Source organism: Ligilactobacillus sp. ESL1201, assembly GCF_058503265.1.
The window spans coordinates 171,795-229,465 of record NZ_CP196362.1 but is presented as its reverse complement, the minus strand read 5'-3'; the positions used below and the strand labels follow the sequence as shown (position 1 = coordinate 229,465).

The window sequence follows — 57,671 nt, the reverse complement described above, 5'->3', positions numbered from 1 at the left end:
GGCTGGGATAAATTTTCATTTTGCTGCAAGTTATTGGGATTGGGTTGGTTGATACGCACCAACAGCTCGTCTTGTTGCAGCGTAAACGGCACCTGGCGCAGCGCTAACTCGTCGGTCGCAGTCAGGATCAGGATGAAACTATCCGCGTAGGTTAGCTGCTGGTGCTGCAAAAATTGAAACAACGCCTGATTATCGTATTTTTGCAGGCGACGTTGCGCACGGATCAGTCCACTCAAAAAGTCAGATTCGCAAACGCGGGGCAGCCAGTTAGTTTTAGCAAATAAATCTAGCGGCACAAAATCACTCCTATTCTAGTAAATAATCGCTAAGTGACAACAATTGCAAGTTACGCGGTGCCCGGTGGAGCAACCGTTGCACGGCCGGTAACTGATTTTGGTATTTAGTATGTAGCTGTTGGTCATAGATGCTGATAAAAACCACCTTGCACTGCGTCAACTGGCGGCTAAATTTAGTCAGGTCGGTTAACTCGAAGCAAAAATCGCTGATGAGCACGTGTAAGGACTGCGGCGTTTGCACTACGTCTTGAAAAACCGGCTGTAAATTCGTCCCGCTGTCCGGAAAAGCCGTCAGTTGCTGTTTTAATTCGGCAAAATCTGCAGCAAAATGATTCCTTCCGGCCGCAAAGTGTACGCTTTTTCCCAGTGAACTCGCAAACAACTTAACGTCAAAGGATTGCTTTTTAGCTAACGTTGCCTTGAGGACCGCCAAGATCTGCTCTAACTGCTCACTTGCAACTGAGCCAGAAACATCGAGGTAACAAATAATTTGACTGCCGTGCACGTTTTTTCTTTCGATGTGTGCCAGATCCAACCGCTCCGGAAAAGCATAGTGCCGTCTTTGCCATTGCACCTGATTTTGCCGCTGCAAGTCGTGGGCGATCTTCAATAACTTAACGTGCAGTGGGGGCAACGGACGGGCCTTAACCGTGCTGAGTTGTAACTGGCGCAACGGACCGCCGTACTTAGAATAATCGACCTCGGGAAACTCGACGTGTGCCTGGCGCAACGCCTCTTGTCTTTGCCCCAACAGTTTTTGGATGAGCTCTTTTTGCTGGCGGTGCAACTCGGGCCGCGTGCTATTTGCCAACTGCGCGTAAAAGCGTTCGTTACGCTCGACCACCCCGCCGCCGTTTAGCTGTAACGAGCCGCCACCGCCACCCGCAGTCGCGTTACTTCCGGACTGTAATTGTGCCCTAGTGGTTTTAGTAGCGTGCTTTGTAGTTGCACTACGGTTATTCTTAGCGGTTTCGTCTGCGGCCTTCACCGGTAAATGCGGTGCGTATTGCGGGCCGTAAATTTTAGGTAAAACACTGAGCAAGAATTCTTTTTGGTGTAACAATAACTCGTCGCCCGCGCCCAAAAACGTCTGCACTCGCTGGTAACCCTTGGCGTGTAATTGCACGGCTTCTTCTTTTAGCGCTGGGGTCTTTAACTGACTCGTCAAAATTGCCAAATCTGCTTTAGTTTGTAAGTTAGGCACCCCCACTTGCTCGCTCCATAAAGCCTGTGAGCCGCCAAATACCACCTTGTCACCTAGATCTTGTTGGAGCGAAACGTCAATACTAAAATCCGTCAAATTACGGTCGAGCGCCCCGCTACTAGTAACGGGAAAACCCACGACCGTCGCTTGGGGATGGTCCTCAAAAAAACGAGCCGCTTGTTGCTGGCGGTTAGGAGAATTGGGATAATAGCCCGGTCGGTTCAACAAGTCGCCGCGCAAAATACGACGCGCCTCACGCAATAGGTATGTTAATAACGCGTGTTCAATTTGTTCTTGCTGGCTAGAAACGTCGCCTGCAAAGTAGCCGACACACATTTCTAATAACAAACTAGGCACGTAAAACAAGTAGTTGTCGCCCACGGTTTTTTCCGTTAGTTTTTCCGGTGCGGTAAATAACGCAGCCGGCCCCAATAAAGAAGCCGTGAGTGGAGTCAACAACTGCGCAGACTCCGCGTACACTAATTTGACTGCTGCAAGCAAATTTAATTCGGGTGCGATTCGTGACACGTTGAGTTGCGGGTCCCGTTTAACCAGCAGCGGCAAGGCGCGCAAGTAAGATTCCCAGACCACCGGCTCAAACGGATCGGCCAATACATCGCTGAAAGTCGCAAGTGCCGCACTTTTTTTGATCGTCTGCGTGGAAGCGACTGGGTCCAGCGAGGCCTGCACTACTTTGACGTAAGCTTGGGCGTCGGTTTGACGCGTGAGTTGGAGGCGCGTTGTAGCGGTCTGCTGGCGAAAATCTGCAAATTTAGCGCGCAGGTCGCTGCTTTCAACGTAATGAGTGACGTCGATCTTTAAAACGCGTGGGTCCAATAAGTTTAATCCGTAAGCAAATTTTAGTTCCTGCAGATCACGCGTGGTAAAGATCCGCTGCGCGCACTGCGTTGCTGCTTGCTGATACAACGCTAGTTTGACGCGTGCCGGAAAACGCGTACTAAAATTAGCCACCGCCTGTTGTTTAGTCCGTAGCTGCATCAAATCTCCCCACCTCGATCACTTATTTGTTCTTAAAAAATTGTACACAGTAATCGCGTCCCGTCACATAATTGCGTTCCGCAAGGCAATGATCTAGCTATGAACAACAAAAAGTCTAAAACCGACTTATTGTTGTTCTAGGCTAGTCCTCGGTTGCTAATCGGCTTGCTACACAGCTTGGTTAATTGCGCTTCGCAAGCCAACAGTTTTGATCTAGCTACGTCCAGCAAAAGTCTCAAACCGACTTATCGCTGGACTAGGCTAGCTCGCAACTGTTAACCACCTTGCTACGCAGCTTGGTTAATTACGCTCGTCAAGTCAGCAGTCTAGGTCCTAAGGCCGCTGAACAACAAAACCAAGTTCAGTTTTTGCTGTTCAGTGCCACTTAGTCCATGACTGCTAATCGGCTTGACTCGCAGCTTGTTTAAATATTATTCACCGACAACGCCATCAATTTGACCATGAATTCCGGTTGCCTACGCAAATATTCGTTAGTCTGCGGGTACTTTTGCTCCAATACCCCCGTTTCCACCTGCGTGTGCACGAAACGCGCGAACGCCGTCTGGTCTTTAGTCTGCAAGTACGCAAAATAGTGCTGGGCGTACTGGCGTTTCTGTCCAGCAGATAAGTCCTCTTCTACCAAATTCAACGCCGCCCCGAAAAATGCCATCTTGGTCCCGGAAGCCAACTCATCAAATGCCGCTATGTCTTCTTTATTGAGCCACGCACTCACGTTTAGCGCCGCACCAGTCGCCAAATAAGTCAAGAACCGATTACCACAATCGTTACCGATCATCGAAAAAACAGCAGCCTGCAACAAGGCACGGTCGTTTCTGATCGCAGGGTTAGTCAAAAAACTACTCAAGCGTGCCCACGAACGCGGCGTCGCTCCCGTTCCATCAGCACTTTTAGCGGGACGATACAGCAGTTCTTTTTGCTCGTTGTACGGGCGACTACCGATAAAATCGACGATCTCGGCCGCGACGTTATTCGTATAAGCCCAGTCGAGCCATTCGTTAGGCTCCAACTGAATAAATAGCGGATTGATCCGGTCGCGCGTGGCAATGTCCAGCTCATTGACGTCGTTTTCGAGCACCATTTCATCGGCAAAAATATTCTCCGCCGTGTTCCCCGCTCCGACCACAAACACATTAGCGGGTAGGTCGTTTCCGGGCAACCGATTTTCCAACAACAGCTGCATGATCGTTTGTTTCATAAACTCATCGCCGCGGTTAAATTCGTCCAAAAACAAAAAATGAACGTGCTGCGGGTCGGCCAATGCGTGCTCTTTCAACGCCTTAATGTCAGCGTTTAGGGCGTGTAAAACCTGCGCCGAATCACCGTCACGATCCACGTGAGAGATGGGCATCGCTAGTGAGCCGCCGAATTCCGCGTTGATGTCGATGATACACAAACACTGCGGGTCGGTGACTAGCGAACGGATCCCCTGAGTTTTACCGATCCCGGGCAGCGAATATAAGACAAAAGTATGTTTTTGCGCGGCGCTGGGTGGTAACTGCAACTGGTAGCTGGTGTCGGCTTGAATCAACCGCAGAGCCGTTTGCAGCGAAATAAAATGTTGCTGAGCAGTCGTCATGCAACCCCTTCTTTACTGTATTTGCAATTATTTTAACACTTTAATAAGAGTTGCGTAAAAAAGCGGGTAGCAGTCGAGCACTAGCCTAGGCTGGCAATAAGTCGGGCTGGGACTTGTTGCCAGACGTAGCTAGGCGCAAACTGCTGCTTTTCGGAGCACGATCAAACTATCGTTAGTGGAGCACCGAGTAAAACCTGCATTTGATTTTACTCACCGGCGTAGTTAAACGTAAACTGTTGCCTTTTGAAGCACTATTGATCGGAGTTGCGTAAAAAAGCAGGTAGCAGTTTCCGCAACTACTTGTTAATTAAGTCGAGCGGCAGCTTCCGCAGCTTGAAATTCTTTTTCGATCCGCTGCAACCCAACCGCCATTTCTCGGGCCAATCTCGTTCCCAAAATTTGCTCCATTTTCTGTTCGGCTTCGTCCAAAATACCCGTGATCTGGAGCGCCAACTGTTGTGCTTTAGGAGTTAACCGCAATTCTTTTAACCGCGCATCGGTCGGGTGCGGCCTTTTTTGCAGCAGCTGTTTTTTTTCCATTAATTTTAAAATATTGGTTGCCGTCGGTTTACGGATATTAAATTCCGCTTCGATGTCTTTTTGGTACAGGGGCTGCCCGTGACTGTTCATAAAATCGATAATGCTGAGTTGCGTGCCCGTCAGTCCTAATTCTCGTGCTTGGCGAGCCGTATTTCGCACCAATACATTTTGGACCCGTTGCAAGCTAACGCCTAAACGCTGTTTTCCCATTTTACCCTCCTACTGATCGTCTTTAGTCGCCTGTCTCAACAAATAGACCGCCACTAAGCCAACTACTACTAAGAAAAATAACGCCGCCTGTGCTCCAACCGCCGTTTTCTGTTGGTAAGTTGCGGCGTGACTGAGTTGTTGCACACTTTGCATTAAAACGGACACTACCGAGGTCCCAACGGCTCCGGCAAATTGTTGCACCATGTTAAAAAAACCGTTACCATCCGCATTTTCTTGCGCGGTGATCTTATTCAAAGCATTGGTCATCGAATTGCCCATCGCTAATCCCATGCCGATCATGATCAGTAAATAAAAGCCGACGATCTGTAGCGGGATCAGCTTTTTGCCTAACAAGGCGAATAATACCAAGCCCAAAATTTCACACGCAGCACCCGCCATGATCGGCTTACTGGCTCCGTACTTGTCCAACAAACGCCCACCGATCGGCGAGAGCACCGCACCCAACGCAGCACCCGGCAAGACCAACAAACCCGCGGTAAACGCCGATTTGCCATTCACGATTTGAATGTAATTAGGCAAAATAAAAGACATTCCTAACGCGATGATTTGAAACAAAAAATAGCCGCTCAGCCCCTGCGTAAAACGCACGTTGCGCAACAAGCGAAAGTTTAACAAGGGGATCTTGCTATTCAAAGAATGACGGACGAAATAGATACCGCCGCAGATCCCTAACACTAGCGGACCGATAAATTTTAGCGGAGAAACGGCCACGGTCGCTAACCCGTTAAACGCCAAGATCACACCACCCAAGAAAAGCGCGACACTCACCAATCCCCGCCAGTCCAAGCGTGAAGGTTGCAACTCTTGTTGCCGGATCGAAAATATTCCTACGACCAAAGCTAAGATCACGACCGGTAAAACTAAGATAAAGATAAAACGCCAGCCCCAAGTATCGAGGACGATCCCGCCAAAAGTCGGTCCCAAAGCAGGAGCCACGGCGGTTACCATCGTGCCGATCCCCATCAGCAAACCCAGTTGGTCGAGCGGGCTTTGCTCTAAAATAATGTTAAACATCAAAGGCAAAGCGATCCCGGCGGCGATCCCTTGAATCACCCGCCCACAGATCAGCATGCCAAAAAACTGTGCACTAGCATCCAAGATCAGTCCGCAGCTAAACAATAATGCGGCTGTGATAAATAATTTCTGCGCAGCAAAATTGCGTTTGAGATAAACCGACAGCGGCATCATGATCGCAGCCACCAACAAATAGCCGGTCGTCAGCCACTGTACTATCGTTAAGTTGACGTTAAATTCTTTCATCAGTACCGGAAACGCTACGTTGGTCGCAGTTTCGATCAACACCCCGCAAAAAGACATCAAACCCGTTGCCACCACTGCTCCCAGTAGTTTAGCATCTAATTTTCGTTCCACTCAAACCCCTCCCGCAATTTAGTTAGCAAGCTAACTATTTTTCTGATAAATTATAGAACTTTAGTTATTAGCTTTCAAGGTAATTATCGGGATAAATGGTTAAAACAGATTGACAAAGCGACTTTTATTCCACTATAATTTCGATAATTATCGAAATATGATTGGAGTTCATCAGATGACAGACGACAAGGTCTTAGTTAAAATTCTCAAAGCCCTCGCGGATCCGGGACGTTTAAGTATCGTGCGCACTTTGGCCACTAACCAACGTGAAATGACTTGTGGTGAAATCTGTTCTCACTTACAACTCAGCAATTCCACCATCTCGTATCACCTCAAGGCTTTACGACAAGCAGGTCTTACCAGCACTAGAAAAAACGGGCAAAATCATTACATTTCTTTGCAAGTAGCTCCATTTGACCAGTACTTACCCGGTTTTTTAGCAACACTTGTCAACTAAATTTTTTAACTGTTATTTCGATATTCATCGAAATATATTGATAACAAGGGAGAATTTTTAAATGCAAATCAAAACATTACCACTTGAACTACCAAATAGTACCGCAACTTTAACGGCTTACCTATTGGACAACACCAGCAATCGTCCCGCGCTGATCATTTGTCCGGGCGGTGGCTTTTTACATATCGCGGCCAACGAAGCTCAGCCAGTCGCACTTTACTTCGCTGCTCAAGGATATCACGCCTTCGTATTAAATTACACCACGCCTAGTAAAAAAACGGAAAAAGTGCTTTTTCCCCAACAATTACGTGAATTAGGTCAATCTATGCTGTTACTCAAAAAACACGCCGCGGCCTGGCACATTGAGCACCAAAAAATCGGTATCTGCGGCTTTTCTGCCGGCGGTAACATCGCCGCCCTTTACGCTACCCGTTACGACGAACCACTTTTAACCGACTACCTGCACGCCAGCGCTGCACAATTGCGTCCCGCCTGCGCCATCGTTGGTTATCCGCTGATAGATTATCACTTGCTGATCAAACAGGCTGCGCATTTTTCACCCCAAATGCAAACAAGCGTCGCCAAGATGAACTTGAGCTACCTCGGGACTAAAACACCAAGCCCCGACTTGCTTAGTGCCGTCAGTCCCACCGATCACATCGATGCGCAGACTCCCCCGTTTTTCATCTGGACGACTGCCACCGATCAACTAGTCGACGCGCAACATTCACTCAATTTAGCCACGGCCCTAGCACGGCAAAAGATTGCTTACGAACTGCATATTTTCGCCAACGGTCCTCATGCTTTGAGTTTAGCCACGGCGGCTTCTGCCATCACGCCGGAACAAATTCGTCCCGATGTTGCTCAGTGGACTAAACTCTGTGCCACTTGGCTAGAGCACCATTTAATGTAAGCTTCAAGCATAATTGGTATCAGCTTCATTGGTATTAGTGCCGTTCAATTTCTGCATTTCAACTGTGCTATAATGAAAAATGTTGAAATTAATTATCCAATGGAGGAATGCAGGCAATGACTGCCCCAAATAAAGCTCATTTTTTTAGTGAAAATCATATGAAAATACCGTGGCACCAAGTTGTCGGTGACACTCCCGACCTGCCGGCTAACCAAGCGACCCTGATGGAAAAAGCCACGATCGTCGGGCGGATTGGCTTGATCATGCTATCGTGTGGGACCGGAGCGTGGCGAGTCCGTGATTCGATGAATTCGATTGCCAGCATCCTAGGCATCACTTGTTCGGCCGACATCGGACTGACGACGATCGAATATAGCTGTTTTACCAAACACCATAGCGTCACCCATTCGGTCGCCTTGGCCAGTAGCGGCGTTAATACCGCCAAACTAGCTGATATGGAATTTTTTGTCGCTGCATTTGAAAAGGAAGGCGCGTTTTTAAGCGTCACTCAGATCCACCAGATCCTAGATAATATCGTCAAAACCCCGGGAAACTACACCCCGGCATTTTTAGGGTTAGCCGCGGCCTTCGCTTGCAGCGCCTTCGTTTTTCTGTTAGGGGGTGGCCCCGTAGAAATGTTGTGCTCCTTTGTCGGGGCGGGGTTAGGCAACTTGGTGCGCGCCCAAATGAATCGGCGCCACCTGACGATGTTTGCCGGACTTTCCGTGGGCGTCGCCGTCGCGTGTTTGACTTATTTATTGGTCTCGCGCGGACTAGAACTGAGTTTTAACATCAACATTCACCACGAAGCCGGCTATATCGGCTCGATGTTGTTCGCGATCCCGGGATTTCCGTTCATCACCAGCGGACTTGATATCGCCAAATCGGACATGCGTTCTGGGATCGAACGCGCGTTTCACGCCATCATTATCATTACCGTAGCGACGATGGTCGGCTGGCTAGTAGCACTGGCCAGCGATTTACAGCCCGCGAAATTTATCCCGTTGAACTTAACCGACCTGCAGATCATGTTGCTGCGCTTACCGGCCAGTTTCGTAGGGGTATTCGGCTTTTCTATCATGTTTAACAGCCCTTATAAAATGGCCGCTAACGCCGCGTGGATCGGCGCAATTGCTAATACCTTACGTTTGGAGCTCGTCGATCTAACCCCAGTACCCCCTGCGGCCGCTGCTTTTTGCGGCGCACTGACGGCGGGGCTACTCGCTTCTTTGATCCATCACAAAATCGGCTACCCGCGCATTTCGCTGACGGTCCCGGCAATCGTCATCATGGTGCCGGGATTATACATGTACCGGGCGATGTATTACATTGGCAGTGGCGCGATCGGAGTAGGAGCACAATGGGCAACCAACGCGCTGATGATCGTATTGTGCTTGCCGATGGGATTGGTAGCGGCCCGGATCTTGTTAGACAAGGACTGGAGACACTCGAATTAGACAAGCTGCGGAAGCTGGCGCTTAGCCGCTGAGGATTAACCTAGCTAGAAAATAAAGCCTGCACTTAGGCTTTGTTTTTTAGCGTAGTTAAACGTAGGCGGCTGCCAGCTGGAGCGCAATTAAAACAAGCTGTGGAACAGACCGCTTAGCAACCGAGGACTAGCCTAGGCTAACAATAAGTCGGTCTCGGACTTGTTGTTAGCTGTAGCTAGACACAGCCTGTTGCCTTGCGGAGCGTAATTATGAAAGCTGCGCAACAAATCGGTTAGTAACAAAAGGAACCTGAGAACTGCACTTTGTCTCAGGTTCCTTTTTGGTTTCCGTAAATAATAGACTTAATCGGCTTGTCTCACAGCTAGTTTGATCGTGCTCAACTGCTAACCGCTTTTTTCCGCAACTCCTTTTATCATTAAATATTTTTCACCATTATTCCTGTTCTGACGCAGTTTTTTAACTTAAATAACATTTTTTAATGATTGGACTACACCACAGCCAGTAAAATTTAATACTCCTAAAATTAATTTTAAAAGTAATTTAGTGGATAAACCCCGACATGTTCCTTTTTAGCTTTTAATATGAATATATTAATATTGTTTATCGTTTGCAATCAAGATTAAGGCAGGTTAGTATAACTATTAAAATATTATATTATTTCATCTTAAGTCATAAAATTGCATTTTACTGGAGGAAGTTATCATGGAAAATATTTTAGTGATCATTCGCAACGCCGAAAAAAACGTCAGCGAAAAAGAAAAACTTCTCTGTGACTATATCCTTGCCAACCCACAACAGGTTACCACTCTGTCCGTTCAGACATTCGCTGCCCGCTGTCACGTTAGTACAGCAACTATAGTTCGTTTTTGCAGACGATTACACCTAAAAGGATATTCTGATTTAAAATTGCGTCTATCCGCTGCACTGCAACAAGTTAAGGGTGAAGAATACCTGGAGATCCAACCCGACGAAGCAGCCCGCGACATCGTTTCTAAACTAGCATTAGATTTCGAAAGTGCATTAAAATTAACCGCTAATAACCTTAACAACGAAATCATCGAGCAGGTCGTCACCGCACTCCACGAAGCCGATGTCGTTCAATTATTTGGCGTTAATTCGTCTTACCCCGTTGTTCAAGACATGTACCAAAAATTTACCCACCTGGGACTCAAAGCCACTGCTACCGATAGCTTACAAATGGCGGCTAGTACGTTAGCAGCCGGTCCGCAAAATGCGGTGTTACTCATCACCGCTAACACCGGCACCAGCCCCGAGGTCATCAAGTTGTTGCAATTTGCCCAGCAAAAAGGAGTAACTTCCGTTTTGATCACCGCAATTCGCAACTCTTTGGGAACCAACCTAGCTACTTTTACCCTGGACAGTCCCGCAGCGGGCGAATCAGCGATCCGGCCGGGAGACGCTTGCTCCGTGGTAACTAAGTTTTTTATCGGCAGTGTCTTATTGTTCCGCTATGTTGCCAAGTATTATCACGAAACTAGTGGCCCTATTGCTGATACTCGTAATTATTTAGAAAAATTAAAAGTTTAATAATTTAATTATTATTAAATTTAGTTCATTCAGCCTAATTTTTATTACGACTATAACCAATATAACCGTTTTGTATTAAATATTTGTTCACGTTAAAGTTCTTGCTAATTAGCCACTAAAAAACGCGAGTCCCTCGCACTTCATTGTGCTTTTGGGACCGCGTTTTTTCACTTACCAGTATTGACGCTCACAAATAATATTTCACCGCGCCACTTTTCAGGTTAGCCCAAAACATAAATTGAGTTAACATCATTAATTTACCAAGCGAAACTTCGTCCACGGCTGGATGAAATCTAGTAAGAATAATTCGTTAGCAGCGATGCGGCCCACTTTATTCTTGCGGGGATCGCTGTGCGGCTGTAACACCACTTGTAATTCGTTTTTATAAACGCCAAAGTCATCGTTGCCGATCACGACATCGCCGCGCACAAACTGCTGGTGATTATCGTGCGGCAGATTAGCTTCTTCGCGGTAAGTAACACGCGGCATCGTCGAACGGATCACGCGGTCGTTGATGTCGCCGCGCCGAAAATGCTGCGTCGTTAACACGATTTTGCGTTCCAGTTGGCTAGTTTGGTCTTCAAATTCAACGGTCAACTCCAGCTGATAACGGTCAACTTGCGCCACCGCCGCCAATTCCGCCTCACTGGCGTAAGCATTGCCGATTATTACGTCATCGATCAAGTTGCTAGCAAACAGGTGTTTAACCTGCACCGCTACCGGTAAATGACGGTCCATTTCCAAGGTAGGTAAGCCATCGTTAACGTCCCACGGGCCCGTTTTTCCCACCTGACTGGCGATAAAAGCTGCGGTCCGGATCCCAAAACGTTTGAAACGAGTGCTGCACTTGACGAAATAATCGTAAGGCAATCCCGTCCCTTCTTGGGGATAGAAATTGTGACAGCCATAAATAAACGGCACGTTGGCCTGATAACTAATGATGTTATTCAGATAATCGACGTCGTTACTGGCATTTAATTCAATGATCAACCGCTGCGGATTATAGGACAACAACGCCTCCGTCGCCCCGTCAAAGGCCTCGTCTAGCCGAATACCAGCAACGTGCAGGTCGGCAAAAAAACTCAGGTCCTGATAAGAGATCCCTAACTGCGTGAAAATACGCGGCGCCACGTCTAAAATCGTTTCGTAGCCCAACTCGTTTGCCACAGCAATGATCCGCTGAAATTTTTGTTTAGTCACTGCCGGCGAGTCGTGAACTTCCAGCATGCTCATAAATAGCCGGGTAAAGCCGTACTTTTGTCCTAGTTTTAGGTACTGCTGGTCGCGCTCAAAATCACTGTGATCCGGGTAAAGCGACAGTCCTAATCGTCGTTTAGTCATCTTTTCTCCTCATTATCATTACTGCTTTAAAACTTAGGATTGATCTTAAAGTTAAATTCAATATCATGCGCACTGGAAATATGATATTCCGGCTGCACGTCGGCGCCCCAACTATCGAAGCCGCCAACTCCACGTACTGCGCCCAGGATAGACAATACCGTTCTGTGCGGCGCCGGCAATTCTTCGCTGTGCGTGGCGTTTTCTAATTCCTCTGGCGTGTAAGGTAAGCAGCTAAAGGCAAAGGGCTGCTTTTCTTGGGCAAACTCCAAACTAAACGGCTGCCAACTATGGTCGGCGTTATTTAACGTCGTTTGTCGGGTCACAGTGACCCTTTCGGTCTGCATATGGACCTGACAATCCTGAGGTACCATATACTTAGTCACAGGCATTCCTTTTACACTAAAGGTCCCGTGGGTGGCACCCGCCATGCGATCGGGGTAAGTTTCGCCGGACAAACCAGTGTATTCATAGCCACTAGCCGCAGTCGGCATTACAAATTGTAAACCAAACACCGGCAACTCAGGTAAGCCTGTAATTTCAGGCATTGGGCCGGTCCCATCACCATGAAACTTAACCGCCACCGTGATCTGTCCATCGCAGGCTACTTGATAAGTAATATCAACGTCAGTCGTCGGAGTCGTAGCCGTTTGGTAGGTGTATTTGACCGTCACATCCTGGGCCGTTAACGGATAATCACTGAATTTTCCGGTCAGCGGCACGGGGATCGTATTTTCTCCGACCGTCACCTCGCACTGGCGACACAAGCTAAACATATCCGCGCCCAGCCACACAGCAGATTTGGCCGAAAAGCCATTACCGCGGTCATTGTCGGTCGTAGCACGCCAAAAAAGCGGCTTGGGGATCCGGTACAACCATTCTTTGCCAGCGATCACCAGCGAATCCGGACCACCCTTTTGCAAGTTAAACAGGTATGAAAAACCCGAACCGTTCACTCCTAGATGAACGGCTGAATAAACTACCTGTAATTCCTTAGTATTTTCCATAAAAATATCTGACCTCCTGCACTGCTGGTTTAGGCGTCTTATCGGCAAAGAATAACCCGTCACCGCTAAATTCATAGTCGGACGGCCGGTCGTCAAAATCGCCGCCGTAGCGCATTACTTTTTGTCCCGTGACTTCATCTTGAACTTCCAAAGCCTGATCGGCAAAATCCCAGATAAAGCCCCCCTGAAATAGCGGGTAATCTTTGATCAATTGGAAATAAGCCTGCATGTCGCCGACCGAATTGCCCATCGAATGCAGGTACTCACACAAAATATACGGCTTAGCCGGATCGTTATCCAAATATTCCTTGATCTCCGTCGGAGTAATGTACATCCCACTTTCCATGTCGGAAACACGAGGTTTGTCTTGCGGTGCGTGGTAAACACCTTCATAGTGAGTTAGTCTAGTTGGATCGACTTTCTTAAAGTATTCGTTCATCGCTACCAGATTGGTGCCACCGTGTGACTCATTGCCTAGCGACCAAAAGAGGATGCTTGGATGATTTTTCAGTAGTTCATAGTTATTTTGCGCCCGGTCTAAACACATATCGTGCCATTTTTGCTGGGAACCCGGAACCACGTATTGACCGTCTTCGTTCCACGCCCAAGTGCCGTGAGACTCCATGTTAGTTTCGGCCATCACGTAGATCCCTTTTTGGTCACAAAGCTGATACCAATAAACCTGGTCGGGATAATGACAAGTCCGCACGGCATTGATATTATTGGCTAAAATCAAGCTCATATCCTGATCCATATCCTGTTTGGTGATCGCCCGACCGCGCTGACAACTCCACTCGTGCCGGTTGACGCCCATCAATACCAAGCGCTGGTTATTCAAGCACATGACCTTAGCGCGTTTTTCGATGCGCCGAAAACCAAAGTCAACGGGCACCACTTCTAGTATGTTCTTTTCTGGAGTCTGAATTTCTAATAGCAGCCGGTATAATTGGGGATGCCGGTGATCCCACAAAGCTACGTCTTTAAGCGTCGGTGTGCTAAACGACACGGTCGCCGCACTTTTTTCAGTGGCACTAAAAATTTCTTGTCCTCGTGGGGAAATGATGCTGCACTTCACGTTAGCGGCAACGTCTCCTTCCAACTGCACGTCGACTGTGACCGTGCCGTTTTGTAGCTGCTCGTCTACTCGCGGCTGAACGTGAACATCTCGCACGCTGACCTGTGGCCGGTAAAGTAGTTCCACGTCACGGTAAATACCAAAGAAGCGAAAGAAATCCTGGTCCTCTAAATAAGAGGCCGTGCTGAATTTAAAGACCTCGACCGCTAATACATTATCTTTTTCTTTGACGTACGGCGTTAAATCAAATTCCGCCGGCGTACAGCTGTCTTCCGAATAACCTAAAAAATGCCCGTTAAGCCAAACGTACATCGCCGTCGCCACTCCCGCAAAGCGGACGTGGACGTCTTGGTCGCGGTGATCAGCGCGTAAATCAAACTTTTTGATATAGGTACCCACTTCATTTAACTGCGACTCGCTGAAACTAACACCCGACTGTTGCAAAGTCGTATCGTCGTATTGCGGCAAGCGGTTTTCCCTGCCCTCCCACGGATACGACATGTTCGTATAATGGATCTGACTGTAACCAGCCAGTTCGATGTGTTGCGGTACTTGGATCGTATCAAAATCACTAGCATCAAAATCCGTCCGGTAAAAATCGTGTGGTCGTTGCATTGGATTTTTAGCATAATGAAACTGCCACGTACCATTCAAACTCTGTACTAAAGAACTTTTTTGTGCCTTCATTTCCGCTTGATTGCGGTATTCTTGATGGTCACTGTGTGCCGGTAACTTGCCCATCCGAAAAACCGTGGGGTCATCTAACCATGCTAAGTTCGCTTCCACTTAAACGTCTCCTTTAATTGCAAAATATGGTATCCGTTTTCATTAAAGAACAAATTACCTTGTTAGTCAACTTTCAGCGATCATCAAAAATGAAGTTTAAAACAAAAGCAAGCTGTGAGTCAGGACGGTTAGCGGTCATGGACTAAGTAACACAGAAACCATATACTTAAATTTGTTCGTTGATGTCTCTAGTACACTGCTGACTTGAAAAACGCGATTAAGTCTATTACTTACGAAAATCAAAAAGGAGGACTGGAACAAAATAGAATTTTTGTCCCAGTTCCCCCTGAGCTTAACTCACTACTAAAACTGATCCGAAATATAATTAACTATCCAACTCAATAATTGCATTTGCATACCCCAGTAGCTTTTTCAAATATGATCTTTTAACCCGATTTATTACTTTCCCACGTCGTGTTATAAAATCAAAGTTTTGTAATTGCCACAGGCAAACAAAACCTTTTACCCCATTTTCTGACCCCATTAATAATATTGGTTGGTAATGTTGATTGCCCTGATATTTTATCGCCGTTGTAATTGGCATTCCAATAAACATTCCTGTTTTATAATTATAGGCTGTATTACTTATCACCACCATGTGTCTTCGAATATTATTCGTCCTTGAATCATGTCCACCATATTCTCTTCCTGAATGTGGTTCAGAATCAACAATTACGATATCTCCTTGTTTAGGATAAATTACATCAGCCATTACATTACCTCTTTACAAATCATCTTCCCAACCTTCATTGCCTTGGAGAGATTCAGGAACTGCAAGCTCTGGATCAGATTTTAAATCAGATTGAAAATCATAATCTCCAAAATTTGTATCATAAAGATTTACCTTTTTAGAAATAGAAATACCAGCATCCCCTTGATTTTTACGAAAAATCAATACACTACCTATATCCCAACTTTCTTCCTTGCGCAATTCTGCGGGTAAAGTCACCTGTCCTTTTTGAGTGACTTTAGCACTATATATTTTTGTCATATCACATGATCTCCAAACTTTTATTAAAAACATAGTGTGCCTTACTCCTTACAGTATACCATAAACCAAGAAGCATGATAAACAGATCAAATTGCCAGTTACCACGTCATTTTATTTTTTAATTGCCGGTGTAATCATTTTTTCAATGGCAGTAATTGTAAAAATTCACGCAAACTTTGATCCCAGAAAACCCAATCATGCTTCCCGTGAAATTGGTGATACTGATAATTGATTTCGGAGTAATTTTCAACAACTTGTTTAAATTGTCGGTTAAATTGTAAGATCCAGTCTTCGCTACCACAAGTTTGAAATAGGGCAGGCAATTGTTTCTTATCGGCTTTTTCGACCAACATCTGTAAATCATTATTTGTCCCCGCAATATTGACTGCACCAAAATCGGCTTGCGGAATCGTTCTGTGTTGCTCATCGTAAACCCAATTATTTAACCGCTCCTGTAAATCCAATACTCCAGAAAAACTACCGGCATAACTAAACTTTTCCGGTTGATTCAACGCCCATTTAAATGCACCAAAGCCCCCCATCGACAGTCCGGCTACGAAATGATCTTCCCTTTTAGCAGAAATTGGAAATAGCTGTTCAACCATTTGGGGTAATTCCTGCGTCAAAAAATTCCAATAATTTTCACCGTAGACCATATTAGTATAAAAGCTCTTTTCAAACTGTGCGCTGATCACCACGATTCGGTAGTTCCTCACGTATTGTTCTATATTACTTCTTCTGATCCACTTGGTATGATCATCACCTACTCCATGTAGCAAATATAATACCTGCAAGTTATCCCATTTCTCAGTCGGCTCCGGACAAATAGCATATAAGGAACTCGATTTTTGGAGGACTTTCGACTTGAAATCTAAATGCATTAACGCCATTTTATCTTCTCCTTACTAAAAATGAGGCCAAGACCAATTAAATGTCTCGCGCCCCACTTGTTAAATCACTTCTTTAACGGCAACAATCCTAAGAATTCTTTTAGGCTTTGATTCCAAAATACCCAATCGTGTTTTCCCGCAAATTCATGGTACTTATACTTGATTTCCGGATAACTGCTGACTAATTTTTTAAATCCCGTATTGTATCGCATGATGGGGTCTTCTGTCCCACAGGTTTGAAATAAACTCGGTAATTCCCCTCTTTTACCATTTTTAACTAAATATGGTAAGTCATTATTAGTATCAGTAACCTTTCCATCAGGACCTAAAATAGAACACACAAGTGATTTAAACTTTTCTACTCCTCCCCCAACGTTGATCTGCTCAAGTAATTTTGAATCATTGATATCAAAAAATTCCTGTAAATTTAACACCCCTGAAAAACTACCCGCATAACTAAACATCTCAGGTTGATTTAACGCCCATTTAAACGCACCAAAACCGCCCATCGACAATCCAGCTACAAAATGATCTTCTCTCTTAGGAGAAATCGGAAATATTTGACCAACTATTTGCGGTAATTCCGCCGTCAAAAAATCCCAGTAATTTTCACCGTAGACCATATTAGTATAAAAACTCTTTTCAAACTGCGCACTGATCACTACAATTTGATAATCTCTCACATATTGCTCTACGTTGGTCCTTCTGATCCATTTAGTATGGTCATCACCCATGCCGTGTAACAAATACAAAACTTGCAAGTCTTGCCAACCAAAACTTGGCTCGGGGCAAATAGCATACAAGGAACTCGATTTTTGCAATGCTTTTGATTTAAAATCCAAATGCATTAACGCCACTTTGACTTCCCCCTATTTCAAAATTCCAAAGCCACCTAATACTAAACACAATGCGATCAGCACTAACATGACCCTAGTATAATTCTTATCGATTTTTTCCAAATAAAAGTAAACACCTATTACTACTAATAGCGGTAAAATCCCAGGAGCAATGGCATCAAAAATATCTTTTTGCAGGCTTAAATTTTTAACACCCGTAACGATCTTGATTGGAGTCGTAACTTTAACGTAAGATGCAGCTAAACCACCCATCATAAATAATCCCATCACACTTGCCCCGGTGATCAGTTTATCTACCGCACCACCAGAGAGAATTTTCTCGACTGAAGCTTCACCAGACTTATAACCCAAATGAAAAAGAAAGTAACTTTCTACTAACGTAATCACTGCAAAAATCAGCCATGGCAAAATTCCGGCTAAACCGTTACCTTTTTTAGCAAGCGGAATAAACAAACTAATGATGATCGGCAACCACATTCCCCAGTCGACCGTATCACCAACACCCGCAATAGCACCCATCAGTCCCGTCTTAGTACCGATAATGGCTTCGTCGGGCATATCTTCACCCTTTGCTCGCTGCTCTTCCATCGCAATCACCATTCCGGGGATCAAAGAACCCCAGTTACCACTGGTATTAAAAAATTGCGTATTCCTTTTAAGGGCTTCACTTAATTTATCCTTACTTTTACCATATAATTTCTTTAATGACGGAGCAACGGAAATCCCAAACGAAACCCCCATCATTCTTTCAAACGAATGACTTGATTCGGCAAACAGCCACCATAAGAACCATGATTTATTTAAATCTTTTTTGGTTAATTTATTAGTTTGTTTTTCCTCCACTTTTTCCACTTCATTATTCATTTAACTATTCCTCCTTAGCTTTAGCCGTAAACATAATATGCAAATAAGCGAAGAACAAACCGATCATTGCAATTGCTAGTGTTGGAGTTTTTGTATATTCTTCTAAGAAGAAAGCTGCCAAAAAATATGGAAGAAGACTCTTCTTACCGATTTGTTGCACAATAATAACAAAACCAACTGCTGGTAAAACGGAACCCGATAACGTTAACCCGTTTAAAATGGTCTGTGGGATCATGTTGATCCAAGTTCCCACCTGAGCAGCACCAAAGTATAAAACTAATGCCATTGGAACCGCGTAAAGGAAGAATTTATAAATAGTAGGATACACGATAGAGGTAATTATCATATCTTTAGTAGTCCCGCCCTTATCTATCTTTTTATCCGTCATGTGCGCAAAAAAGCCGTTAATAATGTATTCCAAATTAGCAATTTGCAGTCCTAATAGTCCAATTGGAACAGCCAAAGCAACGGCTGCATTCACATCTATTTTTGACACTACGGCAACCGTACAAGAAACTAGTGAAGCAATCGTTGGATCCGACGGTGCAGCCCCACCTGGAGCTAATAATCCTAAGTAAATCAATTGCAAAGCAGCGCCAACTACCATCGCGGTCGGAATATCGTGCAAGACTAATCCCACCCATAAAGCGGCAGGAAGTGGCGAAAAGACTGTTACAACACCGAAAGTATAACCTAAACGACAACCTCTGAACCAATAAAAGCACCCGATCAATAGTGCCTGTAAGATCGTTATCTGACCCACTTAAGGTTCCCCCAATCTATTTCAGATTTTTAAAGTTCTTTTTAACTACCGTACTTAAATCCGCTTTTTTCTCGTCAGGAACTCGTTGGAAAAAGATTTCCACGCCTGTATCCTGAATCTCCAATAGCATCTTAGCTTCATCTTCAGACATCGCAACACTTTGATAAACTAATTTTCTGTCCGAATTAGCCCCGATACCGCCTACTTGGATCTGAGAAAATGTAAAGCCTAGGTCAAAGACCTTTTTCACGTTGTCAACGGCTTTAAATAAAACTAACAGCGGTGTTTCACCAAAAGCACCCTCTTGATCCCTAGTGACAAAGTCTTTTGTCGAATAAGTTTCTACATCTATTCCGTGCGGAGCAGCCATTTTAAATACCTTACTTAAATAGGAATTAGTTGCTAAATAATCATCTACAATTACTATTTTTTCTGCCTTGGATTCGTGGATCCATTTAGTAACAACTTGCCCGTGCACCAACCGATCATCAATCCGTAATAAAGATATTTTTGTCATATAAAAAACCTCCCTGATTAGTTATTAAGTAACTAGCAAAAACCGTGCCACTTTTCGCCATTTTGCTTTGTCAAAATAGTCAGATCATCTGTATCGAATCTGTATCAATAATAATGACTACGCTTCATTTTTTTGATACTATAAAGATAAAAGCGCTTTATTAAAGGAGTAAAAAGTAATGCCCAGCAAATTTTCCAGGAAAGATCGCGTCGAAATGTTTCTCAAAGAAGAATCGAACCTCAAATCTGCCGCGCTGGCAGAACTAGGGATCAGTACCTCTTACATTGCGGACAAACTCAACCTTACCCGTTCGAACGTTAGCAAGGAACTCAACCGTCTCTTTCGCGAAAACAAAGTCATTAAAATCAGCGGTAAACCCGTGTTATATCTCGATGCCAACGTCGTCTCTAATAGTACAAGACAACAAAAAGTCTTTACCAAAAAAGAGCTGCAAGCCTTGCTGACCAAACAGACCGTCCACGCGCAACAAGACGATCCATTTGCCAGCATGATCGGTGCTCAGGGGAGTCTGAAAAACATCGTGGAACAACTCAAAGCCGCTATTCTTTACCCACCCCACGGCATGAATATCCTGCTGTCGGGGTCTACCGGCGTCGGCAAAACGACGATGGTCAATTACTTATATCACTTCGCGCTCAACCAAGGCACACTCAAAAAAGATGCCCCCTTGATCTCATTTAACTGTGCCGATTACGTCGATAATCCTCAGTTATTGATGTCGCTGCTTTTCGGTTACGACAAGGGAGCCTTCACCGGAGCCAACGCCACCCAAAAAGGGATCATTAACCAAGCGGAAAACGGCATTTTATTCCTAGACGAAGTGCACCGCCTCCCCCCGCAAGCCCAAGAAATGTTGTTTCAGGTCATGGACCAGCATACATACCGGCGACTCGGCCAAGTCACCACCAACTCGATCGGCAACATTTTATTCGTGATGGCCACCACCGAAGATACCTCGTCTACGCTGCTACGCACGTTTACCCGGCGGATCCCCGTGGCGGTCAAACTGCCCGACTTAAACGACCGTTTCCCGACCGAAAAACTGGATTACGTCTATTTATTTTTACAAGAAGAAGCCAAACGCATTGCCCGACCCCTGACGGTCGAAAAAGCGGTGATCGAAGCCTTGCTAACCTACGACACTCCTAATAACTTGGGACAACTAAAAGTCGACATCGAACTGACCTGTGCCAAAGCCTACATGAAAAATAAAAACATGATCAAATTGACCTTTAACGACCTCCCAGAAAATGTCATTAAGTCCTTTTTTGCCGCTAAAAAAAAGCAAGACACGTTAGTTCAAGACCTAATTTCGCGCATCGAACCCACCGTTCAGATCGAAAAGGATACTAGCTTGCAATACGAACCCCAAGTTACTTACTTGAATGCTAACGATCAGCAAAATTTGACTAAAAATTACTCACACAGCGGTGGCCTAAACGAAGCCTACGAAGAAGTCAAAGGCATCTACCACCAGATCGACGCTTTTGACGAGCTCGATCACTCGCAGGCGATCACCAAGATCATCAACTATTCCGTTTACACGGCGGTCAAGACTACTCTGACAGAGATGCAACTAAATTTAGAAAAAAACACGATTTTAGGCTTAATGCTTCATATCAATACGTTAAAGGGGAAGGTTTTCGCTAATCAGATTCCCAAATACTCGGACCCTAACGAAACCCAGCGCAAATATCCTGCCGAATACGAACAAGCCCTACAAATCAGAAAGCGCCTCAACCAACTGATCGATTTCTACATTCCCGTGGGCGAACTGAATTTCTTAACGATGCTGCTGCACATGTCAAAAGAAGACACTCAAAAAAGTATCGGCATCCTTGCACTTTGCCACGGCAGTAACGTCGCCTCCAGCATGTGTACCGTCGTCAATTCGTTTTTGAACTCCAGCCACGCGCACGGCATCGATTTACCCTTAGACGAAAGCATCGACAAAATTTTCACCCAGGTTTCGCAAACGATCACGGACATCGACACCAGCGGAGGCGTTTTGATCCTGTCGGATATGGGGTCACTTTCGCTTTTCGCCAACCTGATCCAGGAAAAAACGCAACATCAGGTAATGAACATTTCCCCGATCAGCACCCCAATGTTGCTGGAAGCTACGAGAAAATCTGTCTTACCCAACGCGACGCTCAAGGGCCTCGCACAGTCGTTGGAAAATGATTTTGCAACGGAAAACAACGAACACGCCGATTTTTCGTTTACTAACCAGAAAATGATCGACTCGCTGCAACAATTTTTATTATTTATCGACCCCCAAAAAGTGATCGCCACGCTGCAAAAAGTATTGAATCAGATCATCGCCGGTCACCAAGTCAACGACATTGATAATTTAAAGATCAAGTTCATCTTTCACTGTTCCAGCATGATCGAACGAGTGATGTTAAAAGAGCCGCTGCCATATAAAAATATCGCTGGCTTTAAAAAAGAACACCTGCGCCTGTTTACCACCGTTACGGACGCGTTTAAACTGGTGGAAAAAAGTTATTTTATTACTATTCCTGATACAGAGTTCGCATACATTATAGAAATTTTTGATACACATTTTTCTTTGAATCAATAAAGTCTCACTCAGATTTATTGGCATGCATTTTGCTTGTTTAACGATGACAGAAGAAAGGATCGATTAAACATGATTAGTCTAATTATTGTTACTCACGGACAGCTTTCGACGGGATTGGTCAGTGCTGCGACCGTTATTTCAGGTAAACCGACGAATGTCACTACCTTTTCACTCAATCCCGGCAATAATATTGGAGATTTCGAACAGGAAGTCCGCCAGGCGATCACCACTCAGGCCCAAAAAGGACACGTCTTAGTATTGACGGACATTCCGGGAGGCAGCCCAACTAACGTCAGCGCCGCGGCACTGCAGGATTTAGATTTTGCCTGTCTGACGGGGGTGAATTTAGGAATGGTCTTGGAAGCGATCGTATCAAAGGAAAATGCGACGGACTTTTCTACTTATGTAGATGGAGTTTTACAAGCAGGAATGAGTAGTATCCATGATTTGGGAAAGGAATTTAAATAACAAGCTGCAAAAGCTGGTGTTTAGCAGGTGAGCACTAACCTAGGCTGGTAATAAGTCGGGTTGAGACTTATTGGCAGACGTAGTTAGGCACAACCTGCTGCCAGCTGGAGCGCGATTAAAACAAGCTGCGAGACAAGCCGGTCAGCATTCGTGGACTAAGTGGCACTGAACGGCAAATCCTGTATTTGGATTTGTTGTTCAGTGTCCTTAGGGCCTAGACTGTTGGCTTGACGAGCGCAATTAATACAAGCTGCAAAGTCAGCCGCTTAGCAACTGAGGACTAGCCTAGACCAGCGAAAAAGCCTGAACTTGGATTTTTTGTTGGGCGTAGCTAGACACAAGTTGCTGGCTGACGGAGCGCAATTAAAACAAGCTGCGTAGCTGATGAATTTTGTCAGAAAAACAAAAAAAGAGGTTAGAAAAACAATGAAAGCAGTTCATTTTGGCGCGGGTAATATTGGCCGGGGATTTATCGGCGAGACCTTGGCCGCCAACGATTTTAGTATTGATTTTGTCGACGTCAACGAAACGATCATTGACGAGTTAAACAAGCGCCACGAATACGAGATCGAACTCGCCGCCGCGGGGCAAGAAAAGATCCAGGTGCATAACGTCGCCGGCATCAACAACGCCAAGGAGCCGGCAAAAGTGGTCGCAGCGATTGCGCAGGCCGATTTGGTAACCACCGCGATCGGTCCTAAGATCTTGAAGCTAATCGCACCGTTGATCGCGCAGGGTTTGGTTGCCCGCAAAGAAGCCGGTAACCAACAAAAGATCGACGTGATCGCCTGTGAAAACATGATCGGCGGCTCGCAGAGTTTGAAAAAATCGGTTTATGAACATTTAGATGCCGCAGCCAAAGTTTACGTCGATGAATTTGTCGGCTTCCCGAACGCCGCCGTCGACCGGATCGTGCCGCTACAAAAGCACGACGACCCGTTGATGGTCGCCGTCGAACCGTTCAAGGAATGGATCGTAGACGAATCGCAGATGGCCCGGCCAGAACTGAAACTCAAGGGTGTGGACTACGCCCCGGATTTGGAACCATACATCGAACGCAAGCTGTTTTCCGTTAACACGGGCCACGCCACCGTCGCTTACACCGGCAAAACATTAGGTTACGACAGCATCGGTGATGCCATCAAAGACGAAAAGGTGCTCGCCCAACTCAAGGGCGTCCTTAAAGAAACGGGCGACCTACTGATTGACAAATGGCATTTCAAACGGGCCGACCACGAAGCTTACCAGCAAAAGATCATCAGCCGCTTTGAAAATACCTATATCTCAGACACGATCGCCCGCGTCGGCCGGACACCGATCCGCAAATTGGGCTTCGACGAACGTTTCATTCGCCCGATCCGCGAGGCTAAGGAGCGGGGATTGAGCTACGAGAAGCTGCTGGAAACAGCCGCTAAGATTTATCAATTTGACGTGCCGACGGACGACGAAAGCGTCAAGTTACAGCAGATGATCCAAGCTAAGTTCGCGGAAGTCGTGCAGGAAACGACGGGACTCAAAGACGAAGATTTAGTAACACAATTAGCCGGACAGATCAGTAAGGAATTTAAGAAATAAATTTAACTGACGTTCAATACTATTCGGTATAAGTGAAAAAAGTAGCTGGGACAAAACTCCGTTTTGTCCCAGCTACTTTTTTTATTTTCCGTAAGTAATAGACTTAATCGCGTTCGTCAAGCCAGCAGTCTAGGTCCTAAGGACACTGACAAACAAATCCAAGTACAGGATTTGCTTGTCAGTGCCACTTAGTCTACGACCGCTAACCGGCTTGACTCACAACTTGTTTGATCGTGCTCCAAAAAGCAGCAGTTTGCGCCTAGCTACGTTTCAAAATAAAACCCAAGTTCGGGTTTTACTTTGAAACTAGGCTAGTGCTCGACTGCTAAACGCTTTTTGTCCCAACTCCTTTTTGGTGATTATTTTTTCAAACATCAATTATGTAAGTAACAGTAATTCATATATTAAAAATCACAATTTTAGTTATTATCCAACCCATTATCATTAATTTTAAAAACTTAACGCCTTAACTAAAGCTTAAATTAGCGTATTGCAACCCTAAAATTAATGTTATAATAATCACATACATTATTGTTAACTTATTATTCATATAGGGGGAGTATCGTATGACTACTGAATTACCAACAACCACCAAGAGTGCCGTTTTAAATAAAGTTTTTGACCTAGAGATCAAGGAAACTCCGGTGCAAAAAATGAAGCCTACCGATGTCTTAGTCAAAGTGATGGCCGTCGGCATTTGCGGTTCCGACGTGCATTATTACGATTCCGGCCGGATCGGTGATTTCGTCGTCAAAAAGCCACTGATCTTAGGACACGAAAGTACCGGTAAAATTATCGCTGTGGGCGACCAAGTCACAGACTTCAAAGTCAACGATCGCGTCGCACTAGAACCCGGAGTTCCTTGTGGCAAGTGTGAATTTTGTCGTACTGGGCGCTATAATTTATGCCCCGATATTCAGTTTATGGCCACCCCGCCGGTCGACGGTGATTTGACCGAATACATCACGTGGCCAGCAGATTTCACTTACCATATTCCAGACGATATGTCATATGAAGTCGGTTCTCTAAGCGAACCATTCTCTGTTTCGGTCAATGCCGCACGTCTGGTGAATCTGCGGCCCAATGCAACCGTCTTTATTTCCGGGGCCGGCCCCGTCGGTCTCCTAGCGATCTTAACGGCGCGGTCATATAACGTCGGCACGATCATCGTCAGTGACGCGGAACCAAGTCGCTTAGAAATGGCGCAAAAATTTGGTGCTGACTATACCGTTAACATCACCAAAGACGATATCAAAGAAAAAATTGCTTCCTTAACTAATGGTCAAGGAGTTGATTTTGCATTCGAAGCTTCCGGAAATAATCACGCGGAAAGTGATGCCTTGTTAACCTTAAAATCCGGCGGCAAAATCGCATATATCGGTATGCCAACCCATGATACGGCGCCGCTCGACATTATGTTTATGACCACTCACGAACCGCAGATCTTCGGCGTTTTCCGTTATGCTAATACTTATCCGGCAGCCATTAAAATTTTGCACGAAAATATGGCTACGGCCCAAAAATTGCTGACCGATTTTTACGATTTAGATCATGCCAAAGACGCATTCGAAAGAAACCGGACTGCTAAGGGAGATTCCTTAAAAATCATCATCTATCCTAACGGCAAGCCAGCTAAATAACAATAAATAACCCGAACTCAAAGGAGGCGTGCACTATGCACGGATTTTTAGGTGAATTTTTGGGAACGATGATCATGATCTTACTTGGCACTGGGACCGGTGCGGGTATTAATTTAAATAAATCCCTAGCTAAGGGCGCGAATTGGTTATTTGTCTGTGTTTCTTGGGGATTAGCCGTTACGATGGGTGTTTATGTAGCCGGTGCTCTTGGTTCTCAAGGACACTTAAATCCGGCGGTCACGATCCCTTACGCAATTTTTGGTTATTTTCCGTGGAGCCAAGTTGTCCCTTACCTAGCTGGACAGTTCTTAGGAGCCTTCGTCGGCGCAACACTCGTCATCTGCCACTTTTATCCTCATTTCAAAGCTAGTGAAAATGAAGAAGCTGGCAATCACGTGGGGATCTTTGCGACTAGACCGGCGATCAAAGCGCCAGTCTTTAACTTTCTTTCCGAAACGATCGCAACGTTTGGCTTTGTCTTTATCCTGCTCAACTTAGGCGATTTCACTCAGGGACTAAAGCCCTTCATCGTCGGCATGGTAATTTTAGTGACCGGTACTAGTTTAGGTACGACCACTGGTTTCGCCCTCAACCCAGCACGTGATTGGGGTCCGCGTTTGGCATACACGATCTTACCCGTGCCACACCGCGGCAATCCCGAATGGTGGTACGCTTGGGTCCCGATGTGTGGCCCAATCGTTGGCGGTTGTTTAGCCACGGCATTGAAGTTTATCTGTTCTTAAAAAAATTGTGACAAAAAGCGCTTAGCAGTCGAGCACTAGCCTAGTTTCAAAGTAAAACCCGCACTTGGGTTTTATTTTGAAACGTAGCTAGGCACAAACTGCTGCTTTTGGGAGCACGATCAAACTAGCTGTGAGTCAAGCCGGTTAGCAGTCGGTGTCCTTAGGACCTAGACTGCTGGTTTGACAAACGCGATTAAGTCTATTATTTACGGAAACCAAAAAAGAGACTGGAACAAAACAGAATTTTGTTCCAGCCTCTTTTTTGGTCCCAATTTCTTTTAAACTATTTCTCCACTACATCGCCGATCGCCTGTAAGGCCGCCGTCAAATAAGAGCGCCCAGTTGCTAAGTTGATCCTCGTGTAATTTTCGTAATTCGCGCCGTACTCATCGCCCAGATCTAAAGCGACGTCAGCTCGTTCAAGTAGATCATCGACCACAACTCCCGCAGGTAAAACAGCCGACCAGTCGATCCATAAATAAAAACCTCCTTGTCCCCCGTAAACTTTAATTTGGGGGGCAATTTGTTTTAACATCTTGCGGGTAACATCCATGTTTGCTGCCACATAAGTATTCATCTGTTGCATCCATTCACGCCCCGCCGAGCTGTACCCGCGAGTCACCGCCAAGTACGCCAGCGGATCCAAGCTGCCGAAATGTTTGGCGTTTCTTTTGGCGATAAAGCGCGCACGCAACTGCTTGTCCGGGATAAAAATATTGGCGTGATTGATGCCAGTTAATCCCAAGCATTTCCCTAACGATGTGGCTACGATCGTCTTTTCCTTGGTGGGAGCGGCTGCTAAGTAACTCGTGAACGCAGCGTCGTGGTAAATATTTTCCGCATAAATTTCGTCGCTGAAAACATAAACTCCATAACGCTGAGTAAGTTGGGCGAGCCGGCACAGATCTTCTTTAGCCCAGACTTGTCCGGTCGGGCTGTGGGGATTACATAATACCAGCAATTTAGTCTGCGGCAACTTTAGCGCGTCTTCTAAGCGTGCAAAATCGAGCTCGTAATTTTCATGCACCGCGTCTTCTAGCAGCGGCACTTGCAGCACCTTTCTGTTCAAACGATCCGCAGCTTGATCGTAACGTCCATATCCCGGAACCAAAGTCACCAACTGTTCGTTTTGCTTGACTAACAATTCGATACACGTCGCTAACGAATGGATCGTGCCGGCAGTAACTACCAGCCACTCTTTAGGAATCGTCAGCCCGTGCTGGTTTTTCATCCATTGTAGTACGGCATTTTCGTACGGCTGATCGGGCAGTGTATAACCGAAAAGACCGTTTTGGGCCAACTCGATCACCGCATCCGTAAAAACTGGTGCCGTGGCAAAATCAAATTCCGTTCCGATCAAATTGTACCGCCGCGTCGTCAACTCTTTTTTCATATTCCCCCAGCCCGCGCGCTGGACTCGTCGCTCAAAATTCATGATCTTCTCTCCTATATTAATTGATATTGACAAACCAAAATCGTTTTAATACTATTAGTATATCATTAAATTTTAGATAGCATTTATTAATTTAGCGTTTCATTTAGTAAATAATTTTTCAGTAGGAGGCTGATTTCTTGCAACAAATGCAAATCGAGTTACGGCCATGCTGGCAAGACGATACCGTCAGCGAAATGTTCGTTCACATCCAGATCCCCGTAACTCAAAATGAAGCACCCTTTTTACACTATCCCGACGATGCTTACGGTGGTGCCGTTCCCTTCGCGGATTACGATCAACTCACCATTACCGACGATGCGGGCCCGGTCCCATTTGAAATCAAAGAGGCCCCGTCACGCAGCACGGACATGCTCTACCGCGGTATTTATTTCCAACGCTCTGTTGCAGGGCAACTCTCTTGGAAGTACCGACTGACTCCCCGGGTCTTACCCGCCAATTATCGCAGCAGCCCTTACTACGATTTTAGAAATGAACCTTTCGGCCTTAACGGCTGTGCACTATTTGCCTTCATCATGCCTAATACGGAGCAAAAATACGAAGTTCACCTGCACTGGGACATGACTGAGATGCCGGCTAACGCGCGGGCACTCTGGTCTTACGGCGAAGGCGACGTCACTAAAGAACTGACCCCATACGAAACGGCTTTTTCTCTTTTTAACGTCGGAGTTATGAACTGTCAGGAAAACGATTCTTTCGGTATCTATTGGTTCGGCGATATCCCGACCGACATCCCGACGGCCTTTAGTCAGTTAAGTCAGATCTTTACCTACATGAAAAATTACTTCCACGATTCAGACAGCGTCTTTCGGGTCTTTTTAAGACGGGATCCCTTCGAACACAGCGGCGGCGGCTCCGCGTGCAAGTATGCCTTCATCTCAGGATACAGCGCACAAAAGCCGATCGACCTTAACGAATGGATCCGGGTTTTGATCCACGAGATCACGCATACGTGGCCGACCATGGATGACACTCAAGTCGGCCAGGGGACTTGGTTTGAAGAAGGCTGCACCGAATATTACTGCACGGTCTTACCGTTTCGCGGTGGCTTCGTTTCTCCGGAATTTACCGTGGGCCAAATCAACGAGATCACCGGGCAAAATTACTACCAAAACGTTTATCGCAATTTACCAGCAGCGAAAATTGCTAAAATTCAGTGGCAAGACCGCCGCGCCCAGCCAGTTCCTTACGGGCGGGGAATGGTTTATTTAGCCAACACCAACCAAGAATTACAACAAGCTGGTAAAGGCAGCATCGACGATTTTGTTTTACACTACCTCAACCACCCAGCACCCACCCTTGAAGACTGGGAGCGATTTATTACCGCGCGGTTGGGACAAACCGGCAAACAAGAACTCGCAGACATGATGGCTGGCAAGACCGTCATCCCCCGTCCAGGGATCTTTGGTCCCCGTTTTAAGGCTATCAGCCAACAATTTACCAACGACGATCACCAAAAAGTCACTGTCTATCATTGGATAGTCAATCAGTAAGGAGTCTAATATGAAAATCACAAATTTGCTTAAAACAAGCGTCGTGTTAGCCGTCGGCGCGTTAATGCTCAGCGGCTGTGGCACCAAAAAAGGCACTGCTCAGGCCAACAAGCAGGTATTAAACTGGAGTTCGGGCTTTGAATTAGCGACACTCGATCCCGCCAAAGCTAGCGATGCTTTTAGTTTCGACATGATCGGCAATTCGATGGAAGGCCTCTACCGGCTAGGGAAAAATGCTCAGGCCGAACCGGGACTCGCCAAAAAGACGACCGTTTCCGCTGATGGCAAGGACTACACGATCACTTTGCGCCGAAATTCCACTTGGTCCAACGGTCAAAAAGTGACTGCCGCCGATTTCGTTTACGGCTGGCGCAGAACCGTTGCTCCTAAGACCGGCGCGCAGTACTCCTACCTTTATGATGGTATCCAAAATGCCAACGACATCATCGATGGCAAAAAGGACAGTCAAACTTTGGGGATCAAAGCAGTAGGTAAATACCAATTAAACATTCAACTGGATAAAAAAATCCCCTACTTTAAGGTCTTGATGAGTTGTCCGGCCTTTTTCCCGCAAAATAAAACCGCCGTTGACAAGTACGGCAGCAAATACGGCACCACCGCAAAAACGATGGTTTACAACGGGCCGTTTACAGTCCAGGGATGGAACGGTTCTAACCTCAGTTGGTCGCTAACCAAAAATCCGCATTACTGGGATAAAACGGCCGTTAAATTGAGTAAGATCAATTTTAAAGTAACCAAAAGCAACACGACCGCATACAACTTATACCAAACGAATAAATTAGACATGGCTGCTTTAGACAGCCAGCAGGCTAAAAATTTGAAAAATAAAAATGGTTACCAGATCATTGCGGGCTCTAACATCCGCTACCTGGAATTTAACCAGCAAAAGCCCGTCTTCAAAAACGCTAAGGTCAGAAAAGCAATCTCCATGGCGATCGACCGCAAGCAGCTAGTCACCGACGTCATGGCAGACGGTAGCCATTTAGTCAACGGCGTCGTGCCGCCTAAGCTGGCAGAATATCACGGACAAGATTTCACCAAAGCCGTCGATTCCAGCACAACGCCTAAATACGACAAGAAAAATGCGCGCACGTTGCTGAAAGCCGGTCTGGCCGAAAGCGGACAAAAGGACTTATCCTTAACCCTCTTAGGCGACGATTCCGAGCAGTCCAAGAAAAATACCGAATTCGTCCAAAGCCAACTGGAAAACAACCTCGGCATCAAGGTCAAAATCGAAAACATTCCGTTCAAAAACAGACTCGCTCGTTGTGGCGCCGGCAATTTTGACCTCGCAATCGGAACTTGGGGCGCCGATTTCGCCGATCCGATCAGCATTTTAACCACGTTTGTTTCCGACTCGCCTTACAATTTCGGCAAGTGGCATAACGAACAATACGATCAACTAGTTTCCCGGGCAGAAAACGAAGACGCCAATTCACCGCAGAAACGCTGGGACGACATGGTCCAAGCAACCAATGTCCTTAATCAGGATACCGGCGTAGCTGTTTTGTACCAGCCAAATACCGCGGTAATGTTACGCCCGAGCGTCAAAAACGTCATCATGAATTCCGCCGGGTTGGAATATAACTGGAAAGAAGCGTATATATCTAAGTAAAAAATAGGGAGTTGGGACAAAAAGCGGTTAGCAGTCGCGGACTAAGTAACACCAACAGACAAATCCTGTGCTTGGATTTGTTTGTTGGTGTCCTTAGGACCTAGACTGCTGGTTTGACAAACGCGATTAAGTCTATCATTTATGAAAAACAAATAGGGAGCTGAGACAAAACAATAAGTTTTGCCTCAGCCCCCTATTTTATATCTTCGTAAATATAACTAGATCACCCGTTTTATTTTTGAAGATAAATTGACATTTTGATAAATAAGACGCTAACCAAAATAAAGTATGGATCTTTAAGCGACAGTATATTCCCATTTCGCATTTTTAAAATAATCGGATCGATAAAAATATTTTTATTACTCAAACGTGAGATTGGATTATCCACCCGTTCTACTATCGAAATAAACGGAATCCCGTTCAGTTTAAGCCTTTTGGCAAATAAAAGAGCATTGTCCGACGTCCCCTTTAAAGTAATTAAAATCACCACATCGTCTTGTGTCAAAGAATTAGTCAGTGCACTTAACTCATCTACACCTTCAATAAAAAAGATGGTGATATTAATAGTTAAAAATAAACGCCGAATTTCTTGTGCGATATTTCTTTGCAACGTTCCTGTCCCGTAAACAAATATTTTTTTACTATTGATCAATATCTGACAAATATCCGACAAATCTTTTCTAGTTATATTATCAATAAATTCATTTAAGCCAGTGGTATATCGTTGAAAAATATCTTCATCAAGAGTTCCGGAATTTTCTTCTTGTTTGATCAAGTATTTAAGTTCCGAAAAGCCCTGCAAGGAAATCCTTTTAGAAAAACGAACTATTGCCGAAGAAGAAACGTTACATCTATGCGCTAAATCACTGAGATTCAAAGTTAAGATCCGCTTTTTATTTGCTTTAATAAACTTCCAAATGTGTTGATCTGTTGGTGTTAATAAGTCAAAATGTTTAATTACTAAATCATCTAACAAAATACGTTTCCCCCCAACTTAACTAACACAAAAGGGGCTGGGACAAAACTCCGTTTTGTTCCAGTCCCCCTTTTGCTTTCCGTAAGTAATAGACTGATCGTGATCCAAAAAGCAGCAGTTTGTGCCTAGCTACGTTTCAAAATAAAACCCAAGTTCGGGTTTTACTTTGAAACTAGGCTAGTGCTCGACTGCTAACCACTTTTTGTCCCAACTCCCTTAAATTAAACGCTCAATTTTTTACTTATAGTCATTATAACATGAAAAAATGTTCTTAATTCTCAGCAGCAAGGCGTGCGAACTGCTCATCAACTTGTGGCTGAAAACCACTTGAATTAGTAACTATCATAATAACCACTGGATCGTAATTACTCTTCTTGATCTGAGACAGATCCATCTGCATGATCAACTGATCTTGTTGTACAGTATCTCCTGATTTTACCTGTGGTAAAAAGCCCGCCCCATTCAGTTTAACAGTATCGATGCCAAAATGAAGCAAAACCTCGATGCCGGATTCTTCATTTTTAATTCCAATAGCGTGCTTGGTTTTAGCTATCATCTCTATTTTACCGCTTAGTGGCGCATGAATTTCTCCATTTGCTGGCTCAATAGCAATTGTTTTCCCTAAGATCTCATTAGCAAAAGTTGCATCACTAAGATCACTATTATTGATTACTTTTCCCGCTACTGGTAAATGAAAATCTTCTGTTAAATTGATATCTCGTTGCTGTTCTGCGCTTTCACCATCAGTTGCTTCATTTTCCTTGACTACTGCTCGTTGCTTATCATTAGGATCGAAAAAGAAATATACTAAACCGCCAGAAACGATCATCGCCGTTAAATGAATAATAAAATAATTTAAGATTGCTTTTTTACTATAAAGATAAGTAACTAATCCGGGGATAGCAGCTACTCCCATTCCAGTACTAGCGGCGTGTAACAATCCTGCAACCATCCCTGAAGCTGCACCACCACATAACGCAAAAATAAACGGGCGGCCAAATTGTAAGTTAACACCAAAAATAGCTGGTTCAGTGATCCCTAAAAATGCTGGTAACGACGACGAGGTATATAAACTACGCTTTTTAGGATCCTTTACTTTCAACCCCGTTACGAATGCAGCAGTTGCTTGAGCAATAATTCCTCCTGTGATCATCGCGTTAAATGGATTATAGCCAGTGGTAGCTAGTAAACTAGTCTCCAATGCTAAGAAGATATGGTGCATTCCCGTCACCACGATTGCTTGCTGTGTGCCACCAATAATTAAACCACCAATTCCAAACGGCAAACCGATCACGGCTTTAGCGACAAATAAAATTCCATGTTCAATTTGCTGGCAAACGGGACCGATTATTAATAATCCTAATAAACCAGAGATCAGCAGCGTTACAAACGGGGTAATGATCAAGTCTAAACTATCCGGAACTACTTTTTTCAACTTCTTTTCAATGTAGGCTGCAAGCATCACGACTACAAGTGCAGGCAATACCGAGCCCGAATAACTAACCACGTTGACGTGGATCCCAAACAAATTGATCGTCAACGCCTTAACGGTTCCCTTGATAACATCGCTTGGATTAGGCAACAGCGGGTTTACCAACATCAACCCCAAAATCAGTCCCAAAACAGGGGAGCCACCAAACTGACGCATCCCCGACCAAGCAATTAAAACTGGCAGAAAGGTAAACGCTGTTTTCATTAAAACAGTCGCGATAGTTAGTGCACCAGGACTCATATGAACGTTAAATGCCGTTAAACAATTAATGATTCCACTAAAAAGCCCCGTCGCAACTAAGGCAGGAATGACAGGAATAAAAATATCCCCTAGTATTCGTGATGCTTTTTTAGGTAATGACATTCCGGCATATTGGTTTTGCGTATTTTCAGGGGTAGATCCCGCCGTTATTAAATTATATATTCTATCTACCAATCCTGTTCCTAAAATAATTTGGTATTGGTCTCCCGCATAAAATTGTCCCTTTACCCCGGTTATCTCACCAATCGCATCTTCATTGATTTTTTCCTTATCTTTAGGTGTGATCCGTAATCTAGTGGAGCAATGAGAAATACTTACAATGTTTTTTTGACCACCAATGTTAGCTAAAATGGATTTTTTGATGTTGGTATCATCAGTTTTCACAATGGTTCCTCCTTTACCTTTTAAGGCCTAACTGCCGTGCCGTCAGGCAACCTGCTAATCGTCCAGTCGCTGGTCCAATCATCAGCAAAAGAAATTTCCGGAAATTCTTTCAGAGCCTCTTCGTCAATATCTACTCCTATACCAGGATTATCATTCAAATATATATAGCCGTTTTTTACTTTAGGTGTACCGGGAAAAACGGCATAGGTATTTTCACCGATACTATTGCTCCATTCCTGAACACCGCAGTTATGAGCGGCCAAACTCAGCTGGGCGTTGACCGCGTGTCCGATCCCCGATAGATCTCCAGGGCCATGCCAAGCAGTTTGAACACCGAAAATATCTGCAACAGCAATTAATTTACGAAGCGGCGTGATCCCGCCTATTTGACTAATATGACACCTAATATAATCAATATCCCTGTTTTGAATAACTTGCATCCATTCGTGTGGATTATTAAATAGTTCCCCCAGCGCTAACGGAGTACTACTTTGTTCCCTAATTCGTTTTAGCCATCCCATTTGTTCGGGAGAAACTACATCTTCGAGAAAAAGCAATGAATACTTCTCCATTTTTTTAGTAAAAGTAACCGCTTGGTGAGGAGCCAGTCGTTCATGAACATCGTGAATTAAGTTAATACTGTTACCAAATTCCTCTCTTAATCGGGTAAATGTCCTCAGCACCGTATCCATATATGCCTGGGGATCAAAATAATTGCCGTAATTAGGCCCGCTTATTTCCCCTTGATCACTGCCGCCATAACCATTGACTTGCACCCGAATATTTTTCCATCCCTGTGCTACCTTGATTTTGACTTGCTCAACTGCATCATCTATCGAGGCAGAATCAACGTGGGTATACGCGGGAACTGCATCGCGGCATTTACCACCTAAAAGTTCATATAAGGGCATCCCGGCTAATTTCCCCTTAATATCCCACAAAGCCATGTCAATTCCCGCAATTGCATTATTTAAAACCGGTCCGTTTCTCCAATATGCATTAGACGTACAAGTTTGCCAAATATCTTCAACATTATTAGCAACTTTTCCTACTACCATTGGTTTTAAGTAATCATCAATGACTTCTTTTACTGCTTTGATCCTCTGAGTAAAAGTCGCACACCCTACCCCATAAATCGCCGGGTCTTGGGTTTTTACTTTAACCACCAACAAGTTGATCCCTTCGGGGGAGGTAATGAAGGTCTCAACGTCTTTAATCTCTACATTTTTCGCCAAAATTGACTCACTCCTTTTTCTGTTACAATTGTAATCGATTTCAAAGCGATAATGTAGTTGTTTGGGACAAACAAGTTGATACTTTAAAAATTAAAATATGTTTTAGCCGTTAAAATAAATTTTAGCCAGTTCTAAAGCCAAAAAGAGGACCGAAACAAAAGCAATTTTTGTCCCGGTCCTTTTTTCTTTTGCCATTTTAAAGCAAAATTTTGTATTCATTTTTCTACCTCCACATAAAAAAAGGCCAGATCCTAAAACCCAGCAAAACCACTTAGGCCAAATCAGGCCTAAGTGGCAGGAAAAACACCTTACCAATGTTATTTAATTAGTAACACCAACTTTACTGTGCCACGATGTAGCAGTCGTCGCCAAAACATCATTAAGTTCCTCAATATTTTTACGCCCAGTCGTTTTTAGCCAGTCACGCCCGGCTCCTTCACCCTGTCTGGCAAAGGGTTCTATCGCATGCCGCCACGTCGCGCGCCCGCAAAGTACACCGTTAAAAGTCGACCCCGCCTGGTGCGCCAACTTTAAAGTCCGCTGAAAAAGTGTTGCGGAAACTCCCGCGCTCAAAAAGATGAACGGCACATTATTCGTTGCTTGATCCTGTTCTTTAAAAAAATCAGTTGCTTCATCCAGGGTGTAAACAACTTCCCGATCATCAGCCGCATAACCTTCCACATAGTCCATATTCACCGGCACTTCAACTTTTAACACATCAACGTTGTAGCGTTTTTGGGCAAATTCATTGACCATTTCATTTACCTTATGTGGCTTAACTTTAGCGTATTTTCTTCCCTTAGTATCACCGATTTTTTCATCGTAAGACATCAACTCCAAAAAGAAGGGCAAGTCTTCAGCCTCGCATTCATCGCCGACCCGTTCAACAAACGCTTGCTTTTTTTCATTGATCTTATCATCCTCATCTACATCGTAATAAAGCATAAATTTGACCGAATCGACTCCGTTTTCTTTTAGTCTTTTCACCGACCAATCCGGCAACAGATCCGGCATCCGTCCCGGTGCAGTCGTATCATAGCCGGTTTTTTCGTAGGCCATTAGTAAACCACAGCCTGCTGCTCGTTTTTTAGCAGCCGAGAGCCCGTATTCCGGATCGAGTAAAATAGCTGACGAGTATTTAGTTAATTCTGCGGAAACTACTTCTTTGAAGTCAACAAGATCTTCATCGCTCGCCTCTTTGCCACCAGCTGCGGCCAACATTTTTTTTAAAGACCCCCGCTGATCAAGTGCCAACGCAGCGATAACGCCATTATCATTAGACATTTTTTCTAATACATTAATTTTATTTGACATACGAATCCCCCATTTTCTGAGTAACAGACGATGTAAGTCAGTAACTATCCCCTGCTCTTACCACCAGAAACGTTGACTGTTTGTCCGGTCATATAGCTAGATCTGTCTGATAAGAAAAATACTACCAAATTAGCTACTTCACTTAATTTACCGCTACGCTGCAACGGAATTGAGGAATTGTCGTTGTATCCTGCGCGTAATTCTTCGACTGTCTTATGCCGAGAATAAGCTAATCCTTCCTCGTATTCGAGCGTTCTTAACGCAGTAGCTTCCAAAACGCCAGGCGCTACGCCGATACAGCGCACGTTATATTGCCCCAATTCTTTAGCCCAAGCGCGGGTAAAACCATTGATTGCCCCCTTGGTTCCGGAATACATTCCCGCACCTTGAGATCCTTCTAGTCCCGATTCAGAAGACATATTAACAATTACACCGTGTTTATTTTGAACTAAGACCTTAGCAACGGCGGAGGAAACTAAGAAAACACTTTTGACATTAACGGCAAACATCTTATCGTATGTCTTTTCATCGATCACGTGTTTTCCCGTAGGATCTGCTGGGTCCACTAAAATTCCCGTAATATTGATCCCCGCATTATTTACAACACCATCGATAGTCTTGAAACGCTCCATTGTTTGCTTTACCATATTTTGAACATCTGCATTTTTAGTCACATCTGTCTTTACGTACAGTAAATTAGGATCTGTCAGCTGGCTTTCATTGATATCAGCATTGACTACTTTGGCACCGTCTTTTAACAGTTCCCGTACAATAGCATCTCCTATACCAGACGAGCCTCCCGTGACAATATAGACCTTGTCCTTACAACCTAACCAATCGTTATCCATCGTAAATACCTCCTAAAATATTTTTAATTGTTATTAAAAGTAATAACCAAGTTTATTAAACGTACCGGGATCAATCGTCTTTTTTCTCCTCTTTTTTCCAAAGAGTACCACGTTTGTAACAAACGTACGTGTAAATAAAGGCTCCGACCCAAAGAACCAAAACTACCAAAAATCCTAATGACACTTTGCCGGTAATGATACTGTTAATTAAATAGGTAACCTGATTACCGCCTTGATCTAAAGAGGCAACCGTCTTGCCTGAAGCTAACAAATGTGTCGTTCTTCCTAATTTATCCAGCAAAGGATAGGTTTGATTAGCGATCCAAATCGTCATTGACATAAAGACCGAGCCCGAAATGATCGTCCTAAACAAATTACCCCTATGAACACCAACAGCCAAAGCAACAAAGTAACCGATAGTAGCTAAATCGCCGAAAGGTAAAACCTTATTTCCGGGAACAATAATTGCTAATAACAAAGTGATCGGCACGAATAATAAACTAGCCGAAATAACGTCTGAATTACCTAACAGTAAGGCTGGATCCATCCCAATCGTAAAGGTGGCACCCTTGAAATACTTATTCAGTACCTTTTGTGCCGCCTCCGAAATCGGCATTAATCCCTGCATAATATATTTAACGACTACTGGCATTAATTCCATCACGGCAGCCATCTGAATGGCTAATTGTAACGACTTACCGATGGGAAACTTCGCTAGTAAACCAATTATTAGTCCTAAAATTGCCCCAATGATCGATGGCTGCCCGAAAATACCAAATCTCTTTTGAATACTTTCGGTACTTAAGTTGATGTTTCTGATCCCAGGGATCAATTCGATCAAATCATCAATCGGTTTAGCAAAGACACCGTTGATCCCGGTGTCGCCGTGCGGAATAGAAACCCCTTCCATTTCAAAGAACTCGTTAGTGACGGGGGTAAACATATCCCCTAACTTGAAGGCAATCATACTGTGAATCGCGATCGCTATTATTGCCCAGGTATAACTTCCCGTTGCCATTAAAACGATTGCACCAGTAAACGCAAAGTGCCACACATTCCAGATATCGACGTTGATCACTCTAGTACTTTTAGTTAATAGCATTGCTAAATTAACCAAAATAGAAATCGGGATCGCGATCAACCCCACAGTCGAAGCCCACGCCATCGGCGATGTCCCGGGCCACCCGATATCAACAATACTTAATCCCAAGTGAAAGTTTTGGGCCATCGCCTTGGCAGCCTTGCCCAAGTTGTCGGTCAACAACCCGACTACCAAATTGATCCCCACAAAACCAATACCGACGGAGATCCCGGCACGAAGTGATTTTCCCACTCCTGCACGCAAACACAGACCTAAGATGAAAATAATAATGGGAATCATTACAGATGCACCTAAATTAACGATATACTGAATAACTTGCATACCATTCACCTCAATTTCATAAATTTTTATGGTTCAGTAAAAATCAAATTAGTTTTATTGCGAATTTTTTGAATAAGTTCATGGTCGGTAATATGATCGGTGATCAACGTATCTATTTGATCAATATCAATGATCTTATTCAAAAACGCGCTGCCAAATTTGTCGTGATCAACTCCCACAAAAACCTGCTGACACTGCTCAATAGCGGCACGGGTCACGTTAGCTTCTGCGGTATGATGGTTTGATAATCCTGCCGAATCGGTAATACCACTGCCAGAAATAAAGCCAATACTAATATTTATTTTGTGCAAAATTTGAATCGCTTGCTGGCCGTACATCGATCCTTCATTAGAGCGAACATTACCGCCCAAAACTACCAACTCGATTCCCGGAGCCTTGTACAATTCATTGATGATCGGGATCGAATTAGTAACGATCGTTAGTTCCTCTTTATTTTTCAACTGCTTGGCCACTTCTAAGCAAGTTGTTCCGTAATCCAGATAAACAACATCGCCGTTCTCAACAAACTCGCTAAATTTTTGCGCGATCGCCTGTTTGATTTGATGGCTTTTATGCAGGCGCCCACTATAGCTGGTTTCGTTAACGGCAACGTCAAGGACAGCACCTCCCCTTACTTTTTTAATTAAGCCCTTGTCCTCTAAATCGTACAAATCATGTCTGATAGTTTCCCGCGAAACTTTTAACCGCTTACTTAATTCCAAAATTTTAATCGAATTATCTTCTTTTAAAATTTTAATGATCTCATTCCGTCGTGAAGTTCCATCCATGGTGATTGATCCTCCTTACCAAATTTACACCTACTAAGATAACACTATTTGGCAAAAATGCAAATTATTTTTTGCTTTATTGCCAAATTATGATTGAAAAAAGCGCTTAAATAGTTTATATTTGATTTGCAAAAGATTTGTTAATTGGCAATTAGCAAAATTAATTTTGCATAAATCAAGATAGAAATGGAAGCGATTTTTTGCCTATTATCAAAAAGGAGCTAGTATTTGCCCACCAATATTTTACTTCACAAAAAGCGGCTATTTCTTTTTTAGCTAATAAATTATTAGCTAACGGTTTTGTTAAGCCGACTTATGAAGGCGCTTTATTGCAGAGAGAAGCGGAATTTCCTACGGGACTACCCACGGGTGAAATAGCCGTTGCCATCCCCCACGCCGACTCTCAATACGTCAACGAATCAGTTTTAGCCGTTACCACGCTCACTCATCCCGTTGCTTTTAATAACATGGGTGACCCAGAAAATGAATTACCAGTTTCGTTGATCGTTATGTTAGCCATCGCGCAACCCCGGGCTCAAATTACGATGCTTCAAAACTTAATGTCCATTTTTCAAAACCAAGAGCACTTGCAAAAATTAGTTTCATACACCGACACAACTGCTCTGTACCAAGACCTAGCCGCAACTTTTGCAGAAGTTAAGCTTTAAAACTTATTAGAGGAGAGATTATTATGAAAAAAATCATTATTGCTTGTGGATCAGGGATCGCAACTTCAACCGTCGCTAGAAATTCTTTGGAAAACAAATTAACAGAAAAAGGCGTTGATATGAGTAAACTGTCTTTTGACCAAACTTCCATTTCACAATTACCCGTCAAAGCCGAAAATTCTGATTTAGTTATCACTACCGCCAAATATACCAAGGATATCGGTGTTCCAGTCTTAAACGGCTTGCCCTTTCTCACCGGCATTGGTACAGATAAATTGGTTGACCAAGTAATTGCAGCGTTAGACTTGTAATAATGTAATTAGGGGGAATAGAGAAATGATTTTAACCGTGACGATGAATCCGTCCATAGACATGTCCTATCCTATCGTACACTTAAAGATCGACGACGTTAACCGTGTCACTGAGGTCAGTAAAACCGCTGGTGGCAAAGGGTTAAACGTAGCACGAGTCGTTAAATTAATGAATTATCCTGTGTTAACGACTGGTATTTTAGGCGGGCATTTTGGCAAATACATCGAAGAACAACTAGATAAAGATCAAATTGACCACGATTTTGTGCATTCCAAACAAGAAACTAGAAATTCACTCGCCCTGTTACACGACAACGGCAAGCAAACCGAGGTACTGGAACCCGGACCCGTAATTTCTGCCAGTGAAAGTCAGCTGTTCATCACCAATTTCACCAAATTATTGGTTCAAAGTGAGATCGTCACCATTTCAGGCAGTATGCCTAGAGGGATCGCCCCCGATTTTTACTCCCAACTGGTAACGATCGCTCACCAGAAGCATAAAAAAGTGCTCCTGGACAGTTCCGGCAATGCGCTTAAAACAGCCTTAGCCGCTGACGACAAACCCGACCTGATCAAACCTAACGAAACAGAAATCAGTGCGATCATCGGAACCAAATTAAATACTACTGACCCTCAGATCTTAGTCGAGCAGCTAAATGCTCCCGAACTAAAAGAAATTCCTTGGGTCGTAGTTTCTTTAGGAGCCAAGGGGGCGGTTGCTAAGCACGAAAACACTATTTACAAAGTAACCATCCCTAAAATCACAGCAGTCAACCCCGTCGGTTCCGGAGACTCTACGTTAGCCGGGCTCGCAATTTCTTTAGCGGATCACGCTACTGATGACACTGTTTTAAAAACCGGAATGGCTACGGGCATCCTAAATACCCTCGAAGCCCAAACGGGTTACGTAAATCCCGCCAATTTTAAGCGGTACTTCGAGCAGGTCACAGTTACCAAATTAGCATAAGCACATAAAAAAACAGCAGCAGTTCCCCTAGGAAACGACTACTGTTTTTTTATTACTGCAAATTGTTATCCGCTATATAGTTACGAACTGCCCCCAGATCCGGTAATACTGCCAGCGCATTTTGGCGATCCGCCGCCGTTGGCTCTACCATATCGGGCACCATGATGACTGGCAGCTGGGCGTGTTTGGCGGCTAGCACGCCGTTATGTGAATCTTCAATCACCACCGCCGCTGTTTTGGGCGGCTTATCTCCCTTGACCCAGGCTTGCTCGAAGATATCGGGTGCGGGTTTGGCGCGGGTCACGTCGTCGGCGGTGATGATCTCGGCAAATCCGAGGTCCTCCGGCGTATTTTTCAAATAAAACTCGATCTGCGGCCGACTATTACTTGAAGCCAGCACGTATTTGATCCCTCGTTGACGCAAAAAACCAGCTAACTCTAAAAATCCCGGTTTTAATTCCAATTTCCCTTGCCGCACAAACTCATTGATCTTTTGCAGGTTCAGCTGGGAAAAACGCGCGATCAAACTTTTGCTGCCAAAGTCCTGCTCCATTTGCGCAAACATGTGTTCCACGCTAGTTCCCAAAAACTGGCGGTAATAGGCAAAAGAATACTTCATCTGTAATTCATCCGCGGCCGCTTGATTAGCCGCATAATAAATCTTTTCCGAGTCAAACACGACCCCGTCCATGTCAAAAATCACTAATTTTAATTGCATAACTTCCCCCTCATTTTCATTACTGCTAACTAGTATAACAAAAAAGAGTTGGGGCAAAAAGAACCGTCATAATACTTAAATGAAATTCCAAAAATCAATTTTCATCAGTTGGTAATTTATGTGCTTTTTTATAAGCATCAATAAAATTTAAAGAAGGTAGTACCGTAGTATCAGAACCATCCAACGATGTAAGTACTGATAAAATCGCTCTTACATAAGGATATAACATGGCCGAACCATTTTGTGCCAATAACTTTCTAGCTTCCTCATCCGAATCAACACTTGAACTGATAGAAAATGTAGCGTAAACAGTTAAAGTACCTACGCATAACTTTTTATTATTAGCAAATTTTACCGTTTGTTCAACAATACCAGAACTTCTATCCTCTTTAACCCCAAATTTACCAGTAAAGTCTAAATTTTTCCTATTCTTACTATTAAATTCTTCTTCGTCCAAATGTTGATAATTAAATTGATTAATTCTGTATCCATCAAAATTAATTAACGCTTCATCAGTGTTGTCAGTCATATTTTCACCCCTATGCCGCGCCCTGAGATCGAACATCATCAACCGATATATCATCAAAAAAATGATAATTTTTTAAAATTGAATTATCATTTAGCTGATTTACTTCTTTTAATTCAAATTTTTCCTCTAATACTGGTTGAGATGGTGAAAAAAGAGCATCTGCCAGTTTATCAAATATATCCTGATTCACCAATTCATCAATAATTTTGTCTGTATCTTCCATATCAAAACCATCAGTTGCCATCGATCCAATCACTCCTCAATCAATACTTCTTTATAACTGTCATTTTCAATAATTGCTACATCTTTTACACAACACTCAATTCCGTTAGGTATTCCCCAAAAACTCCCTCCAGGATAAATACCAGTTTCCGTTGCCATTTTAACAATTTTAATATTACTAAAATTGTTTTTATTATTAATTAGTTGAACATAAAGCTCAATCAAAGCTCCTTGACGACTCTTTTGAAATCTACCATCACTATAGTATTTTTTAATCTTTTGTTGCACTTTACTATGCTCCAAAAATTTTCTAAAAATTTGTAAATCTCGAGTATTTGAGCTTAAATCAAGAATAGCTTCTTTTTTATATTTTAGCTTAAATGAAATAACTCTCGGCTCGCTAGAAAATTTTTGTGCAAATTGTTGTGCTAAACTTGCATCATCAATAAACGCATATATACCGTAGCCCAAAGTTCCTGGATTTTTCCCCACTTTCCCCGTAATTATATCATTTACATTGGGGTACCTCTTATTCGAAAATCCTGATTTAATAATTCTTTTGCTATTTTCTAAATTTGTGCCGTGATAAACTCTTTCTTCCACAAAAGAAAAATCCTGATTACTTTCCATATGATACTCCTATATAAGGCAATAAAATTCTACTCACATTCAATGTAAACTATTACATAAAAATTATAACAAAAAAATTTCATTCAAAAAAGCAAACTGACAACAATTAACTCCAATATTCAAAACGAGCCTAGGCCCCCAATCGTCCTAAGCTCGTTTCTATTGTTCACATCATTTTCCTAATTCTCAGTAACGCCGTTGGCAACTTCATTTCCTAACGTCCACGTCAACTCCGTCGCAAACGACTTTTTCATCGCACCAACGCCACCAGGAATATCAAGTTCTACACCACGTGCAGTATTCTTACCTAACTTACCGAAGTAAACCTGCCAAGTTCCGGAGCCACTCGAATCAACATTACCTAGAACAGTCCTATCTTCATCTGATGGCAGCACCTCAGATTCTAGTCTTGCGATATCAAAGGTTCCACCAGAAGAGTTAGCTCCTTCATTGTGCAACTTGATCCGCGCACCGTGCAGGTAACGCGTCCCAGCAACCTCTTTGAACTGCTCGTCTTGCTTCACTGATAGCGTCCAATTCTTGGCCTGCCCGCTATCATCAGAAAACTGTACGAAGTTCGGTGACTTAACGTCCTTGCCTTGCGCGTTAGTCCCCGTCAAATCCCCAGTAGCAGTCAGAGTGTTCCCTTTTTCCATTGGCACATAAAGCTTCTGCGACAACGCTCCTAATAGTGCATTTTTCTTAAAGTCAAACGGAGAAACATAATCGAACTGCATCCTGCCGTCCGCTTGTATCTTATGATCATCGCTATTATCATTACCGCCTAACAACGAATTCGCATCGCCAGGAATAAACGGCTGGTCCGCATTACCGTTTCCTTTTGAACTATCGGGGTTGATAATCAAACGCCGTTTTAGTTCCAAATCTCCAGCCGTTGTCGCCTTAGGAGACTCTTGACCACCACTATTAGTGATTTTTAGAGAACCCGTACCAACCGCAATATCGTCTGTCAGCAGCTGACTACCGTCCATTCCAGTTCCGTTATATAACGTGACCGAACTATCAAAATCGATTTCTTTGACCTGGGAGAAGTCGGCGAGTCCAAAGTTTTGCGGACAATATTTTTTCTCACTAGTTTGTCCCGTGACCGTATTGCCAACTTGGCGACCGTTAGCATCAAACAACTTCACTGTGTACACATCGTTATACTTAGCGAGTTTGCTATTAGCAATGATACTTCCGGCGCTATTTTTCTTACCGATCTTACCACGAATATACGTGTAACCTTGATCAGTAGTAGGCACATCGGAGTTGATGTAGCGCTCATGCACCTGATAAGTTCCAGGATAAACAGTGTCTTTTTGCCACTCAACCGTATCATCACTAGTGTACAAATTGAATTCACCATGATATCCTGGCCCGTAACTTAAGTCCAGGTCGAGGGTAATCGAATTAGAAACGTTGCCCTGCGTATCCCTAGCGTAGATCTCGTAACTATGTTTGCCACCGCGATCGACTAGGTCTTTGGTTAATGCCACGTTGGTCGCAACCGGTGTATTACCGCCATTAATGTGGTGGCGCCCACTACCAACTAAGTTAAAGTCCGTTAACTTATGGGCAGATCCACCATCCCTTTTGACGTACAAAGTGGCCTTCATGTTACGATTAGTTCTGTCAAATGCAGCATCTGCCACTTCGATTTGGGGCAAGAGGTAATTTTGCTCACGCTTCGAAGTATCTGCATGATTATACTTCTGATCGTCACTATCTGAAGAAGATACATTCCACTGTAACCCAAACGGCCGCACTGGGACCGACACAGAATTAGTATCTAGGTAGTCGTGGTAACCAGTTATTATCGCATGATTGACTCCACCATCGGGATCGCTAAAGAGAGTTAGATCGCTATTACTCAAATTTTTCTTGAAAGCACCCTGACCGTCGTCGCCGTCGTTGACCCGGTCAAAATAAGTACTGTGTCCCGGAATATCTTCGGGATAGAAGTAACTAGTAGTCGTGGTATCGACACCGTATCCATCGTCATCATGATACTTGCTTAAATCTGGTGCCCCAGGTAATTTATTCTGAGAAACGTCTATATAAAGCCTTCCCGGTTGGAACGGAACAAAGTCATACAGTAAACCACCACCGGTTCCGTCTTTTTTTACCTCCTGTTGAAACCCGTTATACATCAGCGGCGTCCCGTCATTAGTTACATTATTCATAATCAGCTTTCCCGCCAGCCGATTGACTAACGCATACATTACCGGAAAACCCTTGTTGGGTACCCCCACACCGATACTTCCGTACTTTTGATTTTCATTGGGATCGATGGCAGGAATCTTATTGACGCCTTCCTTAATAGGATCGGTGCTCCCTGGATTATCGCCAGAAACATCAACTATGGAACTGTGATCCGTTACTCCGCCATTTTCATCTTCATCATAAATCTGTCCCTTTAATTGTGGATTCAACGGCGTAACGTCTTCTTGGTTTTGGTCTAACTTCAAAGTGCCGGGATGATTGCCCTCGAAGGTCATGTGCTTAAACTCGATCGCGTTACGAGTAGAATTTTCATTACTGGAACCTAAAACATCAGCAGTTGGATTAGGCACCATCTTAATGATCTGCCCAACGATTTCCTGAATTCCTTCGTGTGCCGTATGCAGATTAGTATGGGTAGTGTAAATCGTCCCGTTAGTGGTAAAACCAATATCTACTAACTTAACTGTATCCGGATGCCCGTCAGAAGTTCCATCAGGTTTAGGGAATCTGCCGACAGCAACTGGCTTCGTTTTATCTTCTCGATCCACTCCCCAACCACCAGAAGAATCAGTAGTAGGCTTAGCACCAAAACCTTCGGCGTTGATCCCAATTCTAATACCACGCACACCACCTGCAGTACCAGAAACGATACTGCCCTGTGCGTACGGATCGTTCGAACCATCGGTAGGCGTATCTGGTGTATTGGCGGCAGCAATCTCATCATCTACATCTTGAGGTCCTGGACTACTATAATTTTGTGCTTGCGCCGGATCGTTACCAAAATCGGCGGGATTATTATACTGACTAATATCTGCATTCTTAGTCAAATTCAGCTCAACCAACTTACAGTTATCCAGAATAATATTGGGTAAACTACTAGTCGTAGCTGCCACATCATCCCCGTTAAACTTAGTAGCATACGTCCCCGCGATATGCAGCAAACTCTTAGCTGGGTTAGTACCGTCACCAGAAATCCGGAAGACCCCCTCCCGGTTATCTGCTGTTTTATCAATTTGCTCTCCGTTATCTGTATCTGCCATATCGTCCTTAGCGGTATTCATGTCTTTACCGACTTCAATCAGCCCTTTTGAACCTAAGTCCATTAAATTGCCACTATAGTCGCCTAAATCTTGAGCATGAACCTCAAAATTATTATCACCTAAATAAGCTTCAGCATCATCAATATCAACTAAAGGTTGATTTCCATCTATCCCTCCACCTTTACTTTCAATTTTAAAAGTTGACTTATGTGATGATTTACCATTACTATCTTTCTTTACATTCAAGGTAGCTCCACCAGCAGCATATAAGCCAACAGTTGGTCGTATCAGTCCCCAATCCTTACAGACATAATTTGTTGTATTAGCTGTATATTGATTAGTCCACCAGCCATTGTCCCTCATGTTTCCCTGCCATTCCGGCTGAATTGCAAACTTATCCCTTTGAAAACCTGTGCCATCGTCTCCACCCCTAGGAATAAAATCAAAATTAGCAGGTTCTCCCTTATGTGCACCAGTGGTATTATTTCCTTCATAATTCACCCACTCACTAGGTTTACCCGAAGCAGGGTTGGCACCATAGTCAAGCTTAATTTTATCATTTAATGTAACCGGATCTGTATCAGACAAAACCGTAACATGTGTATTACTGCCTACGTTAATTTCAGCATTTTTTACACCCATACAAATTCCATCTGACACATATCCCGGACTATGAGCCTGGTAAGCCTCAGACTGATCTCCATGTGCACGAATTAATGCGGTGGCATTATCTTCAAAATTAACATTACCAAATAATTTCAGACAGTCACCATCCCAATTTTCCAAACTGGTAGTCGATCCTACTCTAAAGTTACAATCACCAACTTCCATTAACTCTTGTCCATAAATTCCTGCACCTGTAAATCCCTGTGTCATATCAGTTTCACCAGTACCCCAAGTCCAATGCATATCAAATGGCTGTCCCGAACCATAATCTTTATTACTCAACGCAGTATCATCATAGATAATATAAGGAACACCGTGAATATTATTTTCACCATAAAAATTAACAACAGCATTATTATCAGGCTTGGTATAAATAAACTGTGGGCCCCAATAATCTACATCTTGATACGTAAGGGCTAACCCTGTATTTACACTAGAATCAGATATTCCAACAGGAGCCCCATACCAATTAGTACCCCATATTTTCAATCCAACCACTGTCCATTTATCACCTACATTATAATCATTAACAGTTAAAGCACCCATATTCAAAATATGCTTTTGCACTTTTCCACCGTCATCTTGATATCGACCATCAATCACTAAACTATTATCTCTATGAGTAATCATCATTTGATAGCGTGCAAAGGGACTTTCTCCTCCGGGATACCACATTGGTCCTGTATCACCATGACCATTTCCATATTTTCCAAGTCCTGTCATGACCTCATTAATATCTGTTGTTTTAATATCATTAGTCAAAACAATCTTTTTAACACTAGAAGACTGGCCTTCCTTCCCAATAGATCCGGTATTTCCCGAAGCTTTATCATTATCATTAGTTGATCCTAATGGCAATGTTATATTATTTTTATGATCACCAGGATTTGCAGTGTTCCAATTTTGTACCGCTTGATCTGACTGATAAATTGCATTAATAAAATGATCATAGCTTCCGACATAAGCAACATATCCATCAATACCTGTATCCCAAGTCATATCACCATCTTTATGTCCAGCAGAGCCAATATTAGCATCTACTTCGCCTATACCTGGAGCCTGCTCCACTCCATCTGCATTTAGGCTACCACCGCCCTTTAAAAGTCTTGATACAGAATTTTCTGTAGTAATCCGTGGATTTTCTTTAGCTTCAATTGGCGGTGGTGAATCCAACGGATTAGTGGGAGCCGTCCTAGGCCGAATTTCATTTTTCTTACTGGACGCACTGCTACTCAGCTTACTCGAACTTGTAACCAAGTCACTCCTCTTATTAGCGTCGGCTTGACTCGAAACGCTGCCCGCAACAAATAACAGGCACGCAGCACCGACCGTGGCAATCACACCTAATTTACGTCCTAACTTCGTTTTCATTACAAGTCACCTCGTCTGATCCTATTGCTGATTAACATATTTCTCCTCCAAAAATAATCACTGAGCAACTTCCCCAACAAATCCGTAGCAGCCAGCGTCCTTTAATCCCCAGTTAACTTGATAAGTGCAGATACGACAAAGTAGTTAAGGCGGTAACATGCGCCCTAACTCTGACTTTAATAAATAAAATTCTCTGCGATTGTAATTAATTGAGACATTTTTAGTCCATTAACACTGTTACAATAACATTAATAAATTTAATGTTCAACTATCCTAATATTAAATTAACATAATTAATGAATAAAAATAGATACTAAAGTTAACTTTATTTATTAACTAGGTAAACAAAATATAATAAAAAATAAACAGTCATAATTACTCCCAAACTGCTATCAGCAAAAATAGAATTAGAATTAAAATTACAGTCATCTCAAAAAGACCCGAGGCAAAATATTTTGCCCCGGGCTTTTGTTATCTTATCAATAGTGATTTTTACGAGCTACATACTCGTCTCACACTTCAGCTAAAACTCAACTGATTGCATTTATTGCTCCTCGTTTTCCAGTAGCTGATGAGAATGAACACCCTGATTACTAGCTACCTTTTTGAAACGACGCTCAAGCTCTTTTTGATTGCTTCTGCTATAAAAAGGATCTGCTACCCTAAATGGCAGCCCTCCTTCGGCAATACTTTTTTTAATAAAAATATTAATTGCAGTGGACAAATTAAGGCCTAGACTATCAAATAATTCTGCAGCTCGTTTCTTATCTGCAGCGCTAGTTTTAACAGAAATTGAAACTTTCTTTTTTTCAGTATCTATCATTATTTTCACCTCATATACATGGTAATATTTTAGTAAATGCCAAATATATCACGAAGCGCATTAAGTGCTTGTAATTTCGCAGCGTCATCTAAGTGTGCCACTATTTTGCCATTATGTGCAGCATAATCATACCCTAAGAGATTACTAAAAATAGCATAACCGTGAATCTTATCATTCGTAATTTTCAGACTGGCAGGAAAATGCCGTGGCACTTTGGATGTAATCGGAAAGCCAACGACCATTCCCGTTTTTTGGTTATATAAATCTGAACTAATTACTAACATCGGCCGTCTAATATTCTTCGGGCTATGCCCACCGTATTCATGACCAGCATGCGGTTCGGCATCGATCCAAATCAAATCTCCCTGTTGTGGGGCCTGCTTATTATTAATCCCACACATCTTCTTTCCCTAACAAATTCCCGTTATCTGCCAAATTCATTTCCGCTAACGCCGCTTTAAAATCATAATCCGCAGCAAACATATTATGGTGTACGGGGACAAACGAAATTACCCCATTATCACTTAAAATCGGTTGATACTCCGCATTTTCTTTAATTTTAAATTTAGCAGGAACTGTGATCATTAGTGAATTTCCCTGCTTTCTAACCTTAACTGTCATCAGCAGCACTCCCTTTTACTGTAATTATAATTGTAATTACTTAATAAAGCAAAAAAGGGACTGGGACAACTCCGTTTTGTCCCAGTCCCTTTTTTATTTTTCGTAAGCAATAGCCTTAATCGCGTTCGTCAAGCCAGCAGTCTAGGTTTTACTTTGAGACTAGGCTAGTGCTCGAAGCGCTTTTTGTCCCAACTCTCTTAATTCACTGACGACTTAAGGCGTATTCGACAACGTCCACGTCATCTCGGCTTCAAACTTATGATGAGTAGCGCCAACTCCACCGGGAACATTGAGTTCAACGGCTTTATTAGTACTATTGCCTAACTTACCGAAGTAAACCTGCCACGTACCAGAGCCATCGGAAGTAAGCTCTCCTAATGCAGCGGCCTCGCCTATATTTAAATCATGTTCTGTCCCACTATCGACATTAAACTGACTACCAGGACCATCGCCTGACGAGTTAGCATCTTCATTATGCAGCTGCAACTGGGCACCGCTCAGTTCGCGAACGCCAGCGACTTCTTTAAATTGACTGTTTTGCGTCACTTCTAGCTTCCACGTCTTAGCTATTCCGCTATCATCGGAGAACTGCACGAAGTTCGGTGCTTTTACCTGATGTTGACTAGTTTTTCCTCCCAGATAACCATTCGTAGACGATAGTGTATGGTCATCGCCTAAGATCGTTTGCCCCGACTGCATCGGAGCGTACATCTTCTGGGACAACATGCTTAGAGTAGGTTTTTCGAAATCAAACGGTGAAGCGTAATCGAAATGCATCGCACCGTCTAAGTTAATTTTATGATCGGTATTATTGCCGCTAGCGTTACCTAATAGCGAGTTAGCGTCGCTCGGGATAAACGGCATTCCAGCATTATGGTTAGTTGCGGAAGTATCCGGGTTGGTAATCAAGCGCCGGTGTAACGTACGATCAGTACCGCTACCATTAAATTCTTGATTCCCACTATCCGTGATTTTCAAATCACCATGACCAATCGTGATATCATCGGCGTTTAACTTAGTAGCAGTATCCGGACCCGGGTACAAATCAACGTAACCTACAACATCGACATACTTAACGCCTGAGAAATTAGCGTGACCATCGGCATTAAGATTGCCACTTAGGCCAAAGTTACCCGGCGTGTAAGTACCCCCCCCGTCGGCTGTATTCACTGGTCGTCCCAGCGGATTGTGGTTAGCATCGAATAACTCGATTTTGTAACTCGTATTCCACGTTGGGTCAATCTCCTGATATTTGGCCAGATCTTCATTTTCGCTGATCGTACCGGCACTCTTCTTGCCGATCTTACCACGAGCATAGGTGAAGCTCTCATCGGTGTTATTGCCGGTTGCCCCGTCGGTGAATTCCTCTACTATCTGATACTTCCCGGGATAAACCGAATCACTCTTCCAATCGTTACCCGGTGTTGTTCCATCCTTTAATGGCATCAAATGAATATCACTAGTATAACCGCCAGTATACTTAATATCTAATTTTAGGTAAATCGAGTTCGAAACATTACCGAAGTAATCTTTAGCATATATCTCGTAGTTATGCGTACCACCCTGATTAACCAATTCATCAGTTAACGCCACGTCGTTTGCCACGGAGTTAGCATTACCGGGCATATTGATGTGCCGCAGATTCCCCGTATTACCGGTACTGAAGGTAGTTAATTTCTTCGGAGTACCTCCGTCTTTTTTAACGTACAACGTTGCCTGCGTATGAGCCCTATCGGCGTCAGGATCAGCATAAGCGCCATCGGCAAAGTCGATCGTCGGGAGCGTAAATGGGATTTCCCTGTTCGAAGTGCCGTCACGATCATACTTATCTGTTTCGTTACCACTAGGACGCCATTGCATCCCAAACGGACGTACGTTAACGGAAACGGGTTGGGTATCTAAGAAATCATGATAACCCGTTACGTTGACCTTATTGGCGCCACCACTCGTATCGGCGAAAAGATACAATTCATTTTTAAGATCCCTGTTAAAGGAACCAGCAGGAGCGCTCGCATCATCGTTAACACGGTCATAGTAAGTTTTATGTCCCGGAATATTTTCGGGATAGAAATAACTAGTCGTGGTGGTATCAACTCCAACCCTGTTTCCCGCACTATCGGTACCGTGATACTTGCTCAAATTAGGCGCTCCCGGTAAGTCAGCAGGCGTCAACGAATCAATGAAAACATTACCTGGTTTAAAGGGAACGAAATCATAAATCAAACCGCCCCCAGTAGGGTCAGTATCATGATGAAAACCGTTATACATCAGCGGAGTCCCCCTACCACCTAAGACAGAATCTACTGTATTGTTAATTAACATTGCATTATTAAGTCTGTGGACCAACGCATACATGGTCGGAAAACCACCCTTGACACCATTGACCGGCACCTTGTTTTCCGTGCTATCCACCGCGGGAATAGTATTAATAGCCTTTTTAATTTTTTTGTCCTTAGTAGGATCTCCGGTATCAGCCGACAGGTCAACTACTGAACTGTGATCCGTGACACCCTGGGAATTACTATCTACAAGCTTACCCTTTAACATCGGATTCAGTGGGGTAATGTCACGAACCGTGTCATCGCTAGAATCATTATCTAATTTTACTGACCCAGACTGATTCCCTTCAAAAGTCAGGTGCTTGAATTCGATCGCGTTACGTGTAGAGTCCTCTGAACCCGTCCCACCAGTACCGTCGGTTGGATTCGGCACCATCTTAACGATCTGACCAACGATCTCTTGAATTCCTTCGTGCGAAGTATGCAGGTTAGTATGCGTCGTGTAAATCGTCCCGTACTGAGTAAAACCAATATCCACTAACTTAACCGCATCCGAGTGTCCGTCACCGTTGAAACGACCAACCGCAATCTTTTTCTTAGTATCTTCAGTACCAGCACCATTTTTCCCCCACTTACTTTCACCAGAAGGCTTAGCACCGAATCCTTCGGCGTTGATCCCGATTTTGATTCCCCGCACACCGCCAGCAGTACCAGAAACGATATGCCCTTGAGCATAAGGATTACCTCTCCCATTCCCATCAGGCGTGTTAGCAGCAGTAATCTCATCATCTATTCCCTGAGGCCCTGAGACACTATAATTTTGCGCTTCTGCCGGGTCGTTACCAAAATCAGCCGGATTATTATACTGACTAATAGCGGCCTTCTTAGTTAAGTTCAGCTCAACTAACTTAGAATTATTCAAAATAATGTTCGGTAAAGTCGTTGTTGTAGCTGCCTTATCATCAGTCTGGAAATTGGTAGTGTAGTTACCAGAAATATGCAGTAAAGACTTAGCCGGGTTAGTACCGTCACCGGAAATGCGGAAGACACCCTCCCGGTTATCTTTTTTCTTATTGATACCACTTGCCATATCATCTTTAGCAGCGTTCATTTCCTTACCCACTTCAATTATACCGTTACCACCCATATCCATCAGGTTACCGGCATAATCTCCTAAGTCCTGAGCGTGAACCTCAAAATTATTATCACCTAAGTAAGCACTAGCCACCTCACCAGAACTACTACCAAAACTGACTAATGAATTATTATTGTTGATCGGTCCGCCCTTGCTTTCAAACTTAGCAAACGAATTATGGGAAGGCTTACCGTTGATACCCGTTCTGAATTGGAACGTGGAGCCATTAACGGCATATAGCGCCATGCTTGGGCGCACCAACGTCCAGTCATGATAAGATATCCGGTTAATGCCATACCACTTATTACTATTACTACCAAGCGAATAAAAATTATTACCATTCTTACTAGCGTGAATATTACTGCTAGTGATCTTATTGTCATCATTGGTCCATTCGGGCTGAATCGCAAATTTATTGGTTTCCAGAGTACCGCTACTATCCCGGGGGATAAAATCAAAATTAGCTGCCTGCCCCTGCTTAGGACCTTCGGTGTTGTTAACTTCAAAATCAGCCCACTGACCCGGTTGTCCCGATACTGGGTTAGCGGTTAGTGTCGTATCAATATGATCATTTAAGGTAACCGGATCAGTATCATCCAAAATAGTCAGATGGGTATTACTGCCCATGGTCAGCTGGGGTTTAGCACTAGCTGTACCTTCATTATTTAAATCTATGCCAATCGCCGTCCGGTCATCATTGTTATGCGGATGCCAAATTTCAGACTGATCACCGTGTGGTCGTAATACCGTGGTAGAATTGTCTGCAAAATTGGCATTACCAAACAAATTCAAACAGTCGCCACAAAAGTTCTCCATCTTGTTAACCGAACCAGAGTTGAAGTTAACGTCGCCAACTTCCATCAATTCTTGCCCGTAACCAAGTGTATTCCCCCAGCCTTGAGTGGCATCGGTCTGACCGGTTCCCCACGTCCAGTGCATATCAAACGGCTGGCCCGCGTAAGGATAGCTGCTATGGCCATGTTGAGGATTAGGATATTTACCATCCACGTGATCGGGATAGATAACATACGGCACCCCATGAATATTATTTTCGCCATAGAAATTAGCAGTCGCATGGTTGTCAGGCTTAGTATAAAGTATCTGTGAACCAAAATAATTAATGTCTTGGTAGTCCACTCGCAAATTAGTGGCTGTACCAGCGTCAGATATTCCTACTGGAGCGCCATACCAGTTAGTGCTCCATAACTCTACTCCGACCACAGTCCAATGGTCGGTTTGATAGTCGTTGATGGTCAGGGCACCCATGTTTAAAACGTGTCTTTTTTCTTCACTGCTGCCCGGTTGGGTATAGCGCCCGTCAATTGTTAATTCGTTATTCTGATGAGTGACTAGCATCACGTCTCTAATAAAAGCTTTCTCATTATCATACTCCCACAAGGGGCTTACATCCCCGTGACCGTTACCATCAGCCTGAGTCATCACCAAATCATCAGCAGTTTGCTTAATATCAGCAGTCAGGACGATCCGATTTATTTTTGAATGCTGACCGGTTTTACCAATATTTGGAGTATTCTCGTCTTTTTTTTCAGGAGCACTATACTTAGTACCGTCATAAACAGGATTTTTGTCAGTAGGATATTGCTTACCTAAGTCTAACGTTACGTTGTTTTTTTTGTCATGGGGATACTTACTATTCCAATCAGCAACAGCTTCATCGCACTGATATACGGCGTTAATGAAATGATCATAGGTGCCAACATAAGCAGTATAGCCCCCCTGATTATTAGCAACCACATCCCCATCCTTATGTCCGGGGGTGCCAACACTAGTATCCATTTCTCCCGCATTAGGAGCATAGGTAACTCCACCTGCACCACGCATCATATCCCCATTAAAAGTACTCAGACTTTGTTGAGCCGACGTCGTATCAACATCGGGGTTTCCCTTAGCCGCAATCGGCGGTGGCGAATCCAGCGGGTTAGCCGGAGCCGTTCTTTGCCGCACCGCATTTTTCTGATTAACTACACTGCTGCTTGACTGACTCGAACTAGCCGCCTTATTAGCATCGGCTTGGCTCGAAACACTGCCCGCGGCAAACAGCAAGCACGCGGCACAGACCGTCGTAATTACTCCTAACTTGCGTCCTAATTTATTTTTCATTACAGGTCACCTCGACTAATTTCATTGCTGATAAACATATTTCTCCTCCTAAAATAAAACCGATCAACATTTAACCGCCCCTGTACTGTCATCTCTTTAAACATTAGTTAATTTCATAAAAAAACTGCCATCACTGACAGGTATTTTTTCGCTATTATCAAATAAGATTTGATTCTGGTGAAAATAGGTACACTCATGCCAGCATATTACACTGTTAAGATAGCATTAATGTCGCTAATCTTCAACACTACCAAATGATATTTTTCTCATTATTTAAATATTTTTTACAACAATAAAAAATTATTTAATCACGTAAACAATAAAATTAGCCATAGTTAACAAAAGCAATGATAGTTATTTATGGATTTGATTTAAGGTATAGAAACATCTAGTTAATTTTAAATATGTACTTTTCTAATTGATTTTTATCAAATAGCAAAATCATCGTTGATTAATTTGAATTAATTAGTTTTGTGTTTTAAAATGGCCACGAAACATTGTTACTCAACTCACAATAATCTAGGGGGAATCAACTTTGAACAAGAAACATCGAGGTTTTACAACGGCAGCGACACTGTTAGGTGTAGTCTGTGGCATGGCACTGGCACAACAAACCGTGCACGCCGATGAAACTAGCGGACAACCTAGCACCAACGTGAAGGTCACGGCGACGCAAGCTGAGCAGACACAAGCGACGAATGATAACACTAACTCGCTGAGAACAGCTGAGCAAGATAATACGGCTGATGTGGGAAACGAGCAGGTTGCAGAAACAAATGACGGAAACGACGGTAATACAAATAACGCCGCAGCAAATCAACCTGCAGACGTGACGGGAGACACTGCAAATGCACAGAATAATGATAGTACGACTACAACAAATACTGCCTCAGGTGAGCAGACACCACCTACATATACTCCGGCGCCAACACCCACTCCCACACCGCAGCCGCAGGATAACGAAGTGATTGCCAGCGGCACGTGGGGAACAAGCAAATGGGAATTCATTCATGAAGGTGACGACTATGATCTGCATTTTCACGCGGGAACATTGGGAGTTGGCGGAGCTGAAAGTGCACTTTATGATACGGATACGCCAGCACCAACTAAAATTACAATCGATAAAGGCGTTATTGCCAATGAAGATTCAAGTGGGTTATTTTCTTTAGGCAATCTAAAAAGTATTCAAGGTTTAGATAATCTTGATACCTCTAATGTTACAAATATGTATGGTATGTTTGCCGGTTCTAACAACTTAACTAACCTTGATTTACACAATTTTAACACTTCTAAAGTAACTAATATGATGTACATG

The 57,671-nt window shown here is 43.7% G+C and carries 47 protein-coding genes (2 of these 47 cut by a window edge); 15 read left to right on the top strand and 32 right to left on the bottom strand.

Annotated features, from left to right (window positions below):
* From ACSYSK_RS01155 to ACSYSK_RS01135, 5 genes are all read right to left on the bottom strand, one after another.
* Positions 1-296, bottom strand: partial view of a hypothetical protein gene (locus ACSYSK_RS01155; RefSeq protein ID WP_491715139.1) — the beginning only. It extends 418 nt beyond the left edge of the window; the window shows 296 of its 714 coding nt (coding positions 1-296); the start codon lies at positions 294-296; its stop codon lies off the left edge, out of view.
* 10 nt (positions 297-306) lie between these two features.
* Positions 307-2,499 carry a hypothetical protein gene (locus ACSYSK_RS01150; protein WP_491715138.1) on the bottom strand — a complete coding sequence of 731 codons (2,193 nt, stop codon included), beginning with the start codon at positions 2,497-2,499 and terminating at the stop codon, positions 307-309.
* A 424-nt stretch (positions 2,500-2,923) separates the two neighbouring features.
* Complete coding sequence (locus ACSYSK_RS01145; protein ID WP_491715137.1) at positions 2,924-4,096, bottom strand: ATPase; 1,173 nt, start codon at positions 4,094-4,096, stop codon at positions 2,924-2,926.
* Between the two features lie 303 nt (positions 4,097-4,399).
* Entirely contained in the window at positions 4,400-4,846 is a 447-nt protein-coding gene (locus ACSYSK_RS01140) for a MarR family winged helix-turn-helix transcriptional regulator (protein WP_491715136.1), read from the bottom strand.
* Between the two features lie 9 nt (positions 4,847-4,855).
* A complete protein-coding gene (locus ACSYSK_RS01135; protein ID WP_491715135.1) occupies positions 4,856-6,238 on the bottom strand; it encodes an MDR family MFS transporter in 1,383 nt (460 codons plus the stop codon).
* A gap of 175 nt (positions 6,239-6,413) precedes the next feature.
* Between ACSYSK_RS01135 and ACSYSK_RS01130 the strand changes: the two genes are divergently transcribed.
* The 4 genes from ACSYSK_RS01130 to ACSYSK_RS01115 all read left to right on the top strand — a co-directional run bounded on the left by ACSYSK_RS01130 (position 6,414) and on the right by ACSYSK_RS01115 (position 10,607).
* A complete protein-coding gene (locus tag ACSYSK_RS01130; protein WP_491715134.1) occupies positions 6,414-6,695 on the top strand; it encodes an ArsR/SmtB family transcription factor in 282 nt (93 codons plus the stop codon).
* Between the two features lie 61 nt (positions 6,696-6,756).
* Entirely contained in the window at positions 6,757-7,608 is an 852-nt protein-coding gene (locus ACSYSK_RS01125; RefSeq protein WP_491715133.1) for an alpha/beta hydrolase, read from the top strand.
* A 116-nt stretch (positions 7,609-7,724) separates the two neighbouring features.
* On the top strand, positions 7,725-9,065 hold the full coding sequence (locus tag ACSYSK_RS01120) for a threonine/serine exporter family protein (RefSeq protein ID WP_491715132.1): 1,341 nt from the start codon (positions 7,725-7,727) through the stop codon (positions 9,063-9,065).
* Positions 9,066-9,761: 696 nt separating this feature from the next.
* Entirely contained in the window at positions 9,762-10,607 is an 846-nt protein-coding gene (locus ACSYSK_RS01115) for a MurR/RpiR family transcriptional regulator (protein WP_491715131.1), read from the top strand.
* A gap of 252 nt (positions 10,608-10,859) precedes the next feature.
* On the opposite strand, the gene ACSYSK_RS01110 is transcribed toward ACSYSK_RS01115, so the two are convergent.
* The 10 genes from ACSYSK_RS01110 to ACSYSK_RS01065 form a co-directional block, all read right to left on the bottom strand.
* The gene (locus tag ACSYSK_RS01110) at positions 10,860-11,948 is read right to left on the bottom strand and encodes a DUF871 domain-containing protein (protein WP_491715130.1); all 1,089 of its coding nucleotides are present in this window, start codon (positions 11,946-11,948) and stop codon (positions 10,860-10,862) included.
* A 26-nt stretch (positions 11,949-11,974) separates the two neighbouring features.
* Positions 11,975-12,952, bottom strand: a complete 978-nt coding sequence (locus ACSYSK_RS01105) for a beta-galactosidase small subunit (protein ID WP_491715129.1) — start codon at positions 12,950-12,952, stop codon at positions 11,975-11,977.
* Positions 12,939-14,813 (bottom strand): glycoside hydrolase family 2 TIM barrel-domain containing protein, encoded by a 1,875-nt coding sequence (locus tag ACSYSK_RS01100; RefSeq protein WP_491715128.1) that lies wholly within the window; start codon positions 14,811-14,813, stop codon positions 12,939-12,941. Before ACSYSK_RS01100 ends, ACSYSK_RS01105 begins: the two co-directional genes overlap by 14 nt.
* 325 nt (positions 14,814-15,138) lie before the next feature.
* Complete coding sequence (locus tag ACSYSK_RS01095) at positions 15,139-15,525, bottom strand: type II toxin-antitoxin system PemK/MazF family toxin (protein ID WP_491715127.1); 387 nt, start codon at positions 15,523-15,525, stop codon at positions 15,139-15,141.
* Between the two features lie 12 nt (positions 15,526-15,537).
* Positions 15,538-15,804: an AbrB/MazE/SpoVT family DNA-binding domain-containing protein gene (locus tag ACSYSK_RS01090; protein ID WP_491715126.1), complete on the bottom strand. Its 267-nt coding sequence runs from the start codon at positions 15,802-15,804 to the stop codon at positions 15,538-15,540.
* Positions 15,805-15,938: 134 nt separating this feature from the next.
* The gene (locus tag ACSYSK_RS01085; protein ID WP_491715125.1) at positions 15,939-16,694 is read right to left on the bottom strand and encodes an alpha/beta hydrolase; all 756 of its coding nucleotides are present in this window, start codon (positions 16,692-16,694) and stop codon (positions 15,939-15,941) included.
* Between the two features lie 65 nt (positions 16,695-16,759).
* Positions 16,760-17,542, bottom strand: coding sequence for an alpha/beta hydrolase (locus tag ACSYSK_RS01080; RefSeq protein ID WP_491715829.1), 783 nt, complete (start codon positions 17,540-17,542; stop codon positions 16,760-16,762).
* 21 nt (positions 17,543-17,563) lie between these two features.
* Complete coding sequence (locus ACSYSK_RS01075; protein ID WP_491715124.1) at positions 17,564-18,415, bottom strand: PTS system mannose/fructose/sorbose family transporter subunit IID; 852 nt, start codon at positions 18,413-18,415, stop codon at positions 17,564-17,566.
* Between the two features lie 4 nt (positions 18,416-18,419).
* Positions 18,420-19,178 carry a PTS mannose/fructose/sorbose/N-acetylgalactosamine transporter subunit IIC gene (locus tag ACSYSK_RS01070; protein WP_491715123.1) on the bottom strand — a complete coding sequence of 253 codons (759 nt, stop codon included), beginning with the start codon at positions 19,176-19,178 and terminating at the stop codon, positions 18,420-18,422.
* 16 nt (positions 19,179-19,194) lie between these two features.
* Positions 19,195-19,695 carry a PTS sugar transporter subunit IIB gene (locus tag ACSYSK_RS01065; protein ID WP_491715122.1) on the bottom strand — a complete coding sequence of 167 codons (501 nt, stop codon included), beginning with the start codon at positions 19,693-19,695 and terminating at the stop codon, positions 19,195-19,197.
* Between the two features lie 178 nt (positions 19,696-19,873).
* On the opposite strand from ACSYSK_RS01065, the gene ACSYSK_RS01060 reads away from it, so the two are divergent.
* From ACSYSK_RS01060 to ACSYSK_RS01040, 5 genes are all read left to right on the top strand, one after another.
* On the top strand, positions 19,874-22,300 hold the full coding sequence (locus ACSYSK_RS01060) for a sigma 54-interacting transcriptional regulator (protein WP_491715121.1): 2,427 nt from the start codon (positions 19,874-19,876) through the stop codon (positions 22,298-22,300).
* Between the two features lie 69 nt (positions 22,301-22,369).
* The gene (locus ACSYSK_RS01055) at positions 22,370-22,768 is read left to right on the top strand and encodes a PTS sugar transporter subunit IIA (RefSeq protein WP_491715120.1); all 399 of its coding nucleotides are present in this window, start codon (positions 22,370-22,372) and stop codon (positions 22,766-22,768) included.
* A gap of 426 nt (positions 22,769-23,194) precedes the next feature.
* A complete protein-coding gene (locus ACSYSK_RS01050; RefSeq protein ID WP_491715119.1) occupies positions 23,195-24,343 on the top strand; it encodes a mannitol-1-phosphate 5-dehydrogenase in 1,149 nt (382 codons plus the stop codon).
* Between the two features lie 566 nt (positions 24,344-24,909).
* Positions 24,910-25,983 (top strand): NAD(P)-dependent alcohol dehydrogenase, encoded by a 1,074-nt coding sequence (locus tag ACSYSK_RS01045; RefSeq protein WP_491715118.1) that lies wholly within the window; start codon positions 24,910-24,912, stop codon positions 25,981-25,983.
* Between the two features lie 35 nt (positions 25,984-26,018).
* The gene (locus ACSYSK_RS01040; RefSeq protein ID WP_491715117.1) at positions 26,019-26,726 is read left to right on the top strand and encodes an MIP/aquaporin family protein; all 708 of its coding nucleotides are present in this window, start codon (positions 26,019-26,021) and stop codon (positions 26,724-26,726) included.
* A 283-nt stretch (positions 26,727-27,009) separates the two neighbouring features.
* Here the strand turns inward: ACSYSK_RS01040 and ACSYSK_RS01035 are convergent, their stop codons facing one another.
* The gene (locus ACSYSK_RS01035) at positions 27,010-28,161 is read right to left on the bottom strand and encodes a MalY/PatB family protein (RefSeq protein WP_491715116.1); all 1,152 of its coding nucleotides are present in this window, start codon (positions 28,159-28,161) and stop codon (positions 27,010-27,012) included.
* 137 nt (positions 28,162-28,298) lie between these two features.
* Here ACSYSK_RS01035 and ACSYSK_RS01030 point away from each other — a divergent pair, with 137 nt between their 5' ends.
* Together ACSYSK_RS01030 and ACSYSK_RS01025 are read left to right on the top strand one after the other, a co-directional pair.
* Positions 28,299-29,672: a hypothetical protein gene (locus ACSYSK_RS01030; protein ID WP_491715115.1), complete on the top strand. Its 1,374-nt coding sequence runs from the start codon at positions 28,299-28,301 to the stop codon at positions 29,670-29,672.
* A 10-nt stretch (positions 29,673-29,682) separates the two neighbouring features.
* The gene (locus tag ACSYSK_RS01025; protein WP_491715114.1) at positions 29,683-31,308 is read left to right on the top strand and encodes a peptide ABC transporter substrate-binding protein; all 1,626 of its coding nucleotides are present in this window, start codon (positions 29,683-29,685) and stop codon (positions 31,306-31,308) included.
* A 232-nt stretch (positions 31,309-31,540) separates the two neighbouring features.
* On the opposite strand, the gene ACSYSK_RS01020 is transcribed toward ACSYSK_RS01025, so the two are convergent.
* From ACSYSK_RS01020 to ACSYSK_RS00990, 7 genes are all read right to left on the bottom strand, one after another.
* Positions 31,541-32,284 carry a MurR/RpiR family transcriptional regulator gene (locus tag ACSYSK_RS01020; protein WP_491715113.1) on the bottom strand — a complete coding sequence of 248 codons (744 nt, stop codon included), beginning with the start codon at positions 32,282-32,284 and terminating at the stop codon, positions 31,541-31,543.
* A 271-nt stretch (positions 32,285-32,555) separates the two neighbouring features.
* On the bottom strand, positions 32,556-34,421 hold the full coding sequence (locus ACSYSK_RS01015; protein WP_491715112.1) for a PTS sucrose transporter subunit IIABC: 1,866 nt from the start codon (positions 34,419-34,421) through the stop codon (positions 32,556-32,558).
* 20 nt (positions 34,422-34,441) lie between these two features.
* Complete coding sequence (locus ACSYSK_RS01010; protein ID WP_491715111.1) at positions 34,442-35,656, bottom strand: enolase C-terminal domain-like protein; 1,215 nt, start codon at positions 35,654-35,656, stop codon at positions 34,442-34,444.
* 321 nt (positions 35,657-35,977) lie between these two features.
* Entirely contained in the window at positions 35,978-36,970 is a 993-nt protein-coding gene (gene lacD, locus ACSYSK_RS01005) for a tagatose-bisphosphate aldolase (protein ID WP_491715110.1), read from the bottom strand.
* 44 nt (positions 36,971-37,014) lie between these two features.
* Positions 37,015-37,818, bottom strand: coding sequence for an SDR family oxidoreductase (locus ACSYSK_RS01000; RefSeq protein ID WP_491715109.1), 804 nt, complete (start codon positions 37,816-37,818; stop codon positions 37,015-37,017).
* A 70-nt stretch (positions 37,819-37,888) separates the two neighbouring features.
* Positions 37,889-39,241 (bottom strand): PTS galactitol transporter subunit IIC, encoded by a 1,353-nt coding sequence (locus ACSYSK_RS00995; RefSeq protein ID WP_491715108.1) that lies wholly within the window; start codon positions 39,239-39,241, stop codon positions 37,889-37,891.
* Positions 39,242-39,267: 26 nt separating this feature from the next.
* A complete protein-coding gene (locus ACSYSK_RS00990; RefSeq protein ID WP_491715107.1) occupies positions 39,268-40,029 on the bottom strand; it encodes a DeoR/GlpR family DNA-binding transcription regulator in 762 nt (253 codons plus the stop codon).
* 200 nt (positions 40,030-40,229) lie between these two features.
* Here ACSYSK_RS00990 and ACSYSK_RS00985 point away from each other — a divergent pair, with 200 nt between their 5' ends.
* The 3 genes from ACSYSK_RS00985 to ACSYSK_RS00975 are packed head-to-tail and all read left to right on the top strand — an operon-like array spanning position 40,230 to position 41,975.
* Positions 40,230-40,697: a PTS sugar transporter subunit IIA gene (locus ACSYSK_RS00985; RefSeq protein WP_491715106.1), complete on the top strand. Its 468-nt coding sequence runs from the start codon at positions 40,230-40,232 to the stop codon at positions 40,695-40,697.
* A 23-nt stretch (positions 40,698-40,720) separates the two neighbouring features.
* Positions 40,721-41,008 carry a PTS sugar transporter subunit IIB gene (locus tag ACSYSK_RS00980; protein ID WP_491715105.1) on the top strand — a complete coding sequence of 96 codons (288 nt, stop codon included), beginning with the start codon at positions 40,721-40,723 and terminating at the stop codon, positions 41,006-41,008.
* 25 nt (positions 41,009-41,033) lie between these two features.
* Positions 41,034-41,975 (top strand): hexose kinase, encoded by a 942-nt coding sequence (locus ACSYSK_RS00975; protein WP_491715104.1) that lies wholly within the window; start codon positions 41,034-41,036, stop codon positions 41,973-41,975.
* A 52-nt stretch (positions 41,976-42,027) separates the two neighbouring features.
* On the opposite strand, the gene ACSYSK_RS00970 is transcribed toward ACSYSK_RS00975, so the two are convergent.
* The 9 genes from ACSYSK_RS00970 to ACSYSK_RS00930 all read right to left on the bottom strand — a co-directional run bounded on the left by ACSYSK_RS00970 (position 42,028) and on the right by ACSYSK_RS00930 (position 56,356).
* Positions 42,028-42,693, bottom strand: a complete 666-nt coding sequence (locus ACSYSK_RS00970; RefSeq protein WP_491715103.1) for an HAD family hydrolase — start codon at positions 42,691-42,693, stop codon at positions 42,028-42,030.
* A gap of 94 nt (positions 42,694-42,787) precedes the next feature.
* Positions 42,788-43,222 (bottom strand): hypothetical protein, encoded by a 435-nt coding sequence (locus ACSYSK_RS00965; protein ID WP_491715102.1) that lies wholly within the window; start codon positions 43,220-43,222, stop codon positions 42,788-42,790.
* Between the two features lie 10 nt (positions 43,223-43,232).
* Positions 43,233-43,466 carry a hypothetical protein gene (locus ACSYSK_RS00960; RefSeq protein WP_491715101.1) on the bottom strand — a complete coding sequence of 78 codons (234 nt, stop codon included), beginning with the start codon at positions 43,464-43,466 and terminating at the stop codon, positions 43,233-43,235.
* A gap of 8 nt (positions 43,467-43,474) precedes the next feature.
* Positions 43,475-44,074 (bottom strand): hypothetical protein, encoded by a 600-nt coding sequence (locus tag ACSYSK_RS00955; protein ID WP_491715100.1) that lies wholly within the window; start codon positions 44,072-44,074, stop codon positions 43,475-43,477.
* A gap of 179 nt (positions 44,075-44,253) precedes the next feature.
* The gene (locus ACSYSK_RS00950) at positions 44,254-49,377 is read right to left on the bottom strand and encodes a WxL domain-containing protein (protein ID WP_491715099.1); all 5,124 of its coding nucleotides are present in this window, start codon (positions 49,375-49,377) and stop codon (positions 44,254-44,256) included.
* 544 nt (positions 49,378-49,921) lie between these two features.
* Positions 49,922-50,200 (bottom strand): type II toxin-antitoxin system RelB/DinJ family antitoxin, encoded by a 279-nt coding sequence (locus ACSYSK_RS00945; RefSeq protein WP_491715098.1) that lies wholly within the window; start codon positions 50,198-50,200, stop codon positions 49,922-49,924.
* Positions 50,201-50,229: 29 nt separating this feature from the next.
* On the bottom strand, positions 50,230-50,601 hold the full coding sequence (locus tag ACSYSK_RS00940; protein ID WP_491715097.1) for a type II toxin-antitoxin system PemK/MazF family toxin: 372 nt from the start codon (positions 50,599-50,601) through the stop codon (positions 50,230-50,232).
* Entirely contained in the window at positions 50,588-50,821 is a 234-nt protein-coding gene (mazE, locus tag ACSYSK_RS00935; protein WP_491715096.1) for a type II toxin-antitoxin system PemI/MazE family antitoxin, read from the bottom strand. Before mazE ends, ACSYSK_RS00940 begins: the two co-directional genes overlap by 14 nt.
* A gap of 213 nt (positions 50,822-51,034) precedes the next feature.
* Positions 51,035-56,356 carry a WxL domain-containing protein gene (locus tag ACSYSK_RS00930; protein WP_491715095.1) on the bottom strand — a complete coding sequence of 1,774 codons (5,322 nt, stop codon included), beginning with the start codon at positions 56,354-56,356 and terminating at the stop codon, positions 51,035-51,037.
* Between the two features lie 535 nt (positions 56,357-56,891).
* Between ACSYSK_RS00930 and ACSYSK_RS00925 the strand changes: the two genes are divergently transcribed.
* Positions 56,892-57,671, top strand: the beginning of a protein-coding gene (locus ACSYSK_RS00925; RefSeq protein WP_491715094.1) for a mucin-binding protein. Its footprint extends 1,197 nt past the window's final position; the window shows 780 of its 1,977 coding nt (coding positions 1-780); its start codon is at positions 56,892-56,894; its stop codon lies beyond the right edge, outside the window.

Coding starts and splice junctions, on each gene's coding strand:
- ACSYSK_RS01115 (WP_491715131.1), top strand. CDS start 9,762: ATGGAAAATATTTTAGTGATCATTCGCAACGCCGAAAAAAACGTCAGC.
- ACSYSK_RS00975 (WP_491715104.1), top strand. CDS start 41,034: ATGATTTTAACCGTGACGATGAATCCGTCCATAGACATGTCCTATCCT.
- ACSYSK_RS00950 (WP_491715099.1), bottom strand. CDS start 49,377: ATGAAAACGAAGTTAGGACGTAAATTAGGTGTGATTGCCACGGTCGGT.
- ACSYSK_RS00990 (WP_491715107.1), bottom strand. CDS start 40,029: ATGGATGGAACTTCACGACGGAATGAGATCATTAAAATTTTAAAAGAA.
- ACSYSK_RS01090 (WP_491715126.1), bottom strand. CDS start 15,804: ATGACAAAAATATATAGTGCTAAAGTCACTCAAAAAGGACAGGTGACT.
- ACSYSK_RS01085 (WP_491715125.1), bottom strand. CDS start 16,694: ATGGCGTTAATGCATTTAGATTTCAAGTCGAAAGTCCTCCAAAAATCG.
- ACSYSK_RS01140 (WP_491715136.1), bottom strand. CDS start 4,846: ATGGGAAAACAGCGTTTAGGCGTTAGCTTGCAACGGGTCCAAAATGTA.
- ACSYSK_RS01040 (WP_491715117.1), top strand. CDS start 26,019: ATGCACGGATTTTTAGGTGAATTTTTGGGAACGATGATCATGATCTTA.
- ACSYSK_RS00980 (WP_491715105.1), top strand. CDS start 40,721: ATGAAAAAAATCATTATTGCTTGTGGATCAGGGATCGCAACTTCAACC.
- ACSYSK_RS01130 (WP_491715134.1), top strand. CDS start 6,414: ATGACAGACGACAAGGTCTTAGTTAAAATTCTCAAAGCCCTCGCGGAT.
- ACSYSK_RS01095 (WP_491715127.1), bottom strand. CDS start 15,525: ATGGCTGATGTAATTTATCCTAAACAAGGAGATATCGTAATTGTTGAT.
- ACSYSK_RS00930 (WP_491715095.1), bottom strand. CDS start 56,356: ATGAAAAATAAATTAGGACGCAAGTTAGGAGTAATTACGACGGTCTGT.
- ACSYSK_RS00965 (WP_491715102.1), bottom strand. CDS start 43,222: ATGACTGACAACACTGATGAAGCGTTAATTAATTTTGATGGATACAGA.
- ACSYSK_RS01105 (WP_491715129.1), bottom strand. CDS start 12,952: ATGGAAAATACTAAGGAATTACAGGTAGTTTATTCAGCCGTTCATCTA.
- ACSYSK_RS00945 (WP_491715098.1), bottom strand. CDS start 50,200: ATGATAGATACTGAAAAAAAGAAAGTTTCAATTTCTGTTAAAACTAGC.
- ACSYSK_RS01000 (WP_491715109.1), bottom strand. CDS start 37,818: ATGGATAACGATTGGTTAGGTTGTAAGGACAAGGTCTATATTGTCACG.
- ACSYSK_RS01145 (WP_491715137.1), bottom strand. CDS start 4,096: ATGACGACTGCTCAGCAACATTTTATTTCGCTGCAAACGGCTCTGCGG.
- ACSYSK_RS01065 (WP_491715122.1), bottom strand. CDS start 19,695: ATGACAAAAATATCTTTATTACGGATTGATGATCGGTTGGTGCACGGG.
- ACSYSK_RS01075 (WP_491715124.1), bottom strand. CDS start 18,415: ATGAATAATGAAGTGGAAAAAGTGGAGGAAAAACAAACTAATAAATTA.
- lacD (WP_491715110.1), bottom strand. CDS start 36,970: ATGTCAAATAAAATTAATGTATTAGAAAAAATGTCTAATGATAATGGC.
- ACSYSK_RS00970 (WP_491715103.1), bottom strand. CDS start 42,693: ATGCAATTAAAATTAGTGATTTTTGACATGGACGGGGTCGTGTTTGAC.
- ACSYSK_RS01120 (WP_491715132.1), top strand. CDS start 7,725: ATGACTGCCCCAAATAAAGCTCATTTTTTTAGTGAAAATCATATGAAA.
- ACSYSK_RS01055 (WP_491715120.1), top strand. CDS start 22,370: ATGATTAGTCTAATTATTGTTACTCACGGACAGCTTTCGACGGGATTG.
- mazE (WP_491715096.1), bottom strand. CDS start 50,821: ATGACAGTTAAGGTTAGAAAGCAGGGAAATTCACTAATGATCACAGTT.
- ACSYSK_RS01025 (WP_491715114.1), top strand. CDS start 29,683: ATGAAAATCACAAATTTGCTTAAAACAAGCGTCGTGTTAGCCGTCGGC.
- ACSYSK_RS01125 (WP_491715133.1), top strand. CDS start 6,757: ATGCAAATCAAAACATTACCACTTGAACTACCAAATAGTACCGCAACT.
- ACSYSK_RS01080 (WP_491715829.1), bottom strand. CDS start 17,542: ATGCATTTGGATTTTAAATCAAAAGCATTGCAAAAATCGAGTTCCTTG.
- ACSYSK_RS01050 (WP_491715119.1), top strand. CDS start 23,195: ATGAAAGCAGTTCATTTTGGCGCGGGTAATATTGGCCGGGGATTTATC.
- ACSYSK_RS00955 (WP_491715100.1), bottom strand. CDS start 44,074: ATGGAAAGTAATCAGGATTTTTCTTTTGTGGAAGAAAGAGTTTATCAC.
- ACSYSK_RS01045 (WP_491715118.1), top strand. CDS start 24,910: ATGACTACTGAATTACCAACAACCACCAAGAGTGCCGTTTTAAATAAA.
- ACSYSK_RS00960 (WP_491715101.1), bottom strand. CDS start 43,466: ATGGCAACTGATGGTTTTGATATGGAAGATACAGACAAAATTATTGAT.
- ACSYSK_RS01060 (WP_491715121.1), top strand. CDS start 19,874: ATGCCCAGCAAATTTTCCAGGAAAGATCGCGTCGAAATGTTTCTCAAA.
- ACSYSK_RS00940 (WP_491715097.1), bottom strand. CDS start 50,601: ATGTGTGGGATTAATAATAAGCAGGCCCCACAACAGGGAGATTTGATT.
- ACSYSK_RS00995 (WP_491715108.1), bottom strand. CDS start 39,241: ATGCAAGTTATTCAGTATATCGTTAATTTAGGTGCATCTGTAATGATT.
- ACSYSK_RS01150 (WP_491715138.1), bottom strand. CDS start 2,499: ATGCAGCTACGGACTAAACAACAGGCGGTGGCTAATTTTAGTACGCGT.
- ACSYSK_RS01110 (WP_491715130.1), bottom strand. CDS start 11,948: ATGACTAAACGACGATTAGGACTGTCGCTTTACCCGGATCACAGTGAT.
- ACSYSK_RS01035 (WP_491715116.1), bottom strand. CDS start 28,161: ATGAATTTTGAGCGACGAGTCCAGCGCGCGGGCTGGGGGAATATGAAA.